At 58.8% G+C, this 57098-nt stretch carries 53 protein-coding genes and 2 pseudogenes (1 of these 55 running past the window's edge); 28 read left to right on the forward strand and 27 right to left on the reverse strand.

The features are described 5' to 3' along the window. From V3W27_RS03675 to V3W27_RS03710, 8 genes are all read right to left on the reverse strand, one after another. Nucleotides 1-579: dTMP kinase (locus V3W27_RS03675; protein ID WP_330205937.1), on the reverse strand; the 579-nt coding region annotated here is incomplete at its 3' end. 95 nt (nucleotides 580-674) lie between these two features. After that, nucleotides 675-1139, reverse strand: coding sequence for an SRPBCC family protein (locus V3W27_RS03680; protein WP_330205938.1), 465 nt, complete (start codon nucleotides 1137-1139; stop codon nucleotides 675-677). A gap of 103 nt (nucleotides 1140-1242) precedes the next feature. After that, nucleotides 1243-1629, reverse strand: coding sequence for a nuclear transport factor 2 family protein (locus V3W27_RS03685; protein WP_096796037.1), 387 nt, complete (start codon nucleotides 1627-1629; stop codon nucleotides 1243-1245). A gap of 59 nt (nucleotides 1630-1688) precedes the next feature. Then, nucleotides 1689-2069 carry a nuclear transport factor 2 family protein gene (locus tag V3W27_RS03690; protein ID WP_330205939.1) on the reverse strand — a complete coding sequence of 127 codons (381 nt, stop codon included), beginning with the start codon at nucleotides 2067-2069 and terminating at the stop codon, nucleotides 1689-1691. 69 nt (nucleotides 2070-2138) lie between these two features. Continuing rightward, nucleotides 2139-2882, reverse strand: a complete 744-nt coding sequence (locus V3W27_RS03695) for an SDR family oxidoreductase (protein ID WP_115990573.1) — start codon at nucleotides 2880-2882, stop codon at nucleotides 2139-2141. Between the two features lie 32 nt (nucleotides 2883-2914). Further along, complete coding sequence (locus tag V3W27_RS03700; protein WP_247267502.1) at nucleotides 2915-4018, reverse strand: alkene reductase; 1104 nt, start codon at nucleotides 4016-4018, stop codon at nucleotides 2915-2917. Nucleotides 4019-4137: 119 nt separating this feature from the next. Beyond that, the gene (locus V3W27_RS03705) at nucleotides 4138-5421 is read right to left on the reverse strand and encodes a cation:dicarboxylate symporter family transporter (protein ID WP_330205940.1); all 1284 of its coding nucleotides are present in this window, start codon (nucleotides 5419-5421) and stop codon (nucleotides 4138-4140) included. Nucleotides 5422-5534: 113 nt separating this feature from the next. Further along, entirely contained in the window at nucleotides 5535-5960 is a 426-nt protein-coding gene (locus V3W27_RS03710) for a VOC family protein (RefSeq protein ID WP_039762906.1), read from the reverse strand. Between the two features lie 154 nt (nucleotides 5961-6114). On the opposite strand from V3W27_RS03710, the gene V3W27_RS03715 reads away from it, so the two are divergent. Continuing rightward, nucleotides 6115-7005 (forward strand): LysR substrate-binding domain-containing protein, encoded by an 891-nt coding sequence (locus tag V3W27_RS03715; RefSeq protein ID WP_330205941.1) that lies wholly within the window; start codon nucleotides 6115-6117, stop codon nucleotides 7003-7005. 12 nt (nucleotides 7006-7017) lie between these two features. Here V3W27_RS03715 and V3W27_RS03720 read toward each other — a convergent pair whose 3' ends face one another. Continuing rightward, complete coding sequence (locus V3W27_RS03720) at nucleotides 7018-7953, reverse strand: helix-turn-helix domain-containing protein (protein WP_027611804.1); 936 nt, start codon at nucleotides 7951-7953, stop codon at nucleotides 7018-7020. A 562-nt stretch (nucleotides 7954-8515) separates the two neighbouring features. On the opposite strand from V3W27_RS03720, the gene oxdA reads away from it, so the two are divergent. The 8 genes from oxdA to V3W27_RS03760 all read left to right on the forward strand — a co-directional run bounded on the left by oxdA (nucleotide 8516) and on the right by V3W27_RS03760 (nucleotide 15389). Continuing rightward, nucleotides 8516-9571 (forward strand): aliphatic aldoxime dehydratase, encoded by a 1056-nt coding sequence (oxdA, locus tag V3W27_RS03725; protein ID WP_097089776.1) that lies wholly within the window; start codon nucleotides 8516-8518, stop codon nucleotides 9569-9571. Between the two features lie 87 nt (nucleotides 9572-9658). Continuing rightward, nucleotides 9659-10525 (forward strand): transporter, encoded by an 867-nt coding sequence (locus V3W27_RS03730; RefSeq protein ID WP_330205942.1) that lies wholly within the window; start codon nucleotides 9659-9661, stop codon nucleotides 10523-10525. Nucleotides 10526-10605: 80 nt separating this feature from the next. Continuing rightward, the gene (locus V3W27_RS03735; protein WP_330205943.1) at nucleotides 10606-11130 is read left to right on the forward strand and encodes a group I truncated hemoglobin; all 525 of its coding nucleotides are present in this window, start codon (nucleotides 10606-10608) and stop codon (nucleotides 11128-11130) included. Between the two features lie 215 nt (nucleotides 11131-11345). Further along, on the forward strand, nucleotides 11346-12860 hold the full coding sequence (locus V3W27_RS03740) for an amidase (RefSeq protein WP_330205944.1): 1515 nt from the start codon (nucleotides 11346-11348) through the stop codon (nucleotides 12858-12860). Nucleotides 12861-12909: 49 nt separating this feature from the next. Continuing rightward, complete coding sequence (gene nthA, locus V3W27_RS03745) at nucleotides 12910-13542, forward strand: nitrile hydratase subunit alpha (RefSeq protein ID WP_330205945.1); 633 nt, start codon at nucleotides 12910-12912, stop codon at nucleotides 13540-13542. A gap of 19 nt (nucleotides 13543-13561) precedes the next feature. Next, nucleotides 13562-14215, forward strand: a complete 654-nt coding sequence (gene nthB, locus V3W27_RS03750) for a nitrile hydratase subunit beta (RefSeq protein WP_330205946.1) — start codon at nucleotides 13562-13564, stop codon at nucleotides 14213-14215. Next, nucleotides 14212-14652, forward strand: a complete 441-nt coding sequence (locus V3W27_RS03755) for a nitrile hydratase accessory protein (protein WP_330205947.1) — start codon at nucleotides 14212-14214, stop codon at nucleotides 14650-14652. The genes nthB and V3W27_RS03755 overlap by 4 nt, the downstream gene beginning before the upstream one ends. A 59-nt stretch (nucleotides 14653-14711) precedes the next feature. Then, nucleotides 14712-15389, forward strand: coding sequence for an energy-coupling factor ABC transporter permease (locus tag V3W27_RS03760; RefSeq protein WP_204894640.1), 678 nt, complete (start codon nucleotides 14712-14714; stop codon nucleotides 15387-15389). Nucleotides 15390-15511: 122 nt separating this feature from the next. On the opposite strand, the gene V3W27_RS03765 is transcribed toward V3W27_RS03760, so the two are convergent. After that, entirely contained in the window at nucleotides 15512-18568 is a 3057-nt protein-coding gene (locus tag V3W27_RS03765; RefSeq protein ID WP_330205948.1) for an efflux RND transporter permease subunit, read from the reverse strand. Beyond that, complete coding sequence (locus tag V3W27_RS03770; protein ID WP_330205949.1) at nucleotides 18565-19674, reverse strand: efflux RND transporter periplasmic adaptor subunit; 1110 nt, start codon at nucleotides 19672-19674, stop codon at nucleotides 18565-18567. The genes V3W27_RS03765 and V3W27_RS03770 overlap by 4 nt, the downstream gene beginning before the upstream one ends. 171 nt (nucleotides 19675-19845) lie before the next feature. Here V3W27_RS03770 and V3W27_RS03775 point away from each other — a divergent pair, with 171 nt between their 5' ends. Further along, nucleotides 19846-21306 (forward strand): efflux transporter outer membrane subunit, encoded by a 1461-nt coding sequence (locus V3W27_RS03775; RefSeq protein ID WP_330205950.1) that lies wholly within the window; start codon nucleotides 19846-19848, stop codon nucleotides 21304-21306. Between the two features lie 240 nt (nucleotides 21307-21546). Here V3W27_RS03775 and V3W27_RS03780 read toward each other — a convergent pair. The 4 genes and pseudogenes from V3W27_RS03780 to V3W27_RS03795 form a co-directional block, all read right to left on the reverse strand. Next, nucleotides 21547-22818 (reverse strand): annotated as a pseudogene (locus V3W27_RS03780) (OmpP1/FadL family transporter). Nucleotides 22819-23015: 197 nt separating this feature from the next. Continuing rightward, nucleotides 23016-23642: a TetR/AcrR family transcriptional regulator gene (locus tag V3W27_RS03785; protein WP_097089798.1), complete on the reverse strand. Its 627-nt coding sequence runs from the start codon at nucleotides 23640-23642 to the stop codon at nucleotides 23016-23018. 92 nt (nucleotides 23643-23734) lie between these two features. Continuing rightward, nucleotides 23735-24394: a carbonic anhydrase gene (locus V3W27_RS03790; RefSeq protein WP_027611791.1), complete on the reverse strand. Its 660-nt coding sequence runs from the start codon at nucleotides 24392-24394 to the stop codon at nucleotides 23735-23737. A gap of 66 nt (nucleotides 24395-24460) precedes the next feature. After that, nucleotides 24461-25045 carry a TetR/AcrR family transcriptional regulator gene (locus tag V3W27_RS03795; protein WP_330205951.1) on the reverse strand — a complete coding sequence of 195 codons (585 nt, stop codon included), beginning with the start codon at nucleotides 25043-25045 and terminating at the stop codon, nucleotides 24461-24463. 196 nt (nucleotides 25046-25241) lie between these two features. Between V3W27_RS03795 and V3W27_RS03800 the strand changes: the two genes are divergently transcribed. The 9 genes from V3W27_RS03800 to V3W27_RS03840 all read left to right on the forward strand — a co-directional run bounded on the left by V3W27_RS03800 (nucleotide 25242) and on the right by V3W27_RS03840 (nucleotide 35946). Beyond that, complete coding sequence (locus V3W27_RS03800) at nucleotides 25242-25919, forward strand: type 1 glutamine amidotransferase domain-containing protein (RefSeq protein ID WP_103367097.1); 678 nt, start codon at nucleotides 25242-25244, stop codon at nucleotides 25917-25919. A 96-nt stretch (nucleotides 25920-26015) separates the two neighbouring features. Further along, the gene (locus V3W27_RS03805; protein ID WP_330205952.1) at nucleotides 26016-27140 is read left to right on the forward strand and encodes an alkene reductase; all 1125 of its coding nucleotides are present in this window, start codon (nucleotides 26016-26018) and stop codon (nucleotides 27138-27140) included. A 241-nt stretch (nucleotides 27141-27381) separates the two neighbouring features. Then, nucleotides 27382-27942 carry a GTP cyclohydrolase I FolE gene (folE, locus tag V3W27_RS03810; protein WP_097089804.1) on the forward strand — a complete coding sequence of 187 codons (561 nt, stop codon included), beginning with the start codon at nucleotides 27382-27384 and terminating at the stop codon, nucleotides 27940-27942. A 106-nt stretch (nucleotides 27943-28048) separates the two neighbouring features. Continuing rightward, nucleotides 28049-28591, forward strand: coding sequence for a DUF3833 domain-containing protein (locus tag V3W27_RS03815; protein ID WP_330205953.1), 543 nt, complete (start codon nucleotides 28049-28051; stop codon nucleotides 28589-28591). Nucleotides 28592-28623: 32 nt separating this feature from the next. Further along, entirely contained in the window at nucleotides 28624-28929 is a 306-nt protein-coding gene (locus V3W27_RS03820; RefSeq protein WP_097089806.1) for a DUF6482 family protein, read from the forward strand. Between the two features lie 14 nt (nucleotides 28930-28943). After that, nucleotides 28944-30482, forward strand: a complete 1539-nt coding sequence (locus V3W27_RS03825; protein WP_330205954.1) for a cryptochrome/photolyase family protein — start codon at nucleotides 28944-28946, stop codon at nucleotides 30480-30482. A gap of 159 nt (nucleotides 30483-30641) precedes the next feature. Beyond that, nucleotides 30642-32831, forward strand: coding sequence for an ATP-binding protein (locus V3W27_RS03830; protein WP_330205955.1), 2190 nt, complete (start codon nucleotides 30642-30644; stop codon nucleotides 32829-32831). Between the two features lie 59 nt (nucleotides 32832-32890). Then, complete coding sequence (gene tspO, locus V3W27_RS03835; protein ID WP_330206253.1) at nucleotides 32891-33334, forward strand: tryptophan-rich sensory protein TspO; 444 nt, start codon at nucleotides 32891-32893, stop codon at nucleotides 33332-33334. A gap of 206 nt (nucleotides 33335-33540) precedes the next feature. Then, on the forward strand, nucleotides 33541-35946 hold the full coding sequence (locus V3W27_RS03840; RefSeq protein ID WP_330205956.1) for a glucose/quinate/shikimate family membrane-bound PQQ-dependent dehydrogenase: 2406 nt from the start codon (nucleotides 33541-33543) through the stop codon (nucleotides 35944-35946). Here the strand turns inward: V3W27_RS03840 and V3W27_RS03845 are convergent. Continuing rightward, nucleotides 35931-36053: a hypothetical protein gene (locus tag V3W27_RS03845; RefSeq protein ID WP_330205957.1), complete on the reverse strand. Its 123-nt coding sequence runs from the start codon at nucleotides 36051-36053 to the stop codon at nucleotides 35931-35933. The two genes, V3W27_RS03840 and V3W27_RS03845, sit on opposite strands and share 16 nt — an antisense overlap. On the opposite strand from V3W27_RS03845, the gene V3W27_RS03850 reads away from it, so the two are divergent. Beyond that, on the forward strand, nucleotides 36052-37338 hold the full coding sequence (locus tag V3W27_RS03850) for a carbohydrate porin (RefSeq protein WP_330205958.1): 1287 nt from the start codon (nucleotides 36052-36054) through the stop codon (nucleotides 37336-37338). The two genes, V3W27_RS03845 and V3W27_RS03850, sit on opposite strands and share 2 nt — an antisense overlap. 165 nt (nucleotides 37339-37503) lie before the next feature. After that, nucleotides 37504-38406 carry a bestrophin family protein gene (locus tag V3W27_RS03855; protein ID WP_330205959.1) on the forward strand — a complete coding sequence of 301 codons (903 nt, stop codon included), beginning with the start codon at nucleotides 37504-37506 and terminating at the stop codon, nucleotides 38404-38406. A gap of 50 nt (nucleotides 38407-38456) precedes the next feature. Here V3W27_RS03855 and V3W27_RS03860 read toward each other — a convergent pair whose 3' ends face one another. From V3W27_RS03860 to V3W27_RS03870, 3 genes are all read right to left on the reverse strand, one after another. Further along, complete coding sequence (locus tag V3W27_RS03860; protein WP_103367089.1) at nucleotides 38457-38699, reverse strand: hypothetical protein; 243 nt, start codon at nucleotides 38697-38699, stop codon at nucleotides 38457-38459. Between the two features lie 151 nt (nucleotides 38700-38850). After that, a complete protein-coding gene (locus V3W27_RS03865; RefSeq protein WP_027611778.1) occupies nucleotides 38851-39789 on the reverse strand; it encodes a LysR family transcriptional regulator in 939 nt (312 codons plus the stop codon). After that, entirely contained in the window at nucleotides 39786-40760 is a 975-nt protein-coding gene (locus V3W27_RS03870) for a quinone oxidoreductase family protein (protein ID WP_027611777.1), read from the reverse strand. Before V3W27_RS03870 ends, V3W27_RS03865 begins: the two co-directional genes overlap by 4 nt. Before the next feature lie 322 nt (nucleotides 40761-41082). Here V3W27_RS03870 and V3W27_RS03875 point away from each other — a divergent pair, with 322 nt between their 5' ends. Continuing rightward, nucleotides 41083-41352, forward strand: a complete 270-nt coding sequence (locus V3W27_RS03875; RefSeq protein WP_330205960.1) for a hypothetical protein — start codon at nucleotides 41083-41085, stop codon at nucleotides 41350-41352. Nucleotides 41353-41508: 156 nt separating this feature from the next. Here the strand turns inward: V3W27_RS03875 and V3W27_RS03880 are convergent, their stop codons facing one another. The 4 genes from V3W27_RS03880 to V3W27_RS03895 form a co-directional block, all read right to left on the reverse strand. Further along, entirely contained in the window at nucleotides 41509-42558 is a 1050-nt protein-coding gene (locus V3W27_RS03880; protein WP_330205961.1) for a hypothetical protein, read from the reverse strand. A 68-nt stretch (nucleotides 42559-42626) separates the two neighbouring features. Then, entirely contained in the window at nucleotides 42627-44120 is a 1494-nt protein-coding gene (locus tag V3W27_RS03885) for a DUF1254 domain-containing protein (RefSeq protein WP_027611774.1), read from the reverse strand. 34 nt (nucleotides 44121-44154) lie between these two features. Next, the gene (locus V3W27_RS03890) at nucleotides 44155-45609 is read right to left on the reverse strand and encodes a DUF1254 domain-containing protein (RefSeq protein ID WP_330205962.1); all 1455 of its coding nucleotides are present in this window, start codon (nucleotides 45607-45609) and stop codon (nucleotides 44155-44157) included. 381 nt (nucleotides 45610-45990) lie between these two features. Then, nucleotides 45991-46422 (reverse strand): GFA family protein, encoded by a 432-nt coding sequence (locus V3W27_RS03895; protein ID WP_330205963.1) that lies wholly within the window; start codon nucleotides 46420-46422, stop codon nucleotides 45991-45993. Nucleotides 46423-46464: 42 nt separating this feature from the next. On the opposite strand from V3W27_RS03895, the pseudogene V3W27_RS03900 reads away from it, so the two are divergent. Further along, nucleotides 46465-46824: pseudogene (locus V3W27_RS03900) on the forward strand (LysR family transcriptional regulator); the annotation flags it as partial. Between the two features lie 79 nt (nucleotides 46825-46903). Here V3W27_RS03900 and V3W27_RS03905 read toward each other — a convergent pair. Then, nucleotides 46904-47821 (reverse strand): LysR family transcriptional regulator, encoded by a 918-nt coding sequence (locus tag V3W27_RS03905; RefSeq protein WP_027611769.1) that lies wholly within the window; start codon nucleotides 47819-47821, stop codon nucleotides 46904-46906. Nucleotides 47822-47930: 109 nt separating this feature from the next. Between V3W27_RS03905 and V3W27_RS03910 the strand changes: the two genes are divergently transcribed. After that, nucleotides 47931-48683, forward strand: coding sequence for an SDR family NAD(P)-dependent oxidoreductase (locus tag V3W27_RS03910; RefSeq protein WP_247267479.1), 753 nt, complete (start codon nucleotides 47931-47933; stop codon nucleotides 48681-48683). 130 nt (nucleotides 48684-48813) lie between these two features. Here the strand turns inward: V3W27_RS03910 and V3W27_RS03915 are convergent, their stop codons facing one another. Then, nucleotides 48814-49485: a lipopolysaccharide kinase InaA family protein gene (locus V3W27_RS03915; protein ID WP_330205964.1), complete on the reverse strand. Its 672-nt coding sequence runs from the start codon at nucleotides 49483-49485 to the stop codon at nucleotides 48814-48816. Between the two features lie 455 nt (nucleotides 49486-49940). Here V3W27_RS03915 and V3W27_RS03920 point away from each other — a divergent pair, with 455 nt between their 5' ends. Then, entirely contained in the window at nucleotides 49941-50990 is a 1050-nt protein-coding gene (locus tag V3W27_RS03920) for a 3-oxoacyl-[acyl-carrier-protein] synthase III C-terminal domain-containing protein (RefSeq protein WP_247267477.1), read from the forward strand. Nucleotides 50991-51060: 70 nt separating this feature from the next. On the opposite strand, the gene V3W27_RS03925 is transcribed toward V3W27_RS03920, so the two are convergent. Beyond that, the gene (locus tag V3W27_RS03925; protein WP_330205965.1) at nucleotides 51061-52491 is read right to left on the reverse strand and encodes an aldehyde dehydrogenase family protein; all 1431 of its coding nucleotides are present in this window, start codon (nucleotides 52489-52491) and stop codon (nucleotides 51061-51063) included. A gap of 122 nt (nucleotides 52492-52613) precedes the next feature. Here V3W27_RS03925 and V3W27_RS03930 point away from each other — a divergent pair, with 122 nt between their 5' ends. From V3W27_RS03930 to V3W27_RS03940, 3 genes are all read left to right on the forward strand, one after another. After that, nucleotides 52614-53516, forward strand: a complete 903-nt coding sequence (locus V3W27_RS03930; RefSeq protein ID WP_330205966.1) for a LysR family transcriptional regulator — start codon at nucleotides 52614-52616, stop codon at nucleotides 53514-53516. Nucleotides 53517-53907: 391 nt separating this feature from the next. Further along, nucleotides 53908-55308: a GABA permease gene (gene gabP, locus V3W27_RS03935; protein WP_103367075.1), complete on the forward strand. Its 1401-nt coding sequence runs from the start codon at nucleotides 53908-53910 to the stop codon at nucleotides 55306-55308. Nucleotides 55309-55395: 87 nt separating this feature from the next. Continuing rightward, a complete protein-coding gene (locus V3W27_RS03940) occupies nucleotides 55396-56487 on the forward strand; it encodes a GlxA family transcriptional regulator (protein WP_330205967.1) in 1092 nt (363 codons plus the stop codon). A gap of 60 nt (nucleotides 56488-56547) precedes the next feature. Here the strand turns inward: V3W27_RS03940 and V3W27_RS03945 are convergent, their stop codons facing one another. Continuing rightward, nucleotides 56548-57098 carry the final stretch of an ABC transporter ATP-binding protein gene (locus V3W27_RS03945; protein WP_330205968.1) on the reverse strand. It continues 1309 nt past the right edge of the window, so 551 of the gene's 1860 nt are visible here — the last part of the coding sequence; its start codon lies off the right edge, out of view; its stop codon occupies nucleotides 56548-56550.

Raw genomic sequence — 57098 nt, forward strand, 5'->3', positions numbered from 1 at the left:
GCGGCCTAATACTCCTACGGAGTGGTTTAAAAAAACTGAACCACTACAACCGTGCTCCTTGACTGCTTGCTCGAACATCTCCGTACACGCCATATGCTCTGCGTACTTCTGGATCACAGTGCCGCCCAATCCTCGCGATCTTGTCGCAGCTCTTGCCCATGAAATATCCGGATCGGTGACGACGCCGACATGCAGATCCGGCACGCGCACGTCTCGATCCAGGTTCAACTGGAGAATCTCGGCAAACGGGATAGATCGGCGAAACGCTGCATCAGACGGATACCAGCGATCAATCAGGATAATGCTGTCCAGCGGCTGCTCCGTCAGCACGTTTCGGGAAATCCAGCGCCGACTATCAGCCAGGCGCTGGCACACAGCCCATTCCAGATCCTCGGAAGGATTTCTGGCAAGTGCGTTGATCAGGGCCATGGTTTCACCCCGGAAAGGATCGCTTTTTCTCTCGCAGAGCCGGATGACTTTCTTGTTGCCGGCCCTCAGTGCCGTCGTAACGGCCTCCAACAGCGTGGTTTTGCCGGTGCCTTTGGGCCCATCCAGAGAAACAAACAGCGGAATATTCATTGTTCACATAACGATGGATTTACGGTGGGGCACTCTAACCGCATTCCTGGCATTCCAATGGCTGAATTGTCATTTCCAATGGCATGGCCCTGCCCTCACCCTACTTCACCGCCCTCCTCAGCTTGTTGCTGGAGAAATGACTGGAGACTGTTGTGGCCGTCTACGATCAGTCCTCTAACAAGCGCCTCATAGTGTTCGGCAGTATTGAGATCTTGCAGATCGAAGCTTGCAGACCAGCGGATGAACGTCTTTGAGTGTCCAGTCAGCGAGGCTAATTGAACAGTAGCTACATAGTTGTCCAACGGTAACGGAGCCTCCTCGAAGCGATAAGACAGCATCGTATTGCGATCATCGACCGACAAAAGACGCTCCCTGACCACCGCACCGTCGACCAACGTGAGTTTGCGAATACAGCCAACCAATCCATCGGGCTGGTTGTCCTCAATGCTGCTTTCCACAAGGGAGGGATGCCATTTACCAATCTCACCAAACCTCTTCAACACGCTCCAGACGTGCGCTATATCGCTGTCCAGGACAGCGGAGAACTCAACCATCGACATCGTGTACACCCTCAAAATCAACTGTTTTCGAACCTGACCTCTGCGCACGTCAGAGGTGGATGAAATCCGGTCCCGGTATGGATCAACCGGGATCGGAAGACGCTCAACCTTCGAACTGGTGATAAACCTTGGCAATGACCTTCCAGGCCCCGTCGATTTTGATCAGGGTCAGGTAATCGTTGTAATCAGCGCCGATTGCATCCTGTTCCATATCGACACGAACCACGGCGGTGGTTGGCGTGATCGCCAGTACGTCGAGTCGGGTGATGATGTTCGGGGCATCGCCGTTCTTCTCTACGAAATCAAACAGATTCCTGATCGGGCCGCCCAGCAGTTCACCATTGGTGAATCCGTACATCACAGCGTCTTTATGGAACGCCTGCGCAACGCTTTGTGCACTGCCCACACGCAGCCCTTCAACATACTGATTGGCAATGGCGATGACAGCGTTGTACTCAGCGGTGGGTACTGCCTTGATGTTTTTCGACATGGGTCTGTCCTTCCAGTAAGGACGAGGCGCGACGCACCTCGCCAATTGCATTCAACGGCTTAGGCGCTTGGGTGGGTGTGGTAGATCTTGCTGACAATCGTCCACTGACCTTCAACCTTCAACAGGTTGAAAAAATCGGTGAAACGAAATCCTGAAACATTGTCGGTATCGACCCGGGCGCTGGCTGCCGTGCCTACGATGTCGATGCAAACGATCGCTGCTTGCGCTTCCGGAGACGGGCGGAAAGCGTTATCGATGACGTCGTACAGGTTCTGGATCGCACCGCCGACGAGCTTGCCTTCGTCGACCCCGAACATGGTGGCCTGCTGGTTGAAGGCGGGCTTCATCAAGGCGCTGTCAGCTTTGGCACCACCTTCGTTGTACTGGCTGAGCACGTCGACGATTGCGTTGTATTCCTGAACATAAGTTGAAGTGGACATGAGGTATTCCTGAGTTAGTAAATGGCTGAAGAAAGCAAGGAAGGTTTACGGACGAGGCTCGGTAAACAGTCACCAATCCTGGCGCGTCGGCGAGATGATCAGGTCGTTGACGGTGACGTTTTCCGGTTGGTTGAGCGCGTAAATCACGGCTCCCGCGATGTCGTCGGGGGCGATGGCAATTCGGTTGAGCGCTTGGGCAGCCTTGCGCCCTTCAGGATCACTGACCTTGTCGGCCCAGCCGGTATTGATGACACCCGGGCTGACCGTGTTGACGCGGATACCGTGCTGCACACCGAGCTCCTTGCGCATGGACTCGGTCATGGCCTGAACGAAAAATTTTGTTGCGCTGTAAACACCGGCCGCCGGTCCGACCTGATGACCAGCAACAGAGTCCATATTGAGAATCTGCCCGGACTTGCGCTCCAGCATGAAAGGCAGCACCGCCGCCGTAGTGTTGAGGTAGCCTTTGATATTCACGTCGATCATCTTTTCCCAGTCCTGTACCGCCAGGTCGACCCAGTTGGAAAAAAGCATCAGCCCGGCGTTGTTCACCAGAATGTCTACGGCGCCGTAGGTATCATGCGCAAATTGCGCGAGCGCTTGGGTCTGATGCGCCTGAGTCACGTCGGTGGTAAAAGCGACCACTTCGTTACCGCCCGCCCGCAACTCGGCGACAAAGCTTTCCAGACCCTGTTCATCCAGTGCAGCGGCCACTACGCGCACGCCTTGGGCGACAAGCGCGCGGGTGGTGGCGGCGCCGATGCCGGAAGACGCGCCGGTAACGATCGCTACTTTGTTATGCAGATAATTCATGCTCATTACCTCTTATCGATAAATGCCGTCGTTCAGGCGTTCGCGGTTGGCCAGTCGATGTAACCCTTGGCACCGCCGCCGTAGTAACTCTCGCGTGGCGCGATGGTGAGCTCGATCCCGCGACGCAAGCGCTCCACGAGGTCGGGGTTGGCAATGAACAAACGACCAAACGCCACCGCATCGATCCGCCCCTGCGCACGACGCTCTAGCGCCATCGGCAGGTCGTAGTTGTTATTGCCAATGAATGGCCCTTCGAACTGCGCACTCAGCGCGTCCAGATCCACGCCTTCCGGGACCGTGCGGGAGGTCGCCGTGGCGCCTTCGACAAAATGCAGATAAGCCAGATTGAATTGATTGAGCTGCTGAATCAGGTAACCGTAAGTCGCCATGACATTGCTGTCGGGAGGTGTATTTCCGGCATCGGGTGTAACTGGCGAGAGGCGAATACCGACCCGATCGCTACCCCAGATCGAAATCACGGCGGCGGTGACTTCCAGCGTCAGTCGAGCCCGGTTCTCGATGGAGCCGCCATATGGGTCAGTGCGTTGATTGGTGGAATCGCGCAGGAACTGGTCAAGCAGATAGCTGTTGGCGGAATGCACTTCCACACCATCGAAACCAGCTCGCCGGGCATTCTCTGCGGCCAGTTTGTACTGCTCGATGATTCCAGGGATCTCCGAGGTTTCCAGTGCGCGAGGCATCGACACCTCGACAAAGCCTTTCTCGGTGTAGGTGCTGCCTTCGGCCTTGATCGCCGAAGGCGCTACTGGCGCTTCTCCGTTGGGTTGTAGCTCGACACTCGAAAAGCGCCCCACGTGCCACAACTGACTGACGATTTTGCCGCCCGCCGCGTGCACCGCGTCAGTGACTCTTTTCCAGCCAGCTACCTGTGCCTCCGACCAGATACCCGGGGTCATGGCGTAACCCCGCCCCTGGGGAGAAATATTGGTCGCTTCGGCGATGATCAAGCCTGCACTGGCGCGCTGGGCGTAGTAAGTCGCGTGCATTTCATTCGGTACGCCGTCTTCGGCCATTCGGCTGCGTGTCACAGGTGCCATGACAATTCGGTTAGCCAATTGGAGTGCGCCCATTTGCATGGGCGAAAAAAGATCGGTATCAAACGTGTTAGCCTTCATAAAATCCTCGACTGAATAGACCGGTCGTCTAGTGGAAAGTTAAAAAAATACGCCCCTCTGTCAGCAGGCGTTTGCTGGTGATAATGCTGTTTCAAAAGCTGCCATCGTGTTCACGACTGTTACCGGCAGCGTTGCACCTGGTCACACAGGTGGTCGTCTGTATAACCCGTTCGTGAGGGCTCTAGTGCGACTTTCTCCCACTTGCTGATAACCAGCGGCGCAATCGCATTGCCCAGTACATTGAGCGTGGTGGTGCCGCTGTCGATAATCCTGAAAATGCCGGCGATCAATGCCACACCTTCCAACGGAAGACCGGCAGAGGCCAAGGTGGCTGACAAGATCACGATTGCAAACCCAGGCACACCTGCGGCGCCCTTCGAGGTCAGTACCATCGTCACGACCAACAGAATCTGCTGTGACAGAGACAGGTCTATCCCATAGAGTTGCGCCACAAAAATGGTCGCCACCCCGAGAAAAATCGATGCGCCATCGAGATTGAACGCATACCCCACCGGCACCACAAAACTGACGATCCGACGCGGTACACCGTAGCTTTCCAGTTTGGTCATCAGTTGCGGCATGACGGCGGCTGAGGCGGCACTGGAAAACGCCAGAATCAACTCATTGCGAAAGTAGCGAATCAACTTGAAGATGTTTTCGCCAATCAAGTAGCAAATACCGCCGAGTATCACTAGCGCAAAGACAATCAGCGCCAGATACACCACCCCAATCAACTTGAGCAGCGGCAACAGCGAGGCAAAACCAAACGTCGCGACGGTCGCGCCGATCATGCCGAATACCCCTATCGGCGCGTAAGCCATGACTATGGAAACCACCTTGAACATCGCATCGGAAAGGCTCTGCACGACCGCAATAAATGGCGCGCTTTTGTCTTTGGGCAAAGCATTCAACGCCAGCCCCAACAGCACAGCGAAGAACAGTACCGACAGCAACTTCGCTTCTGACATTGCCACTATCACGTTGTCTGGAACGATGTTCTGCAAAATCACCAGCGCCCCTTTGGACGGCTCAAGCGTGATCGATGCAGCGCCATGCGAAAGGCCTGAAATATCGGTTCCTCGTCCTGGTTCGAAGAGGTTGGCAAAACACAGGCCTATGACGATGGCCAGCGCGGTAATCGCAAAGAAGTAGCCGAGCGACTTCGCACCCATACGCCCGAACGATTTGCTGTCACCGCCGCCCGCGATCCCCAAAATCATGCAACAGAACACGATCGGAACAACCACCATCTTCATCATCTTGATAAAGATGTCACCGAGCGGTTTGAGGATCTCCGTACTCACCCATGTCTGATAGTGCGGATGCGTATTGAAGTACCAACCTGCAAGCACGCCAAGCAATAGCCCGGCAACGATTTGCCACACCAAGGGAATACGTTTCATGTCTAGCCTTCTTGTTGGAATGAAAGGTCTGCGTCTATTCGCAGTTGCTAGAGTCATGAGCTTCCAGCTCACTTGAGATCGAATGGCACAAACGGGTTGTGCCATGCGTGTTCCTATTTAGCGAAGAGCTGGCTCATATCCTTGAACGCCTTGAATTCAAGAGCGTTGCCGCACGGGTCAAAGAGAAACATGGTGGCTTGCTCGCCTACCTGGCCTTTAAACCGAATGTACGGTTCGATCACAAACTCGGTACCAAACGACTTCAGACGTTCGGCCAGCGCTTCCCATTGTTCCCAACCCAAAATGATGCCGAAGTGCGGAACCGGGACATCGTGTCCGTCGACCGGGTTGCTGTGAACGCTCTCTTGTGAGGCTGTTTTCGGATGTTCGTGGATCACCAGTTGGTGACCATAAAAATCGAAATCGACCCATTGCGTGCTGGAGCGCCCTTCTTCAAGGCCAAAGACCTCACCGTAGAAGGTGCGCGCCGCAGCCAGGTCATAAACAGGGATCGCGAGGTGAAATGGCGAGAGGCTCATCGGAACTCCAAATATTTTTTGTTGGTTGGCGAACATTTCCACCGTCATCAGCTCTCTGGGTTCAGCCGGTGCCGGGGATGGAAAACATCCTAGGACGGAAAACCAAACATAAAAATCAATATATATTTCTCAGAAACACAATTAATATTTGTGAATGATCAAAGAACTGAAAACACTCATCGCGGTGGCGCGGGAAGGCACATTCGCCGCTGCCGGGAACAAGATCGGCCTGACGCAGGCCGCTGTCAGCGCGCAGATTCAGCGCCTGGAAACCGAACTCGGTTTTGAGATTTTCGACAGGAAAGGACGTTCGGCCCATCTCAACAAAATGGGTCACCAGATACTTCTGCAGGCGCAGGAGTTACTCAGGCTATACGACAATCTGGGTTCCACTGCGCTGGGCCAACCTACCAACATACTCATCAACATCGGTGCGATCGCATCCGTGCAACGTTCCTATTTGCCCGATGCGCTGGCGAAGTTTCACCAGCAGTGTCCGCAATGCCGCACACGTGTCATTCCAGGGCTTTCAATGGAGATGGTGAACCTCGTAGACGCCGGCGAAATCGACATGGCCATCATCATTCGTCCGCCCTTCTCTCTTCAAAGTGACCTGCGCTGGACGACGCTGGCACGAGAGCCCTACCGACTGATCGTGCCACGCGAGCTGGAGGGAGAAGACTGGTCGGAACTGCTGTCCAGCCAGCCATTCATTCGCTATGACCGATCATCTTTCGGCGGCCGGCAGGTTGATCGTTTCCTGCGACAGATGCATTTCACCTTGCAGGAAGTTTGCGAACTGGATGAACTGGAGGCCATCATCAAACTGGTGGAAAAAGGTGTAGGCATAGCGCTGGTGCCACAGACAGAGCCCCATCAGGAATGGCCCGCAGGTGTACGAGCGATCGATTTGGGACAGCACACCTTTCACCGGGATATCGGGCTGGTACATCGATCTCGACAGAGTTTCACCGAGCCTGTGCGAATTTTGGCTCAGCTTATAAGTGATCAGGCAGCTGAATGTCTTTCGCATGAGAAGCGTTAAAGCCCGTCCATTTCACTCTCGTCGCAGAAGAGTATGGGGAGCAATGCCGAAGGTCTTGCGAAAAGCGTGGCTGAAATGAGAGAAGTCCGAGAAGCCGAAATCCAGCGCCGCCTGGGAAATACTACGGACTTGACCACGCTCGATCGCGTCGCGGCTGGCGAACAACCGTGCCTTCCAGATTTCCGCGACCGGCGATTTCTGATGGCGGGCGAAAGCGCGCGTCACTGTGCGCGTGGAGACATGGTGAGCTTGAGCAATGCGCTCGAGTGAAAGATCCGCCTCGGTCAAATACTGGTGGATGTAATTCATGATTCGGCCATACAGGTCCAGCTCGTCATGTGTCTGCTTTAAATCCTGAAGCTCCAGGCTGACCACCAAGAGGTCGAGCAACGTGCTGGAATAACGACTGGACAGGCCTGGTTTTTGGAAGCCTGAAGCCATGCTTGCGGCCTGGCGCAACATTTCGCGTAACGGAATTACCCCTGGACGACGATCATCCAGAACCATGGCGGTGCACTCCGCTATGCCGGGCAGCCGCTGGCTGAGCAATTGCCGCGGAATTCGCACAAGGTGGTTATCGGTACCACCGAAGCTGAATCTGAAGGGCTGGGATGCGTCATAAAGGAACAGATCGTCCGCTGCCAGCTTCGTCCGCCGGTCAGCCTGCTCCAGTTCGCCATAACCGCTGCGGGTAAAGCCCAACCACAAATCGTCATTCGGGTCGCTGCGCAGGTGCTGGGCGGTCCGCTCCCAATAATGCAAGGGTGCGGACAACGTGCAGATGTCCAATGCCCCCATGCCATGCACCTCCAGCGCCCCGTCGAAATCGCTCTGCGCCAGCAGTTTGCTGTCTGCATCCAGGCAATGGTGACACACCACCTCCTTCCAGTAATCGAACCGTTGGGGCGCCGTGACGGCAAGCGTTGAATACTGACATGTCTGGCTCATTGCATGGACCTCGCGGCGGCGGTTCAACAAAAAAGCGTGGTAACGTTTTTTGCGAGCTCAGCAATTATCAGGCCATCTGCTCAGTCTCACGCCCAGCGCTTAGCCGCGCCGCGAGATCGCCCTCCGCACACTTGGCAGACAGTGCCTCCCCAGCACTTCCCCTGCAACTTTCCCGAGCATTTCGTCCCTTGTTTCACAAGCCCCGCACCATCACTGCGCATCGATGAGCTGGCCATTTGCGGCTGTCCTTTTTAACCAAACGGTTGTCCATTCGAGCCAAGCACATCCCATCTCCCCTCGATAATTTTCACTCCATGCCGTGTCCCTCCCGACACCAATGACGAGGTGCCTCATGCAACGACGAGAACAGCAGCGACTGTCCGATTCGTCCTGGTTTTTACAGCGCTGGGACATGGCACCCGAAGAGTTCGCCAGTTACCTGGTGCAACTCGGGACCTTGGCGCTGCAACGCCGATGGCGTGGTCCTGATCGCAAAACAACAACATCCACTGGCCTGTAGAACAGCGAACCGTCCGTTTGAGACGGGAATAAAGGAGCCCCCATGGAATCTGCAATCGATAAACATCTGAAATGTCCGCGGACTTTGTCGCGTCGCGTCCACGACGAATACCAGCCACCCTTCCCCATGTTTGTGGGACGGGCTGACGAAAACGTGAAGCAAGTCGTGATGGCTTACCTCGGGGTGCAATTTCGCGAAGAACAACGCGCCGCCGCCCTGCAGGCCATACGCTACATTGACGCCAGCTTCGCCCTCGCCGATGGCCCCGGGCATTACGACCTGACCTACCACCTCGACAATCAGGGGTATGGAAACTTCATCGCCGTGGGCTACTGGCGTGATCCCGTCGCCTATCACCGTTGGCTGCTTTCACCGCCGGTGGCGAATTGGTGGGGCGACGATGCGCGCCTGAGCGAGGGGCTGGGATATTTCCGCGAGGTCATGGCCCCGCGCGCCGAGCAGTTCGAAACACTGTATGCCTTCAAGGACGATTTGCCAGGCGTCGGTGCGGTCATGGACGGCATCAGCGGCGAGATTGAAGAGCACGGCTACTGGGGTTCGGCGCGCGACCGCTTTGCCATCTCCCAGACCGACTGGATGCAGCCGACCAGCGAACTGCAAGTCATTTCAGGCGATCCGGCCAAGGGCGGCAGGGTCGTCGTACGTGGCCACGACAACCTGACGCTGATCCGCTCCGGACAAGACTGGGTCGAAGCCGGCGAGGAAGAACGCGCGCTCTATTTCAACGAGATGCTGCCGCCCCTGCAGGACGGCATGAACTTCCTGCGTGACGAGGGACAGGCGCTGGGCTGCTATAGCAACCGCTTCGTACGCAATATCGATCTCGATGGCAATCTCCTCGACATCGCCTATGACATCGGTCACTGGCGATCGCTCGACAAGCTGGAGCGCTGGGCAGAATCCCACCCCACTCACCTGCGCATTTTCACCACGTTCTTCCGCGTGATCGGCGGTCTTTCGAAGCTGCGGCTGTATCACGAGGTCTCGGTAGCGGATGGTAGCCAGCAACTGTTCGAGTACATCAACTGCCACCCGCAGACCGGGATGATGCGCGACGCACACGTGTCGCCCGCCTGACTCCATCGCTGACTCCACTTTTAGCCCTGCGCGTTGCCTGACTGGCGATAGCGGGGCTCTTTTTGCCCGAAAAAAGGATCTTCGATCATGAAACGGTTCCGCTACCTGGCGCTTGCAGCCCTGCTCCCCAGTCTTTCCTCCCACGCGCTCGAGGTCGATCCTGGCGACTACGAGCCGCTCCCCGTGGGCGCGACCATCGGCGTGGTCTACTACCAGCATGCCAGCACCGACAAAGCCTATTCCAACGGGCACAAGACCAGCTCCGATTTCAACCTGACATCCGACGTCGGCATTTTGCGTCTGCTGCACGTCTACCAGTTGAGCGAGCGGCTGACCATCGAGCCGCAATTCCTGTTGCCCTTCGGCCATATCTCGGGCGGTGGAGATGCGTCTGCGCTGGGCGACGCCAGCGGCATCGGCGACCTCATTCTTACTGCGCCACTCAAGTACCGTCTCAACGACGCCAACGACACTCTTGGTGCGACCGCTTACCTGTACGTGCCAACTGGCAACTACGACAAGGACGACGCGCTCAACCTTGGCGAGAACCGTTGGAAATTCGATCTGCAGGCCGCTTACGTCAAGCACTTCACAGAAAAGTGGGCCATCGACCTCGTGGGTGATGCCATCTGGTACGGGGACAACAACGACTACGGCGCCAGCTCTGCCCGTCGCGAGCAGGACGTTTCCTATGGCGCCCAGTTGATGGGGCGCTACATGCCCGACGAGACGACGGCGCTGGCGATCGGCTTCGGCCACAGTTGGGGTGGGGAAAACCAGGTCGATGGTGTCAACCAGGATGACAGGATGGAAACCACCAACGTCCGCGTTACGGCCAGAAAGTTTCTGACCGCCAGGGACCAATTCCAGGTGCAACTTGGACGCGACCTTGCGGTGGAGAACGGCCCCAAAGAGGACTTTCGCATGAACCTGCGCTACGTCAGGGTTTTCTAGCCCCCTCCTCTGCGCAGCCCGTATCAAGCGTGCCAACCGGCTCATGAGATGCCCCTGATCTTAAACGGAGTAACCCGACAATGACTGACCAGCAACCCACCGCAGAACAACAAACCTCCCTCTACACCCGTCTTGGCGGCTATGACGCGATTTATCAGTTCGCAGGCGCCGTGTTGAGAAAAACCATGGGCCACCCCGCCATCGGCCACATCTGGGCCCATATGTCGGAATCGACGTTCCAGAAGGAACACATCAATTTTGTCGACTTCCTTTCCGAGCACTGGGGTGGCAGCGCCAAGTACAGGGGCAGAGACATGGTCACCGCGCATCGCGGGATGGGGCTGACCGAGGTGCACTGGCAAGCAGTGCTCGATTGTCTGGAGGCCTGCTACGACGACTACGGCCTGGCCCCGGACCTGCGCAAGGAGGTCAATGACTTCCTCATCAAGTTCAAACCGGCGGTGATCGGCAGCCCCTCCTATCGGGATGTGGTACTCGCGCACCCGGAAATGGACCCGGCCAAAGGCATGAAGAGCGTAGGGGTTGTCTGGCCGAAACCCGGGAAGTCGTCCCGAAAACCGACCACGGCCGAATCCGAAGACTGACACGCTCGGCAAAAACCGGCGCCGCCGCAATACGGCGTCCCGCTCAACCAAGTGAATGTCCTCCTCAACCAAGCGCCGCCCAATGGGCGCAGATAGCTTGATATCAGCCCGGTCGCGACATCGCCAATCGTGCGCACCGTAACCGGGCCTCCCCGAGACGACGTTTGAACAGACATTGCCAACCCAGCAGGTTGGCACAGGACACAGGACACCCCATGGCCATCATCCGCCCGACGCTCGAACAAGTGCAGGATCTCGCCAGCCGCCTGCACATACAGTTGACTCCCGAGCAAGCCAGCGAATACCTGGCGCTCATGCAATCCAGTTTTGATGCCTACGATCTCGTCGATGAGTTGCCAGACTTCATCCCCCCGGTGTGCTACGAGCGCAGTGCCGGCTACCGCCCTTCAAGTACGGACAATCCGCTGAACGCCTGGTACTACAGAACCGAGGTGATGGGCGCGAGTTCGGGCAAGCTTGCCGGCAAAACGGTTGCGCTCAAGGACAATATCTCTCTGGCCGGTGTCCCGATGATGAACGGTGCCTCGCCACTGGAAGGATTCGTACCGTCATTTGATGCCACTGTGGTGACGCGTCTGCTCGACGCTGGCGCCACTATCCTCGGCAAAGCCACTTGTGAACATTACTGCCTCTCCGGTGGTAGCCATACCTCAGACCCAGCCCCTGTGCACAATCCTTATCGCCATGGATTCACCACCGGCGGCTCGTCTTCCGGCAGCGCAGCGCTGGTGGCGTCGGGTGAAGTCGACCTGGCTGTCGGTGGCGACCAGGGCGGCTCCATCCGCATTCCGGCAGCCTGGTGCGGCATTTATGGAATGAAGCCCACCTTCGGTCTGGTGCCCTATACCGGCGTCATGGCGATCGAGGCAACTTTCGATCATGTCGGCCCGATGACGAGTAACGTCCGCGATAACGCGCTGATGCTTGAAGTGATGGCCGGCATCGATGGCCTCGACCCTCGCCAGACCGCTCCCGAGGTCGATGCCTATAGCGATTATCTGGAACGAGGCGTGACCGGGCTGCGGATCGGAATTCTGCAGGAAGGTTTCCAGCTCGCTAATCAGGACCCGCGTATCGCAGAAAAGGTACGCAGCGCTATCGCCCGGCTTGAGGCGTTGGGCGCGCGGGTCGAAGAGGTCTCAGTTCCCGAACACAACCTGGCGGGGGCATTGTGGAGCCCTATCGGCTGTGAAGGCCTGACCATGCAAATGATGCACGGCAACGGCGCGGGTTTTAACTGGAAAGGGCTCTACGACGTGGCTCTGCTGGACAAACAGGCCGGTTGGCGCGATCAGGCCGAAGCATTGTCGCCGTCACTCAAACTGTGCATGTTTGTGGGTCAGTTCGGTCTGGAGCGCTACCACGGTCGCTACTACGCCAAGGCCCAGAACATTGCACGCTTTGCCCGGGCCGCCTATGACCGGGCGCTGAATACCTATGACCTGCTCGTCATGCCGACCGTGCCGATCACCGCCCAGCCACTCCCTGAACCGGGCTCTTCCATCACCGAAACCGTCACGCGTGCATTGGAGATGCTGGGCAATACGGCCGCTCAGGACATTACCGGGCACCCCGCCATGTCGATCCCTTGCGGCCTGGTGGACGGACTGCCCGTGGGGCTGATGCTTGTCGGCAAACATTATGCCGAAGGCACCCTCTATCAAGCGGCAGCGGCATTCGAGGCCTCTGTCGATTGGCGGACGCTGTAAATCGGCGCATCGCGCTGAACGTGAGTAGCAAATTCAGAGGGGTCAAAACATGAGCCATACGCACGAACATCATCACGATCACGATCACACCGAGCCCCCCGAGGCCATCGCCCTGCGCGTCAAGGCGCTCGAATCCCTGTTGATCGAAAAGGGTCTGGTCGACCCGACCGCCATGGATGCGCTGGTGGACACTTACCAGCACAAGGTCGGCCCGCGCAACGGCGCTCAGGTGGTCGCCAAGGCCTGGTTCGATCCCGATTACAAAAAACGGCTGTTGGAAGATGCCACAGCGGCGATTGCCGAACTGGGTTTTTCCGGCGTGCAGGGCGAAGACATGGTGGTGGTGGAGAACACCGCGGCCGTGCACAACGTGACGGTCTGCACGCTGTGCTCCTGTTACCCCTGGCCAACCTTGGGCTTGCCCCCCGCCTGGTACAAATCCGCGCCCTATCGCTCACGGATAGTCATCGACCCACGCGGCGTACTGGCCGAATTCGGTTTGCATGTTCGCGATGACAAGGAAGTGCGGGTCTGGGACAGCAGTGCCGAGTTGCGCTACCTGGTACTGCCGGAACGTCCGGCGGGCACAGACGGCTGGAGCGAGGAACGCCTGGTCAAGCTGGTGACGCGTGACGCCATGATCGGTACTGGCCTGGCCAAGATACCGGGCGACGCAGCCTGACCCCGCGGAGGAGAAAACCATGAACGGTGTACACGACTTAGGCGGTACGCACGGGTTCGGCCCGGTGCTCACCGAAGACAATGAACCGGTGTTCCATCACGACTGGGAACGCAGGATCTTTCCGCTGTTTGCCTCGCTCTTCGTCGGCGGCTACTTCAATGTCGACGAATTCCGCCATTGCATCGAACGCATGCAACCGGCGGAATACTTGCAGTCGAGTTACTACGAACACTGGCTGCACGCCTTCGAGACCCTGCTGCTGGAAAAAAACGTGATCAGCGCTGGCGAACTGCAGGGCACGGTCAAACCGACCTCGCCGACGCAGCCGCCAACGGTGCTCACGCCAGACATCGTCGAGGCGGTGACTCTTGGCGGCGCTTCATCAAGGGCGAAGGAGCCGGTCGCCGGCCGTTTCCGGGTCGGTGACCGAGTGCGGACGAAAAATTTCAATCCAACCACCCACACCCGACTGCCACGCTACGCGCGCGGCAAGGTCGGGACCATCGAGATTGCACACGGCGCGTTTGCCACCCCGGACACGATGGCCCACGGTCTGGGCGAACAACCGCAACAGGTCTATGCCGTGCGCTTCAGCGCGACAGAACTGTGGGGCGTGGCGCGACCGGACAGTGTCTGCATTGATCTGTGGGACAACTATCTGGAGGCCGTATGAACGCCAGCAAGCTTCACATCCCGCCCATCGCTGGTCTGTCCCTTGACGATGAAGACCCGGTGTTCGACAAACCCTGGCAGGCCCAGGCTTTTTCCCTGCTGCTACACCTGCACCAAACCGGTCTATTTCCCTGGAAGGACTGGGTGCAGACATTCAGCGACGAGATCAAGGCAAGCCCGGCGCAACCCGGAGAAAGCATCAACGACGCTTACTACCGGCAGTGGATTGCGGCCATGGAAAGGATGGTCACCGCACTCGGTTTGACCGCTTCCGAAGACATCACCCGGCGCACCGAGGAATGGCAGCAAGCCTACGTGAACACGCCCCATGGACAACCGGTCACGCTGCTCAATGCGAGTTGCCCGCCGCCCCATGGACACGAGCACGAACACCTGCCACGGCGCGAGCCGATTGCGATCAGCCGAGCCGCAAACTGAGACCGCAGTCATCCGTTTTTTTACTGTCGAGGTCGCGAAGCGGCCAAGGAGCAATCGTCATGCATATCGAACCTGATCTGGTGGAAGCCGGAAAACTCTGGCTGAGCTATGTCACTGCCGCAGGTGTCGGCGCCTACACCGTCAAACTCGCTGCGCAAGCCATCGGTGAGCGTGGGGTCTTTTCGCTGCTGGCTCGGACTGTCACTGCCACGGCCCTGGTCTTCAGCTTCTTCGAGCTGCTGCCGCACTATCCGGTCGGTGTTTCCGAGGTGCATCTCATCCTGGGGTCAACGCTATTTCTGCTGCTTGGCGCTGCACCTGCTGCGGCGGGTCTCGCCCTGGGACTGCTGATTCAGGGCCTGTTCTTCGCGCCATTCGACCTGCCGCAATATGGCATGAACGTCACCACGCTACTGGTACCGCTGTGCGCAGTCGCTGCCCTGGCCAAACGCATCATTGCGCCCGACACGCCGTATGTGGAACTGAGCTACAGACAAGCGCTGGGGCTGTCGACCGCCTTTCAGGCAGGCATTGTCGCCTGGGTGGCGTTCTGGGCTTTTTACGGAAAAGGCTTCACAGCCGAAAACGCCCTGTCGATTCTGTCCTTTGGCAGTGCCTACATGACCGTGATCACCCTCGAACCGCTGCTGGACCTGGCCGTACTGGCCGCGGCCAAGGCCAGCCATCGTCTGCGGGGTAGTTCGCTGCTCGAACGCCGTCTGTACCAGGCCGCCTGAGTCGACGCACTCCAGTCCGCATCAGCCTGCCCCGAGCATTCGAAGAGCGTAATGCTCGGGGTATCAACCGCAGGAACCGCCCCGCGACTGCCGTAGCAGCCGCGAACGCTGAAGATGGTTTCCTATGGCTTACTGATCTTGAACCAAATGGAGTACATCGCCGGCAGGAACACCAGCGTCACGATGGTTCCGACGAACGTGCCGCCGATCAGTGTGTAAGCCAGCGTGCCCCAGAAGACCGAGTGCGTCAGTGGAATGAACGCGAGGATGGCCGCCAGCGCAGTCAGCAGTACCGGGCGAGCACGCTGTACCGTGGCTTCGATCACGGCGTGAAACGGATCAAGCCCTTCTTGCGCGTTGTGATGGATTTGTCCGATCAGGATCAGTGTATTGCGCATCAGAATCCCCGACAGGGCGATCAACCCGACCAAGGCGTTGATACCGAACGGCTGCTGGAAGAGCAGCAGTGTCGGCACCACACCAATCAGCCCGAGTGGCGAGGTGAGGAACACCATGATCATTGCCGATACCGAGCGCACCTGCAGAATGATGATCAGCAGTGTGACGGCGATCATGATCGGCAGCAGTGGCAAGATCGCTTGGCCGGCCTTGCCCGACTCCTCGATCGCCCCCGATTGCTCGATACGATAACCCTCCGGGAGCGTGTCGATGACCGGCTGCAGCGCCTTCGTGATAACACTTGAAACGTCCGGAGGCTGCAAGCCTTCGGCAATGTCGCCCCGTACAGTAATGGTCGGCGTGCGGTCACGACGCCGCAGGACGGGATCCTCCATGCGCACATCCACTGTCCCCACTTGCGACAGCGGAATCCGCTGGCCCGCCGTGCCTACCAGCGTAAAGCCTTGAATTTTTGCAGGGTCGAGCCGGATGTCCCCCGCCGCTCGCCCGGTCACTTGTACCGAACGGATGTCCTCACGAACGGCCGTGATCGGTACCCCGGCAAGCAGAAACTGCAACTGCTGCGCGACCGCACTGGAGGTCAGCCCCACCGCCTGCAAGCGGTCCTGATCCAGGGTGAAATGCAGCGCGGGTGTCAGCGGTCCCCAGTCACTATTGACGGTTCGCATCAAGGGGCTCGCCTGCATCACCGTCTGCACCTGAGCGGCAATCTCACGCAATGTCGAGGGATCGGGCCCCATCACCCGGTAAGCGACAGGAAACGGTGAATACGGACCAAACACCAACTGCGTCACCCTGACCCGCGCTTCTGGAGCCAGCCCTTCGGCGACGGCCTCGCGCAGACGGAGCTTGAGGACTTCCCGTGCCTCCTGACTCTGCGTCAACACCACAATCTTCGCGAAAGACGGATCAGGCAGTTCCGGCGCCATGGCCAGGTAGAAACGCGGCGCACCCTGTCCGATATAGGCCGTGACGATTTTTGCTTCAGGCTGCTTTTGCAGCCAAGCCTCGACTTTGGCGGTGGTGATACTCGTCTGCTCGATGGAGGTTCCATAGGGCATTTGCACTTCAATCAACACTTCGGGACGGTCCGAGGTGGGGAAGAACTGCTTCTTGACCAGGCTCATGCCGACAACGGCCAGGACAAACGTCGCGATCACAGTACCGGCGACCAGCCATTTGCGGGCAATGACGCGCGTCAAGATCCGGCGGAAGCGGTTGTAATTGGGCGTGTTGTAGATGGCCGCGTGACCACCTTCGACCTGTTTGATGTCCGGCAACAGCTTCACGCCCAGATAAGGGGTAAAGGCCACCGCAACCACCCATGAGGCAATCAGGGCAATGCCTACGATCCAGAACATGTTGCTGGTGTACTCGCCAGCGGTCGATTGCGCGAAGCCGTTAGGCAGAAAGCCGATAGCGGTCACCAGCGTGCCGGAAAGCATCGGTGCGGCAGTGTGACTCCAGGCATACGCGGACGCTTTGATGCGGTCGTAGCCCTCCTCCATTTTCACCACCATCATCTCGATCGCAATGATGGCGTCGTCCACCAGCAGTCCAAGCGCCAGGATCAGCGACCCCAAGGTGATCCGGTCAAAGTTCTTGCCCGTTGCCGCCATCACCACAAACACCACGGCGAGCGTCAGTGGCACCGCTGCGGCCACGACAATACCGACGTGCCAGCCCATGCTGAGAAAGCACACCAGCATCACCACCAGCAAGGCGACGAAGAACTTGATCATGAACTCATCGACGGCTGAACTGATATTCACCGACTGATCGGTGACCTTGCTGAGTGTCATGCCCAGTGGCATGCCTTCGTTGATCCGGGTGGTCTCCACGTCCAGTGCCTTGCCCAGGTCCAGGCCGTTCCAGCCCTCGCGCATCACCACACCCAGTAACAGCGCTTCCTCACCGTTGTTACGCACAAGGAAGGTGGCCGGATCTTCGTAACCCCGCTCGACCGTCGCAACGTCCGAGAGCTTCAAGGTACGTCCCTGAATCGCCAGCGGTGTGTCACGAATCTTCTGCACCTTGTCGAAGGCGCCGTCGAGGCGCAGGAAGACTTCTGGCCCCTTGGTTTCAATCGAGCCGGCCGGCGTCAGTACGTTCTGATTGTTCAGCGCGGCAAAAATATCCTGCGGGGTTACCCCCAGCGTGGCCAGCCGATCATGGGAGAAAGAGACAAAGATGCGCTCGCTCTGCTCACCAATGATGTTGACCTTTTTCACGCCTGGCACATGCAACAGGCGCTGGCGCAGCGATTCGGCATCACGTACCAGCAGGCGCTGCGGCTCGCCTTTGGCTTTCAAGGCAAACAACGCAAAGGTCACATCTGCAAACTCATCGTTGACCATCGGGCCAATCACACCGGCCGGTAGCTTGATCGACTCATCGTCGAGTTTTTTGCGCGCCTGGTAGAACTCCTCCTGCACTTGGGAGGGCGGTGTACGATCAAGCAGTGTCACCACGGTGAAGGCCAGACCCGGACGAGTGTAGGTTTCCGTGCGGTCGTACCATTTCAACTCCTGCAGGCGTTTTTCCAGCGGCTCGGCGACCTGGTCCTGCATTTCCTGCGCGGTCGCGCCCGGCCACGCCGTGATGACCGTCAGCTGCTTGACCGTAAACGGCGGGTCCTCCGCGCGCCCGAGCTGGAAAAACGCGAGGATCCCGGCAACACCGATCAGGAAGATCAGGAACACCGTGATCGAACGCTCGCGAACGGCGAGCGCCGAAAGATTGAAACGCCCCTGGCTCATGGACGGCTCCCGGCAACCTGGACGTCAGCCTGTTGAGCCAGTCTCACCTCCTCCCCCTCGCGCAGAAGATGTGCGCCTAAAGCGACAACTTGCTCACCGACCTTGAGTTCACCGTCGACACGCGCAATGTCATCGCTCACGCCCAATATCTGCACAGGCCGCCAGGTCACCTTGGCCGGGTTGCCAGCAATCACCCAGAGGCCGGGGCCTTTGCCTGGGTCATAAACCGCCGCCAGCGGCACTTGCCACACCTGTGCATTTGCGCGGCTGCCAGCGATCTGCAGCGTAACGGTCGAACCGAGCGGCGCATTGGCCAGCGCGCCCTCCAGCACATACCGCGCCTCAAAGGTGCGCGTCATGCGATCGGCCGAGTCAGACAGCAGCCGCAGCCTGGCTGTCACGGCACCCGAGGTGTTGCCATAAAGTGTGGCCTGCGCGGTCGAACCTGCCGCCGGACGTAGCGTCTCGGGCAGGTGCACGATGGCTTCGCGCTGCCCTGCCCGCGCCAGTCGAACCACGGCTTGCCCGGGGCTCACCACTTGTCCTGGCTCGGCGAGCGTCTCCACCACCACGCCATCGGAATCAGCAAGCAACAGCGTATAACCGGACGCATTGCGAGCGACGTCAGCCTGCGCTTGCGCCGCGCTCAACTGAGCTTTGGCGGTATCTGCGGCGGCTTTGATCTGATCGTAGGCCGAGGCCGAGATGGCGCCGGCGGCGACCAGGTCGCGATACCGGGCCTCGTCATCCGCGGTCTGTATGGCTCGCGCCCGGGCGGCCATGACCGACTCTTGCTGCGCCCGCGCCTGCAGCCCGAGATCAATCGGGTCGAGACGCATCAGTGGTTGACCTCGTTTGACCGTCTGGCCTGTGTCAACCAGGCGCTCGAGTATTTTGCCCGAGACCCGAAAACCAAGGTCAGCCTCGACGCGGGCGATCACGACCCCTGTGAAAGCACGTGAAGCCTCGGACGCCGCCGAAACCGCAGCGGACCTCACCAACGGGGCATGCGTACGGGGATCGTCAACGACGGATGAGTCGCCACACGCCGTCAGGACGAGCGGCAACAGACAAACGGCAATCGGTACAGCTAGAGGCCGGCGCATAGGTTCCGTTACTCAAGAATAGGACATGCCGGCATTTTCATTAAGGTGACCAATAATGTCAACGGTCACACATTTTCAGTGGATGGCGCAATACGGACAAGATATCGTTGACCTTAAAGCCGTGACCGTAATTTAATATGGTCACTTATCATCTTCGCCGCAGGTACCTCAATGCCTCCTGTTCGCCCTATCACGCTTTTGGTGGCCGCCAGTTTGATGGCAGGCTGTGCGGTCGGTCCCGACTATCACCGGCCTGCCCTCGCGCTTCCCGATCGTTACCTGAGTCAGCCAGCAGCCGAACAGACGCCGGCAACGGCGCCGGCCCGGCTGGTCAACTGGTGGGAGAGTTTTAACGATCCCGTGTTGACCGGTTTCGTCACCCAGGCGCTGGAACAGAACCTCGATCTGGCACAAGCAGCGGCGCGGGTCACACAGGCACGGGCAGGATTGGGGGCCGCAAATGCCGCTCTGTTGCCCTCCGGGAGCATTGATGGCCAGGCCGCACGCGCCTATCAATCCGTCGAGACGCCGCTCGGCCAGGTGTTGAACTCAACGCCTGGCTATGATCGCTACGGAAGTTCCTACGAGCTCAACCTCAATGCCGGCTGGGAGATTGATGTCTTTGGCGGGTTGAGACGCGAGCGCGAAGCCGCACTCGCCGAATACCAGGCCTCCGAGGCGGGCGCGACCGCCACACGCCTGGCCATTGCAGCGCAGACGGCCGATATCTACATCACCCTCCGTGGGTTGCAGGCGCGACTGGAGATTGCCAACCGTCAAGTCGAAACCCAGCAGGGACTGCTGGAGAAAGTCCGCCTGCTCTACGGCAAGGGCCTCGCTGCGCGCTATCAGGTTCAACAGACTGAAGGCGTGCTGGCGCAAGTCCAGGCGAGCGTGCCAGTGCTGCAGACCGGCCTGGATGCCGCCATGAATGCGCTGGACGTGATGCTCGGCACCCCGCCGGGGACTCACCGCACGCAACTGGCCGGTACGGCGAGCATTCCTGTTGTGCCGCCGATAAACGCCTCGGGAACGCCGGCCGATCTGCTGCGTCGCCGGCCGGATCTGATCGTCGCCGAGCGCCGCCTGGCAGCCTCCAATGCACGCATCGGCGTGGCGATTGCCGAGTATTACCCGAAACTTTCGCTCAGCGCATTGCTCGGTAGCGCCACGGCTGTTTCCGGCGGCAACCTGTTCACCGGCGGCGCCAGTCAGTCGGCGGCGGTCCTTGGGTTGCGCTGGAGACTTTTTGACGTAGGCCGGATCAACGCGCAGATCGATCAGGCCAAAGGACAGGAAGCCGAAGCGCTGGCCGCTTATCGTCAGTCGGTGTTACGCGCCACTGAGGATGTCGAGAATGCCTTCTCCGCCCTGGTGAACCGCAACCTTCAGGCCACCACGCTCGCGGGAGGCGAGGCTTCTCTGACACAAGCTCGCCAAGCGTCTTTTATTGCCTACGGAAAAGGCACCGCGAGCCTGATTGATGTGCTCCACGCCGACGAAACGCTGCTCCAGGCTTCCGATGCCCGTGCGCAAGCGCGGACAGAATCGGCCCGGGCTGCGGTCGCCGCATTCAAAGCGCTCGGCGGCGGCTGGCAAGTTCCTGAAACCCTGCCTGTTGCGTCGCGATGAAGTTCGCCAGCTTTGCAAAGAATTTGGCTCGACAGTACGCAGCAAAAGGTCGATCGCGGTTTTGACGTGGGCCACGCCACGGCGTTTTCATCAGAGCCTGATGGCCAAAGCCATGGGGGTTTGACCTACAAAAAAGGGCCAACCTCTCTGCGAGAATCGGCCCGATCAACATGCCCTTGCGCGTGTGGGGTCGGGAGGCAGCACGCACTCCCGGCCCCACATTGTGAGTACAGCCCTCAGCTAAAAACGGTAGCTGACAGACGTACCGAGCCCGCTCGCACTGTTCTTGTACCTGGCGCTGTAGGCACCTCTGGATGGCGAGCTGTCGTTGACCTTCACGCTCTCCTCCCAGAGGTAGGAATAAGCGAAGTCGATGGTGAGATTTTCCACCGGCGTCCAGCCCGCACCGAAGCTGATAACCTTTCGGTCGCCCGTAGGAATACGGGGGCCGCGATGGGTATTGTTGGCGGGTGATTGATCTACCGAAAACCCGCTACGCAACACCCACTGGCTATTCAATTGATAGGCGATACCGATGGCGTGTGCCCACGTGTCATGCCAGTTCTGCTCTTCGCTGATCGTCCCCAGTTGACCGCTCAGCAACGGCGGCAGGCCGCTGTTTTCGATCGTCAGCTCCTTGAAGCGACTCCAGCGCGTCCAGGTGCTACCGACGTAGAGCGTCCAGTCGTTATTGAATTGATGCGTGGCCGAAAAATCCACCGACTCCGGCGTATCCACATCCAGCGATGCGTCATAACTGCGGCCGCTGACGCCCAGCACGCTGAAGATGCCATCAGTGACCTTGGTTTTCGCATCCAGGTGGTAACTGACTTTGGAGTGATAAGTCAGCCCCAGGCGGGTCTGATCTGTCGCCTGCACCAGCACACCGGCGTTGAAGCCCAGCGCAGTGTCATCGCCCGTGCTTTTGAGCTTGCCGTCATTGCGCCCCGGGGTTAATGGATTGGGCACCATGCCCGATATCTCTCCACCGATACGGTTGATGGTCGGACCGAAACCGATCGAGACTTTTTCGTTAAAAGCGTAACTGATGGTCGGTTGGAAAGTCAGCGTGGTGACTTCGCTCTTGTTGGCGTAATAGCGTCCGGCAAACCCACTGCCGTAGTCGGTGATCAACCCGAAAGGTACATAAAACCCGACGCCGAATGCCCAGTGCTCATCGATGGGTTTGACGTAATAGCCCATCGGTACGGTGGTCGTGGGCACCATGTCGCCGTCTTCCTTGCCACCGAACGTACTGCGAGTCCGGCTGATATCGGACTTGGCGAACAATGTCGCCGCCCCCACGCTGACCTGCTCTTGTTTAAGTCGCGCCATGCCCGCCGGGTTGCCGTAGATCGTACTGGCGTCTTCGGCCGATGAAGATCACCCGGCAAACCCGGACCCCATCCCGCTGATGCTTTGTTCGTTGAGTGCAAAGCCACCGGCCAGCACATTGGAAGACGCAAGCACGACGGCCAGGCCCACGGGGCTCTTGAGCATTGTTTTTTTCATTATCGGGACTCTATGGAGATCACTGGAATAGAACATCGAACTACAGCGAAGCCATATTATCCATGTGACCAATTCAGTCAATGGTCACGAAGAGCGAAATGTTGCGCCCTCCCGGCACTCATTGGCCGGGAACGGAAAACGTCATGGGGGGGATGTCGTTTTGACTTGAATCGACTGACAGATTTGACCAGCGACAGTCAGGGCATGAGGCTGCGCAGGATGAGGTTGGAGGTCAGCGTGGGCGCTTGCTCGATGAAATCCAGATTGTGCTGCAACAGCAAGGGGTTGACGAAAGGTCGCAGCGCCAGATCGATCGCCTCGACAGTCTCGTCCAGTGGAGTCTTGCGCTCGAACTCCCCCGCTTCTCGTCCTTGCCGCACGATGTCGACAATAAAGTCTTTGATCTGTGCTTCATACACCTGGGCACTGTGCCAACGCTCCGAAGCGGAAAACGCCGCGATGTCGTAAAGCTTGCGGTCGTTGAAGAACAGGTTCACACCCGTGGCAATGACGGTTTTTACCAATCTGCGCAAACGCTCGGTCGCCGAAAGAGATTCTTCGTTAACGGCCTGTTCGACGGCTGCAACGATTTGCCCCAGACAATTGGCGCAAATGGCCTCGCCAATCGCCTGTTTCGAGTCAAAAAACTTATAGATGTACGCCTTGGAAAAACCGATGGCCTTGGCCAGGTCGGAAACCGTGGTTTTCGCATAGCCATACTGGCTGAAGTGCTCATTGGCCGCGGCGACAATCTGGTCACGAATGTCGTGCTCGGCCGGGCCACGAGTGTTTGGCGAGGAGGCAGATATTGATAGCTGATTCATGACAGCAGCTTACTCATCCTATGGCGGGCTGACAACTTGTGACCACACAGGAATAAGGTCACAAGTCTGGCAATTTCAGATGAGGCCAGCCGTTACATCTGCTTGCCGTTACGCGCAGTGATCGCCACGGTAGTCGGCGAATCAGCCAGGGGAACAAAGCGTCGGGTTGAACCATCCAGCGCATCGATGCACCCCGCCTCGATGTCGTAGACCCATCCGTGCAGATTCATGCGCCCTTGCTCGAGCGCGAGGGCCACGGAGGGATGCGTGCGCAGGTTCGCCAGTTGCGCGATCACATTTTCCCGGACCAGACCATCGAGCTTCGCGCGCGGTGTGTCGAATTCATGCGCCGCGTTGATCGCTTTCGCAGCGTCCGCGTGACGCAGCCAATTGGCGACCGCAGGAAGATGATCCAGACAGGTGCAGCGCGATATCGCGCCCATCGCTCCGCAGTCCGAGTGCCCGCAGATCACGATGTCCTGTACGCCGAGCACGGCGACTGCATATTCGACGGTAGCCGACACGCCACCGGGTTCGGGACCATACGACGGCACAATGTTGCCGGCGTTGCGGATCACGAATAGTTCACCGGGTTCGCGCTGTGTAAGAAGCTCAGGCACTACACGACTGTCCGAGCAAGTAACGAATAACGCCTTCGGATTTTGTGAGGTCGCGAGTTGCTTGAACAGCTCGACACGTTGCGGATATACCTCACGCTGAAAGCGCAGAAAGCCGTCGATAATGTCACGCATGAAGTTCTCCAAATCCTGATGCCGGATGCTTGCAAAAGTACTCGATATGAAAGGTCGTGGGTGTTTTCAGCGCTGCAACAGCCGCTTCGTCATCACCATCGACGTCTGCAGCGACTGCCCCGTGCGCTGCAGTTTGTTCAACAGACTGGCACCCAACCAGAGTTGGTACAGGGTTTCTGCCAGTTGCCGAGCGTCAGTCTGCGGCAAACTTTTATCCAACTGCCCTTCTTCCAGGCACGTCGTGATGCGCGCAACGATGCGCTCGGCGCCGTCGCGCAAGGTGAGGCGCATCGACTCGGACAGGTCGGCGACTTCCGCGCTCAACTTCACCACCAGACATTCATCACCATGGCCTTCCAGGGTGCAGCGGTTCTGCCAGCCCTGCCAGTAATCCATCAGCCGCTCATAGGCACTGAGGCCGGGCAGGGTCAGGCGTCGCTCCATATCTGCCAGGTAGCCGACAAAGTAATCCTCCAGCAGTGCTTGGCCGTAGAGTTCCTTGGATTTGAAGTAGTGATAGAACGAGCCCTTGGGCACACCGGCGGTCTGCAGGATCTCGCTCAGGCCAACGCTGGTGAAGCCCTTTACGGCCATCATGCGGTGGCCGGTGTCGAGCAGGTGTTGGCGGGTATCGTCGTAGGTCGGTTTCATGGGGCGCAAAATACCAAACATTAGACCAGTCGTATATTTCTGATGAGCAGGAGTTTGCCACAGTGATGGCGCGGAAACACGGGCGTAAAAATTTACTAGACGACCGGTCTAATATGAATCTATTCTGTGCCCGTCACTCCTTCCGAGGTGTCGCAGACGAACCCGTCGAGGACACCAGACCAATACAGGGCGCTCTATGAAAATCTTGATGGTTCTGACTTCCCACGATCAGCTTGGCAACACCGGCAAGAAAACCGGCTTCTGGCTCGAAGAGTTCGCGGCCCCCTACTACGCCTTCAAGGATGCCGGCGCGCAGATCACTCTGGTATCGCCGGCCGGCGGCCAGCCACCGCTCGATCCGAAAAGCGATGAGCCCGATGCGCAAACCGCTGAAACCGATCGCTTCCGCAAGGACCCTGCTGCTCAGCAGGCGCTGGCCAATACCGGGCGCCTGGCGGATGTCAGCGCCGAGGATTTCGATGCCGTGTTTTATCCCGGTGGCCATGGCCCACTGTGGGATCTGGCCGAAGACAAACACTCGATTGCGCTGATCGAAGCGTTCGACCGCAGCAACAAACCTCACGGTTTCGTCTGCCATGCGCCGGGCGTTCTGCGTCACGTGGTGGCTGCAGATGGCAAACCGTTGATTCAAGGCCGCGACGTCACCGGTTTCACCAATGCTGAAGAAGCCGCTGTAGGCCTGACCGATGTCGTGCCGTTCCTGATCGAAGACGAATTCCAGCGTCTCGGCGGCCGCTACTCCAAAGTCGCTGACTGGCAGGTTCACGTGGTGACCGATGGCCAACTGGTGACGGGTCAAAACCCTGCCAGCTCGGCAGCCGTCGCCGAAAAACTGCTGAAGCTGTTGGCCTGAACCCTCCAGCGTCCAGACACCGTGCGCATTCCGCACGGTGTTTTTTTTTACCGCATTACTAGTCGACTGGTCTAATAAGGCCAAAACAGGAATCACATGAAAAACAGCCCTTACTTCACCCCCGTCAAACTGGGCCTGCACACCCTGAAGAACCGCATCGTCCTGCCGCCCCTCACTCGCCAGCGCAGCACACAACCGGGCAATGTCGCCAACGCATTGATGGCCGAGTATTACCAGCAACGCGCCGGCGCCGGTCTGCTGGTCACCGAAGGCACGCAGATCGAGCCTCGCGGTCAGGGCTACGCCTGGACTCCCGGCATTCACACCCCTGAGCAAATTGCCGGATGGCGCACAGTCACCGAAGCGGTGCATGCACAGGGCGGCGTGATTTTCGCCCAGCTTTGGCACGTCGGCCGTGTGTCCCACACCGCGCTGCAACCCGGTGGCGCGGCACCGGTTTCAGCGTCCGCCATCGCCACCGAGCGGGTCAGCGTGTTCATCGAAACTGCGCCGGGCGCCGGCGAGCTGGTTACGCCATCCGCGCCGCGAGCGCTGAGCACCGATGAGGTCCAGGAACTGGTTCAGCTCTATATACAGGCGGCGCGCAATGCGATGGACGCCGGCTTCGACGGGATCGAACTGCACTGCGCTAATGGCTATCTGGTGAACCAGTTCATTTCTGCCCACAGCAATGTGCGCACCGATCAGTACGGTGGCTCGCTGCACAATCGCCTGCGCTTTCTGCGCGAAGTGGTGTCGGGTGTCGCCGAGTGCATCGGTAAAGAGAAAGTCGGCGTACGTTTCGCGCCGCTGTTCACCACCACCGATGAAGCGCGCACCTATCTGGGCATGGTCGAAGTGGACCCGCACACCACTTACATCGAAGCGATCAAAGTGCTTGAGGATGTGGGCATCGCCTACCTGTCCATCGCCGAAGCGGACTGGGACGACGCGCCCGCGATGCCGCAAACCTTCCGCCGTGCAGTGCGCGATACCTTCAGTGGCGCGATCATCTACGCCGGGCGTTACAACGCTGAATCCGGTGCGCAATTGCTTGAATCGGGACTGGCGGATCTGGTGGCTTTCGGTCGTCCGTTCATGGCCAACCCGGACCTGCCGGCGCGCATCGCCAATGACTGGCCGCTCAATCCACTGAATCCCGCGACGGTCTATGGCGGCAATGCCGAAGGCTATGTGGATTACCCGACCTACAGCGAATAATTCCGCGAATTCGCCCAGCGCTCCCACTCACCGGGAGCGCTTCCTCTTCTCTCCCGCTACACCCGCGACCTCGCGCGCTGCGCTGCGAGGTTTTCGCATCTGCACAAAAAAGATTGCCGATTGATTGTCAGGTTTATTTTTTCAGCCTATCTTGAATAAAACCTATACAAAGCACTTCTTTACGTACAACTCTTCCGCTACGGATCGGCCCCCATGCACAGCACTGCCGCGAGCACCCTGAATGAACCCACTACTAGCCAGCCATTACCGCGAAATCCTCGTCGGTGTCGGTGAAAATCCCGAACGCGAAGGTCTGCTCGACACACCCCAACGTGCGGCCAAAGCGATGCAGTATCTGTGCAACGGCTACTCGATGAGCCTGGAAGACGTCACCAACGGTGCCCTGTTCGAATCGCAAAGCGATGAGATGGTCATCGTCAGTGACATCGAGCTCTATTCCTTGTGCGAGCACCATATGCTGCCTTTCATCGGCAAGGCACACGTGGCGTACATCCCCACGGGCAGGGTGCTGGGACTGTCGAAAGTAGCGCGCGTGGTGGACATGTTCGCCCGCCGTCTGCAGATCCAGGAAAACCTCACCCGGCAAATCGCCGAGGCGATTCAGCAGATCACCGATGCCGCCGGCGTGGCCGTGGTCATTGAAGCCAGGCACATGTGCATGATGATGCGCGGCGTCGAAAAGCAGAATTCGATCATGACCTCTTCGGTGATGCTCGGTGCCTTTCGCGACAGCTCCACGACGCGTCAGGAGTTTCTGCAATTGATCGGGCGGCGAAGTTGACTTCCGACCTTCGACAGGCGCGATAAACCTGTACACGATAAATCCACTGTACAAGCACGATATTCCCAACTTCACCCCCATACCTGTGCACTCAGGGAGAACGGCAATGGCCCGACTTGTGCTCTTACTGGCTCTGGCACTCGGCGTTGCAAGCTGCGGCAGCGTGGATGTCAGCCACTATGCCGATCAGCAACCGGCGCTGGATCTGCAACGCTTTTTCAGCAAACCCGTGAAAGCCTGGGGGATGTTTCAGAAGCGCTCCGGGGAAGTGGTCAAGCGCTTTGAGGTCAACATCGTCAGCCATCGTGAAGGCGACAACCTGATTCTCGATGAGCACTTCCTGTACAGCGACGGCACGCGCCAACGCCGCGTCTGGACCCTGACGCCCGAGGGCCAGGGACGCTGGAGCGGGCGCGCCGGTGATGTGGTGGGCGTCGCCACAGGTCAGGTCGCCGGTAATGCGCTGCACTGGCGTTATCGCCTGAATCTGCCGGTTGATGGCTCGACTTATGAAATGAGCATGGACGACTGGATGTACCAGATGGACGAGGACACGCTGATCAACCGCACCAGCATGTCCAAGCTCGGGGTTGAAGTCGGTCAGGTGACCTTGTTCTTCCGTCGCCAGGGCGCGGGAGAAAATCAATGAACAGTGCTGAATTGATAGGCAAGGAGTGAAGCATGAATCTGCAAACCCTGACCGAACGTGCGGCCAACAGCGAAATACGTGAGCTGGAGCTGCTGTCACTCGAAGGTGGTTTTTATCTGGCCCGCATCCGTCTGGATCACGGCCAGTTCACCTTGCTCGACGATGCAGCCAAACCGATGCATCTGCGCTCGATCACCCATCTGCGAGACCTGCTGCAGACCGTGCCGGCATTCCCCTGCGTGCTGGTGCAGCAATGCGTGCACGACGAAATGTGCGGGCGTGATAGCGGGCCCGTCGAAGAGCTGCGGATTCCGTTTTCGCTGACCACATCGCTATGAAACGGATGCTGTGAATGAACCAGAACCGTCGGTTGTGCCTGGTACTGGGCGATCAGTTGTCCTTCGATCTGGCTTCATTGCAGACGCTCGATAGCGAGCGCGACACTGTGCTGCTGGTCGAGGTCATGGAAGAAGCCAGCCATGTGCCGCACCACCCGCAAAAGATTGCTCTGATCTTCAGTGCCATGCGCCATTTCGCCCAGGCCCTGCGAGATCAGGGCGTTGCTGTCGAATACGTGACCCTGGATGATCCGCACAATAGCGGCTCGGTGCCGGGGGAATTACGCCGCTGGCAACAGCGGTTGCAGGTCGAGGAAGTGCACGTCACCGAGTGCGGGGATTGGCGTCTGGAGCAATCGATCAGGGACTGTGGCCTGCCCATCCATTGGCACGCCGATACGCGTTTTCTGTGCAGTCGCGCCGAGTTCGCCGCCTGGGCCGCCGGCAAAAAGCAGTTGCGCATGGAGTTCTTCTATCGCGAGATGCGCCGCAAGAGTCGCTTGCTGCTCAATGGCGACGGCACGCCGGTGGGCGGCGCGTGGAATTTCGATGCGGAGAATCGCAAGGCCCTGCCCAAAGGCGTGAAAGCCCCCTACCCGATCCGTTTCGGCAACGACGTCATCACTGGCGAAGTGCTGGATCTGGTGAAGGCGCGCTTCAGTCAGCATTACGGTGCACTCGACGACTTCAACTACCCGGTCACCCACGCCGACGCGCAGGCGCTGTGGGAGTATTTTCTGGATTATGGTCTGGCGGGTTTCGGCGATTATCAGGACGCCATGGCGAGTGACGAACCGTTTCTGTTTCACGCGCGCATCAGCGCTGCGCTCAATATTGGCCTGCTGGATTTGCGGCAGTTGTGCAGCGACGTCGAGTCGGCCTATTGGGCCGGCAGGATTGCCCTGAATGCCGCCGAAGGCTTCATTCGGCAACTGATCGGCTGGCGGGAATATGTGCGCGGCGTGTACTGGCTGAAAATGCCGGACTACGCACTGGGCAACGCATTCGGCAACGACCGGCCACTGCCCGAGTTCTACTGGACTGGCGCTACGCAGATGAACTGCATGCGCCAGGCCATCGGCCAGAGTCTGCAGCACGCCTACGCGCACCACATTCAGCGGCTGATGGTCACCGGCAATTTTGCCCTGCTCGCCGGGATCGCGCCGAGTCAGATCTGTGAGTGGTATCTGGCGATCTATATGGACGCTTTCGACTGGGTCGAGCTGCCGAACACGCTGGGCATGGTCATGCATGCCGATGGCGGTTACCTCGGTTCCAAACCCTATTGCGCCAGTGGCCAATACATCAATCGCATGTCCGACTACTGCCGAAGCTGCGCCTACAAGGTCAGCGAAAGTACCGCGGACAATGCCTGCCCGTTCAATGCGTTGTACTGGCATTTTCTGATGCGCCACGGCGAACACCTGCGCGGCAATCAGCGCATGGCGATGATGTACAAGAACCTCGACCGCATGCCGCCAGCCAAGCAGGAGGCGCTGTGGCAACGCGGGCAGAACCTGTTGGTGCGCCTGGATAACGGCGAATCGATCTGAAATGAGCGCTCGCATGCGCGGGTGGTGAAACTTAAGCACAGCGCGCCCGGTCAACGAATGATCGGCGCTCAAGTCCCCTGCGAGCGCGACGTTCACTGCTCGCGTTGTGCCTACGCGCTCTATGAAGCCAGTCCCTGAACATTCAATAAAGCAGGTCACATGGATACCCTTGAACACCTTAGTCGCGAAGCGCTTGAGTCAGAGGTAAGGCGATTGCGCGCGGCGCTTCAGAGCACCCTGGTCGACACGCAGGACGTTGACCTCGATCGCGACATGGCGGCGCAACTGCAAGCCAGTCGGGATGCGCTCGCCCGCAGCGAGGCACGCTTCATCACCATTCTGGAAACCATCGAGTCGGCGTTCGCCATCGTCAAGGTCAAATTCGACGCTGAGGATAAACCCGTCGATTACTACTTCGTCGAAGCCAATCCGGCGTTCGAACACCAGTGCGGGGTCAACCTGCGCGGCAAATGGGTGACCGAGTTCGCGCCGAATCTGGAAAGCTTCTGGTTCGAAACCTACGGCCATGTGGCCAAAACCGGAGAGCCGGCGAACTTCGAAAATTACGCCAACACCTTTGAACGCTGGTTCGACGTGCGCGCGGTGCGTGTTGGCGATCCTGCCGACCGGCAGATCGCGATCCTGTTCAACGACGTCACCCAGCGGCGCGACGCCGAGGAGCGTTTGCGTGCCAGTGAAGCGCTGGCGCGGGAGAACGTCGAGCGTGTGCAACTGGCGCTCGCCGCCGGTGCGATCATCGGCACCTGGCACTGGGACCTGCTCACCGACCGTTTTGCCGTGGACGAAGCGTTCGCCCGGGTGTTTGACCTCGACCCGGCGCTGGGCCGCGAAGGGCTCAGCCTCGAACAAGTCATGGTGACCGTGCATCCCGAAGACCAGGATGGACTGACCACCGCGATCAACGAAGCCATCGGCCGTGGTGGTGCCTACTCCCACCAGTACCGTGTGCGCCGCGCCGACGGCAAATATCAGTGGATCGAGGCCAACGGCCGTGTTGAATGTGCCGATGATGGAACGCCGTTGCGCTTTCCCGGCGTGCTGATCGATGTCGAGGAACGGCGCAATGTCGAAGCGGAACGCGACCGTGCCATCGCCGCGTTGCGCGCGCTCAACGATACGCTGGAGCAGCGCGTGTCATCGCGCACTTCAGAGCTGATGCAAGCCGAAGAGAAACTGCGTCAGTCGCAGAAAATGGAAGCCGTCGGCCAACTGACCGGGGGCCTGGCGCATGACTTCAACAATTTGCTGGCCGGCATTTCCGGCGCGCTGGAGTTGATGGGCGCGCGCATCAGCCAGGGCCGGCTGAATGAGGTCGACAAATACATGGTGACCGCCCAGGGCGCGGTCAAGCGCGCCGCCGCCCTGACCCACCGTCTGCTGGCGTTTTCCAGACGCCAGACCCTCGATCCGCGGCCGACAGATGTCAACACGCTGATGACCGGCATGACCGAGCTGATCCAGCGTACGGTCGGCCCCAGCATCGTTCTGGAAACCCGCGCCGCGCCGGGGCTCTGGCCAACCCTGGTGGATGCCAGCCAGTTGGAGAACGCCCTGCTCAACCTGTGCATCAACGCGCGCGATGCGATGCCGGATGGTGGGCGCATCACCATCGAAACGGCCAACCGTGCGCTGGACTGCGAGACGGCGCGCACCCTGGACATGCCCGAGGGCGAATACCTGTGCCTGTGCGTGACCGATACCGGCACCGGCATGACCGCCGATGTCATCGCCAAGGCCTTCGACCCGTTCTTCACCACCAAACCGCTGGGCCAGGGCACCGGGTTGGGGCTGTCGATGATCTACGGTTTCGCCAAGCAGTCCGGTGGTCAGGTGCGCGTGCATTCGCAGGTCGGTCAGGGCACGGAGATGTGCATTTATCTGCCGCGCTACCATGGCGAGCCTGTGCCGAATCAGGATCACAAGGACAACACGCCGGCAGCCTTGCCCAAATCTGGCGAGACAATTCTGGTGGTGGACGACGAGCCTACGGTGCGTGCGCTGCTGACTGACGTGCTCGGCGATCTCGGCTACACCTTGATAGAGGCCGCTGACAGTGTGGTCGGGCTGAAGATGTTGCGCTCGGACATACACATCGACTTGCTGATCACCGACGTCGGCTTGCCGGGTGGCATGAACGGTCGGCAACTGGCCGATGCCGGCCGGGAAATCCGCCAGAATCTGAAGACCCTGTTCATTACCGGGTACGCAGAAAACGCGGTGATTGGTGCCGGTCAATTGGGCCCGGACATGCAGGTGCTGACCAAGCCGTTTTCCGTCGACACGCTGGTGGCGCGGGTCAGCGACCTGATGGCGATGAAATCCGAATGAGCGACCGTTGCGGCGCTGAAATCCCAGAGAGAGTGGCTGCGGCCAAGGAGTGATAAATGGTGACGTTTCTGATTTTTCTGATCGCGTGCGGCGCTGCGGCGACTACCGGGGTGATTTTCAAACCGGGGCCATGGTACGAAGCGCTGAACAAACCTGGATTCACCCCACCCAATTGGGCGTTTCCGCTGGCCTGGACAATAATCTATCTGTTGCTGGCCTGGGCTGGTTATCGCTTGAGCCTGATTCCTGGCAGTCAGACAGTACTGGCGCTATGGGCCGCGCAGATTGCCTTGAACACGTTGTGGACGCCGGTGTTCTTCGGCGCGCATCAGGTGGCCGCCGCCATGGTGATTCTGCTGCTGTTGTGGCTGGTGGTCGCGGTGATGGTGTTTATGGCATTGCGCCTGGATTTGATCACCGGGTTGATCCTGTTTCCGTATCTGGCCTGGTTGTGTGTGGCGGCGGCGTTGAATTTCTCGATTCTGCGCAATAACCGTGGTTGATGACGGCAGCTGTCATAACTCGCATTTTTTCTGACAAAAAGGCTCTTTTTCAGGCATTCAAAATATCTTTCCAGGCCCTTGAAAGCGCAGGTCCCCGCTCAGGACGGGGATTTCGCAATGAACAACAGTTCATTACTGAATTAGTGATTTAACTAGGTAGTTACCTATCTATATAATGCACGCCTCATTTCAACGGGACATTCAACGTGAAGCAGAGTCAACGCCTCTCGGGCATATCAAAATTCATTCTGGTCGGGCTGGGGGTGATCATCGCCCTGCTCGGCTTGGCACTTGCGGCTGGCGGAGTGAAGCTGGTCAGCCTGGGAGGGTCGTGGTACTTCCTCGTGGGCGGTCTGGTGATGGCCGTTTCCGGTCTGCTGATCGCTCGCTACAAGACTGCCGGCGCCTGGCTGTTTGCAGCGTTTCTGCTCGGGACAGCGATCTGGGCAGTGAGCGATGCCGGGCTGGTGTTCTGGCCGGTGTTCTCGCGTCTGTTCATGTTCAGCGCCGTGGGTCTGGCGGTGACGCTGGTCTACCCGCTGCTCAAGCGTGCCAACGGTGGTGTTCCGGGTCGTGGCGCTTACGCCGTTGCCGCTGTCCTGGCCGTGGGACTGGCGGTGGCTGCCGGCAATATGTTCGTTGCGCACCCGACTGTCGCCGCGACCGGCACTGGTCCGGGCCTGACCCCGGTTGAGCCAGACAAGGCGCAAAAAGACTGGGCGCACTACGGCAATACCGAAGGCGGCAGCCGCTTTGCTGCGCTGGACCAGATCAACCGCAACAACGTCGACAAGCTCAAAGTAGCGTGGACCTACCACACCGGTGACGTCGCCGAGAGCGATGGCAACGGTGCCGAAGACCAGCTCACTCCGCTGCAGATCGGCAACAAAGTGTTCATCTGCACCCCGCACAACAACCTGATCGCGCTGGATGCCGACACCGGCAAAGAGCTGTGGAAGAACGCGATCAACGCCAAATCCAAAGTCTGGCAGCGTTGCCGTGGCATGGCTTATTTCGATGCGACCAAGAGCATCGCTCAGCCAAGCAATTCGAGCATCATCGAAGCCAAGCCTGCGCCGGCCGCCAACTGCCAGCGCCGTCTGCTGACCAACACCATCGACGCCCGCCTGATCGCGGTCGATGCCGATACCGGCGAGTTCTGCCAGGGTTTCGGCAACAACGGTCAGGTTGACCTGAAGGCCGGTCTCGGTGACGTGCCGGACAGCTACTACCAGCTCTCCTCCGCTCCGCTGATGGCCGGCACCACTGTGGTGGTCGGTGGTCGTGTAGCCGACAACGTACAGACCGACATGCCGGGCGGCGTGATCCGTGGTTTCGACGTGATCACCGGCGCCATGCGCTGGGCCTTCGACCCGGGCAACCCGCAGGACAAAAAGGCCCCGGCCGACGGCAGCACGTACGTGCGCAGCACGCCGAACAGCTGGGCGCCGATGTCCTACGATCCGGCGACCAACACCGTGTTCCTGCCGATGGGCAGCTCGTCCACCGACATCTATGGTGTCGAGCGCAGCAAACTCGATCACACCTACGGCGCCTCAATCCTCGCGCTGGACGCCACCACCGGTGATGAACGTTGGGTTTTCCAGACCGTGCACAACGATCTGTGGGACTTCGACCTGCCGATGCAGCCGAGCCTGATCGACTTCACCAAGGACGGCAAAAGCGTTCCGGCGCTGGTCATCGGCACCAAGGCCGGGCAGATCTACGTGCTTGATCGCGCCACCGGCAAACCGTTGACCGAGGTTAAAGAAGTCCCGGTCAAAGCCGCGAACATCCCGAACGAACCGTACTCGCCAACCCAGCCAAAATCGGTGGGCATGCCACAGATCGGTGCCCAGCATCTGACTGAGTCGGACATGTGGGGCGCCACCCCGTACGACCAGTTGCTGTGCCGGATCGATTTCAAATCGATGCGTTACGACGGCCTGTACACCGCGCCGGGTACCGATAAATCCCTGAGCTTCCCGGGTTCGCTGGGCGGCATGAACTGGGGCAGCATCTCCACTGACCCGGTGCACGGCTTCATCTTCGTCAACGACATGCGCCTGGGTCTGTGGATTCAGATGATCCCGTCGCAGAACAAGGCTCAAGCTTCCTCCGGTGGCGAAGCGTTGAACACCGGCATGGGCGCGGTACCGCTCAAAGGCACGCCGTATGCGGTGAACAAAAACCGCTTCCTGTCGGTGGCCGGCATTCCTTGCCAGGCACCGCCGTTCGGCACCCTGACCGCGATCGACATGAAGACCCAGAAAGTCGCGTGGCAGGTTCCGGTCGGCACCGTTGAAGACACAGGTCCGCTGGGCATCCGCATGCACCTGCCGATCAAGATCGGTCTGCCGACCCTCGGCGGCACCCTGTCGACCCAAGGTGGCCTGATCTTCATCGCCGGTACCCAGGACTTCTACCTGCGCGCCTTCAACAGCGGCAACGGCGAGGAAATCTGGAAAGCGCGTCTGCCGGTCGGCAGCCAGGGCGGCCCGATGACCTACGTTTCGCCGAAGACCGGCAAGCAGTACATCGTCATCACCGCCGGTGGTGCGCGTCAGTCGACCGATCGCGGCGACTACGTGATGGCTTACGCCTTGCCGTAATCCGCAGCGCCCGTGCTGAACACGGGCGCTTTCTTTTTGCGCGCGGCACCTGAGGGTGCCGCGCCGCTTTCCGATATCGCTACAGCTTTGAGCAGGAAGATCTCCATGTTTGGTTTTACTCGTAACGGCTGGGTCAACGGCGTGCTGTTGGGCCTGACCTGCGCCACCCTGCCCGCCTTCGCCGATACCGATTCAAACCTGTTGACCCGCAACACCCTGACCGGTGACTGGGGTGGCCTGCGCCACCAGATGGACCAGGACGGGATCAAGTTCACCGGCGATTACACCGGCGAAATGGCTTACAACGCCGACGGCGGCCTGCACCGCTCCGGTCGTTATTCGCAGAACATCAAGCTCGGCGCGCAGTTCGACCTGAGCAAGTTGTATGGCGTGGAGAACGCCGGCAAGGTTCAGCTGACCATCAACGACCGCCGCGGCAATAGCGCGTCCGAAGATCTGGTTGGCAACCGTCTGCCGATCCAGGAAAACTACGGCGGCCTCTACACCCGCCTGACCGAACTGAGCTATGAGCGCAGTCTGTTCACCCCGGCGCTCAACGTGAAGCTGGGTTACATGGCCATGGGCAACGACCTCGGCGGCCTCGACAGCGGCATTCTGTGCAACTTCATGAACGCCGGTTTCTGCGGCCATCCGCTGAACATGTCCGGCGGCAGCGGCTGGACCAACTACCCGAACGCACACCTGGGCGTGCGGGTGAAATACGACTTGTCGCCGTCCTGGCAACTGCGCGTGGCCGCGTTCAACGTCGATCCGGAAAGCAACGGAAACTCCAGCCGCGCCTGGCATCTGGGCCCGAAACACACCACCGGCACCGTGGTGCCGATCGAACTGGTGTACAAGCACGCGGGCCAATTGCCTGGCGAATACAAGCTCGGTTACTACTACGACAGCTCCGACGTGAAACGCATCGGCAGCGACAAGGAAGTCTCCGGCCGTGGCGGTCACTACCTGCTGATCGATCAGGCCGTATGGAGTTCGCCAACGTCCGAGGGCCGCAGCCTGCATGCGTTCGGCCAATACTCGGCAGCCAGCGAAGCGGCTTCGCCGTTCAGCAAGTGGTACGGCACCGGTCTGGTGCTGTACAAACCGTTCGAAGGTCGCCCGCGTGACACCGTCGCCTTGGGCTACGGCCGCGCTGTGCCTAATCCGCGCAGCCGCGACGCGCAACAGGACGCCGCCATGGCCAACGGCACGCAGTTCCCGAACCTGGACAGTGGCGAGCAGTTGATCGAACTCGGCTACGGCTATCAGGCCACGCCGTGGCTGACACTGCGTCCGAACCTGCAATACATCATCGAACCGGGCGCGTTTTCCGGGCAGGACATCGACAATGCGTTGGTGTTTGGCTTGCAGGTGAAAGCCTCGCTCTGAGTCTTCTGGCAGAACTGCAGGCAATAAAAACCCGGCGTAATGACCGGGTTTTTTATTGCCTGACAATTGTCGTAACCAAGATGCTCAGTCAACACCGAACCTTTACCCCCAAACCTGCGTCGGAGCTAGGGCGTTAACGCTTACCGCTCGCCACGAGGTTTCCGTTTGAAAGCTGCCATCGTCAAAAAATACCGTCTGATCATCAAGACCATGGGCTACGTGGGCTGGTCGCTGTTCTGGCTGTTGCTCTGGGACATCGCCGTCACCGTCGACTTCATGTTGTTCCTCAACGCCAAGATCAACCTGCCGCTGATGCCGCTGACGCTGCTCGGTTCAGCGCTGGTGGTGCTGATCAGTTTCCGTAACAGCAGCGCCTACAACCGTTGGTGGGAAGCGCGAACTCTGTGGGGCATGATGATCAACAGCTCGCGCAGCTTCGCCCGGCAGGTGCTGACGCTGCTGGATGATCCCGATCACGAAGTGAACCCGGTGAAGGCGACGCTGTTGCGCCGCCATGTGGCGTACGTCAATTGCCTCGCCGCGCATCTGCAAGGTCAGCCTTGCCCGGAGGAAGTCCGCGCGTTCATCCCGGCGGATGAATTCGCCCGCAGCGGCACCACCAACAACTTTGCCAACGACATTCTCACCGGTTCCGCGGCATTGCTGGCTCGGGAATACAAGGCCGGGCGCCTGGACAGCATTCGGCTGGCACGGCTGGAATCGACGATGGTCGATCTGTCCAACAGCCAGGGTGGGATGGAGCGGATCGCCAATACCCCGCTGCCCTACCCCTATGTGTATTTCCCGCGCCTGTTTATCTCGCTGTTCTGCCTGATTGTGCCGGTGGGGCTGGTGGAATCACTGGGATGGTTCACCCCGCTGGCCTCGACGGTGGTGGGCTTCATGCTGCTGGCCATCGAACGCATCGGTACTGACCTGCAAAGCCCGTTTCGTCACAGCGAGCACCAGATCCAGATGGAAGCCCTGTGCGAAACCATCGAGAAAAACCTGCAGTCGATGCAGCGTGATTCACTGGGGGATGTGCACAGGGTTGAAGAAACGGCTTGAGGAGCGATCTGAGGGACGCCAGGGCGTAATGCCCTGGCGAGTCGCAGGTATTACTTCTTCTTTTTCGCCGGCTTGTCAGCCTTCTTAGCATCCTTGGCCTTTTCCGGCTTGCTATCGGCTTTTTTCGCAGACTTTTTCGGTTCGGCGTCTTTCTTCTTGTCTTTCTTGTCGGAGGACTTGGAAAGCGCCGAAGCTGCCGCTGATTTCTTTTCCGGCGAAGACTTTTTGTCTTTCAAGTCCTTGCTGGCTTTCGAAGCGTCATCTTTTTTGCTTTTCTTCTCGTCTTTAGCCACGTTGACCACCTCTCGGAATGTGCCGGTATTGGCACCGGGCCTGTGCGAATGAACACAAGCTGATCGTTAGGCGTGGGCGTTCGGGCGGGGTTCAGATTATTTAGAGTTGGAGAGCGTTTAACCAAGAGGCCAGCAATTTTTGAAGTGGATTTCAATCAGGCCGGCAAATAGCCCATGGAGGCGCAGGGGTAAACTTTGACTCGATCCACTGTTTGAAAGCTATTACCACGGCGCTGGGAAACTTGGCTGACGGCCTGACCAGGTAAACCCCACCAGCGGTGTCGAGTTGCCAGTCCGGAAGAACGTGAAGCAATTTTCCTGCAGCAATGTCATGGCGCATCAGCCATTCGCCTGCGCCGAGTATCCCTGAATCAGCGCAAGCGGCGGCAAGTAACGATTCGCTGTCGTTGGCCGTGAGGTTTCCTTTTGGCGCGACTGTTTGCAACTCGCTGCCGCGAAAAAGCCTCCATTGCGGAAAAGACGCAAGGCCACTAAAGCGAAGGCAATTGTGCTTGATCAGGTCGTGTGGATGGTCGGGCATGCCATGCTTTTCTATGTAAGCGGGCGAAGCGCCGAGGATCCGGCGGTGGTCACTTAACCGTTTGGCGATCAGTCGGTTGTCTTCCAGTTCTCCGATTCGGATCGCAGCGTCGAATCCTTCGTCGATGATGTCCACCAGGCGTTCGCTATAGTCTGCGAGGATCGAAACGTGCGGATGTTCCTTGAGAAACTCCGGCAACATCGGACCAAGCCAGCGCCGTCCCATGGCTGCCGGCAGTGCAAGCCGCAACGTTCCTCGAACTTCGCTGGCACCTTGCGTCGCCTGCTGTTGCGCTTCATTCATCAGGTTGATGGCCGAGCGCAGATGCTGCTCAAGCTTGGCACCTACTGGCGTAATTCGAACCTGACGGGTTGAACGCTCGACGAGACGCACACCGAGGCGCTTTTCCATGGCGGCCAGTCGTTTCGATACGACGGTTGGGTGTCGCTGCAGGAGCCGACCTGCAGCGACAAACGAGCCTTGGGAGGCAACGGCCAGAAACGCAGCGATTTCGTCACTGTGCTGACTATTCAGAACATCAAGATTCATGGTTTTAGAATGATCGCCCCCGATGACTGCCCCGACTCCAATGCCGTATGCGCCTGCGATGCATCTTTCAGAGCGTAGCTGGCCCAAATCCTGGGCTTGATAATACCTGCGCCTATGGCGGCCAGCACATCCTGCGCCCGTTCCTGGTACTCACAGGCACTGGCGGTGTGTGCTGCCAGTGAAGGACGTGTGAGGAACAGCGAGCCTTTAGCATTGAGCGTCGACAGTTCTACAGCCGAGGGCGCACCTGACGAGGCCCCGAACGAAACCATCAGCCCGCGTGGCCGGAGACTATCCAAAGACGCCTGGAAAGACGCACGGCCAATAGGGTCGTAGACCACGTCAACCTTTCTGCCCTGGGTAAGACGGCTGACCTCAGACGCCAGGTTGTCGGCATTGAATACCAACACCTCATCACAACCGGATCTCAGCGCTTTTTCGACGCTGGCCAGTTTTGAAACCACACCAATCACGGTCGCCCCCAAGTGCTTGGCCCATGGCACCATGATTTCCCCCAATCCTCCAGCCACGCCATAGATGAGAACTGTGGTGCCCTGTGCCACTGGATAGGTGGTTTTTAACAGGTACTGCGCAGTGATGCCTTTGAACATGACAGCTGCGGCATCATCGAACGACAAGGCGTCGGGTATCTTCACCAGTCGCTCGGCTGGATAAAGTCGGGCCGAAGCATATGAGCCAATGGGCCCAGTAGCATAAGCGACCCTATCACCAACGTGCACATTGCTGACGCCCTCACCCACGGTGACGACTCGCCCGGCCCCCTCCAATCCGAGTCCGGATGGCAGCGCAACAGGCACCGCACCCTTGCGTTGAGTCACATCGAGGAAGTTGACCCCGATGGCGTCCTGTTCAATCCAGACCTCACCTGGCCCGGGCAATTGTTCGCTCAACGTTTCCAGACTCAACACATCAGGCGCGCCGAACTGATTAAAGCGGATAGCGGATACCATGGTCGTTTCCTCTAAGGTCAGAAGTCTTCCAAACAGATGCCGCTAGTGTGAGAACTGACTTGCCGACGAACAAGACGGGCTGACTGCACGACATTAATGCATGATTTGCAGCAATAACATCATGGAATGGAGCGCTGCATCAGTTGCGGCGCTGTAAATACCAACGGTTCAAAACTGTCAATAGCACAGTTGTGCGACTGTTCCGCAGATAGCGCAGTGATAGGCTTTTCTGGCGTGACATCACGCGAATGCCCGATCTGTTCAGAAGGCAGGTCGGGGCCAATGTTTAAGCCCGCTGTCAGCTAACTGAAAGGATTCGAACATGAAAAAGTCCATGACTACTCTGCCCATCGCCGCGACACTCGCTCTCGCCGCAACGGTCACAAACGCAGCCGTGCATCCAACTATCATCAGTGCTCCACAGACGGTCAAGCAGGCGACCGCCTCGATTGACACGCCTTTCGCAACCCAGCGAAAAGCCGGAGAAATCCAGACGGCCAGCCTGGCCAGAAGTTGCTCTGATGAGCGCTATTCCTGGTGGGAATTCAGTGGCTGGGAAATAATCGCCTGCCTCGGAAGCGGTCAGTGGTAATTATTCAAACGAGTCTGGTGCGTGACTTATGTGCTGAGCACGCACCAGCGCCTGTTGTAGCCAAGCGACAGTCCTTACTCTCGGCGATTGAGCGCCCTGCCCCACAAACCCTCTGCTCTGATGCCCCCGCATGCACGCCCCGGCTTGGGGTAATCTTCAAAACATAAAGGTAGGTATGACCGGAATGAACGACAGCCGGAAATTCCAGCGGCTACTGATCAGGTCATCCGGATGAATCGCCGAGTACTGAATCTCCCCGGAAACCCTCACCGGCAACTTGCCGAAATTGAAGATTCGCCCAGCGCCGATCCCGATGGGAAACGTGACTTTGTTGCCGCCCTCGGCCTTCCAGTTGACCGTGACGTTGGGGGTCATGCCGATGCGCCACTGTTTCGGCCCCGGAATCGCCCGCTGAATGAAATACTGCACATTGGTCAGGCTGACGTCCTTGCGCTTGCTATCACCGCCAACCGACCACCAGTGCTGCGGGAACACGCCAAGGGTCCAGTCCGGGCCGAGGTACGCGGCGACCAACGCCGGGCCCAGCGAATATTTGCCCGTACCGAGCACGTCTTCTTCGGCAGTCGGGAACATCGCAGTCGGGCCGAAACCCCAGACCATCTTGCCGCCGCCAGCAAAGCGGATCGGCTCCTTGGGCGAAAACACGCCGACGTAGGCCAGGTCGCCGAAACCGCTGGTGCGGTCGAACGGGTCCTGCACAACCGAGGTGAAGTCACCACGATCGTGCAGAATCTCGTTGGGGCCCATGCCTATCAGATTACCGGCCTTGCGGTTGACCGGGGCGCTGACGTAGCTGATCGGCAGGCGGTTGATCAGGTTCCAGTCTTCGCCAAGAGAGATCGGAAAAGTCGGCATGAAACTGTATTTGCCGAGCATCCGTGTGCCGTTGCTGTGCGGACCTTTGAGCGCGGTGTAATCGTACTGGTTGAACAGCAGAACAAGGTTGCCCACCGGGTTGTCCATCAGTCTGGATATCTGTTCGGTGGACGGTTCGCAGCCGGCCTTGACCACCTCTTTCAGGTCAATGTCGAAGTCCTGTTGAAGCTGGTGGCACTTTTCCGGATCGACCTTGGCCCCTGCAACTGACGGGGAACCCAGTTTCGGCAGAGGGCTGGCGGCACAGGCCAAGCCACTGAGCACCGCCCCGCAGAGTGTCAGACTTGATCGAATCCTTATCGATTGCATCGATTTGCCCTCCATTTCACCAGGCGTACTGAAGGCGCAGGGTCCAATTGTTCACGTCTGGGGAGCTTCTATTGTTTGATCAGATCACTTGGCTTCCAGCTCTGGTCAAAAAACGCCTGCTTCGGCCCATACAACCGCACGATCACCAGGAAGCCTTTCTCCGGTACGGTCTTGATCCAGTTCTTGCCCTCGCCCGGCGATGTCGGCCCGAAGTAGATGTCGGTGGAGCCGTCGCTGTTCTGCGCCGGTTTATCCATTTGATTGAGGGACGGGAACGGCTGGCCGTTGTCCAGGCCCGATGCCGTGAGGTTGTCGTAGGCGGTGACCGACCAGAACAACGCCGCCGGGACATTGGCCGGGAGGTTGAGCTTGTAGGTCTGGGCGCCGTCGAGGAACTTGCCCTCGGCGTCTCGGGTGGTGGCGGGATACTTGGCACCGGCGCCGACCATGTTCATGACCATGCCCGGGCTGTCGGAATAGGCCGAGGTGAAGAACGCCACGCGCTGCTCAAGATTGGTGAAACTGCCGCTGGATTGAAACTCGGTGTTCTCCCCGGCAAAGGTGTTCACGTATTGGCGATCCTTGTAGTACAGCCCCCCCGGCTCTTTGTACAGCAGGTGACTGGTCACCACCTTGCTCATCTTGAACGCGGTACGCGCGGCGTCATCCAGCAGCTTGCGTCGTTCGGCATCCGGGGCAAAGGGCTTGCCCTTCTCGATGCCTAGGGTGTGCAGGAAGCCGCGCATGTCCATGTCCGCCGGATCGACGGCTTCGGCGTCGATGAAACGCGAGAGCATGTCGAAGTAGCGACCGTCTTCGGGGAACAGCATGTTGATCGGTGCGCCGGTGGCGTCGGGGAATTGCATCGGCAGCGCCGAGTCCTTCTTGCCCAGCGGATAAATCTTCGTACGCTCGACTTCGGCTACCGGCACGCTGAGGTCTTTCGGATCCTTGAAAAAGGTGCGCCAGAACAGGAACACGTTGTTGGTGCGCGAGCGATAGACGAATCCCTCGGTCGGCTCCGGCCCTGTGTAATCAGGCGGGAGCAGCACATAGGTGCCGCCCTTGCCCTTGTCGGGACCCGCCAGGCCAACGTCACCGCGCCAGGTTCTGCCGTCGATGGTCGGCCCGACAATCGGGCGCTGGAAGAAGTCATCGAACATGCCCTGCACACCGGGCGGTGCTTCAACCACCAACGGGCCGTACTTCGCCAGATCCAGATAGCTCATGGCGTAGACCAGGTCGGAATTTGGTGTGGTTACCAGAGTCTTGGCGTTGATGCGTTTTTTCCAGGTCGGCAGGATGTTGTAGCCCGCGCCGAACTGCTTCTCCGACGCTTCCTTCATCGACCAGATATTGATCGCCGGCAGAGCCCACAGATACGACTGCACGGCGCGCTGGAACACCAGCTCCTCAATCAGGCTGCGTGCGGTCGCTTCGGTCGGGAAGCCTTTTTCAAAAGGCTGATTGGCCAGTTCTTCATAACGCGTCGCGGCGTCGGCGAGGCCGCTTAGGGAGAGGCTTACGGCCAAGGCCATCAGTGAGGTGCGCAAACGGTTCATCGGCTGTCCTTATGAACGCAGTTGGAAAATCGGTTCAGTTGACCTTGACCACCGCCGGTGGCGTCCACTGGCCATTCATCGCGGCCGCTTCCGGCCAGTAGGCGCGAACATAGAGCGAGAAGTCCGCGCCCTTCGGCGCCGGGAGCCAGTTACTTTCCTTGTCGGCGCCCGGCGAATCGCTCTGCACATAGAGCGTCAGCGAGCCATCGGCGTTGGTCTTGAGCGACTTGTTCTTGGTGCCGAGGGAATAACGCCCCAACGAGTTTTCGGCGAAGAAATGCTGCTGGTTGTACAGCGTCAGCGACCAGAAACCCTTGACCGGCGGCAGCGCGCCTTTGGGGAAGGTTACGCTGTAGCGCTGGGCACCGTTGAGCCGCACGCCGGACTCGTCCAGATCCTGATAGAAGTACTTGGTCTCGATCTGTTTGTTGACGAAGATGTTCGACCGGGCAACTGCCGTACGCAGGAAGTAGTCAGTGCCGAACGCTGCGCCGTTGTCGATGGTGCTCCAGTGATTGGGCAGTTGCTTCCCGTAGTTGCGGAACTGCAACAACGGCTTGACCACGTCTGCATCAGACTTTTGCGCCTCGTCGATCATGGCTTTTTTCAGCTCGGGATCGCGCTGGGCGATTTGTGCCAGCACCGCCAATTGCGCATAGCGCGCCTCTTCTCCCGGCAGCGGTTTGGCGTCCTTGAGAATCGCCGGCAGCTCATCGAAGAACTTTTCCGGGAGCACCCAACGCGTTTCCTCGTCACCCGACGCCTCGGCAGGGAATTTCGGCGACTGGCTCCAGTCACGCTGCTTGAGTTTGCCGTCGTATTTGGACAGCGGGTACATGTCGATGCCCGACAGATAGTGCTGAATAGCCTTGCGATCTTCAGCCGTATCGTCCTGGAAGACCCGCGGAATCACGAAACCGGTGTTGGTCTTTGCACGAAAAACCTGGGAGATGCCCTCAGGCACCTTGCCGTTCCAGTCCGGCCCCACCAACAGATAGAAGCCCGGCTTGGTGGCGTACATTTTTCCTAGCTCGGCGAAGCTGTCGGAGCGCAGGTCCACCACCTGATAAACCCAAAACCGGTCGCCAAAGTCCGGCACCTGAATCACCACCGGTTCGATATCCAGCGCAATGCTGCCCGCACCGTAGACCACATCCTGGTTCGGACAGGCCACCAGGCGTTCCCCCGGTGAAATGTAATCGGTGAGCATCGACAGATGATTGATCGGCGCCACGGGCACGATGCCCCCCATCAACCCGGCCTGCGGCAGATCCTTGAACTTAAGGCGACGGTTGTAAATATTGGCCATCGGCCAACCCCAGAAATACGCCTCCCGCGCCATCATCCGTACGTAGGTTTCGGTCACCTTCACATCGGCTTCGGGGCCCGATACCTGCACTACTGGCGAGGTCTGTGCCTGCACGGCAACCGCGCCGAGCAATACCGCGGTAGCGAACAGACCGCTGGCGAATAAAGGTGTTTTGTTCATACGGAAGGCATCCTTGCTTGGGACGGTTTCTCGGTGAATCAATCTTCCAGCGACAGATTGAACATTAGAAAAACCTAGCAGAGGAAATGAGATCGGCCAGAAAAGGTATGAAAAATTAAGATCCTATTTCCATTTCTGATAACTGCTCCTCAGCTCTTGGCCGACATTCCAGGCTGAGGGCAAGAACTCTGATAAGGATCGCGACGGAAGAAAGGCATCACAGTGCTCGTGCAGCTGTAATGGCCCAGAGCAAGCGTTTTTTGACCAGCGCTGGAGGACGCATGATTTGATTCGATCAATAGAGATGAAGTGTGTTGCCCCCTTATCCAAGGGACAACGTACAAGCGTTGGTGAGTATTGTTAAGCCACCATCTTGCTTCTTTACCCGAGTGCGCTGGCAAACGCCTGGGGCGTCGGGCTCTCCTCCCATTGTGCAACGCCTTGCGGCAGAACCAGCCAGGGTTGCTTGCGTCGCGTCCAGATATGCGCCACCGGCGTGAAGCGCTCCGTACCTTCCAACACGCCGGCCCGCACCACACGCATGCCGGGCGCGGCGGTTGTCTCGTTGAACAGGCGGGTATGGCACTCGCCGCAGACATGTTGCGTGGAGGTCTGCCCTTGGTATTCGCGTACAAAGGTCGCCGTTTCGCCCTTCACCTGCACTGCCGAAGCCGGGCATAGCACGTGCAGGCCGAACGCGCTGCCACTCCAACGCTGACAGTTCAGACAATGACAGGCATACAGCGGTGGCAGTTGCTGCGCCTCGATTTCGATGCTGACGCGCCCACACAGACATTGACCGGTGAATCTCATGCGTTGACTCCTTACAATGACGCCCGGATAAGTTCGGCGCGCATGATCCCTTTTCACACGCCCGAGCAGAAGAGCAAAAAAGGAGCAGCTGTTGGTCAAGAATGTATGAGCGGTCTTGAATGGGAGAGCCAGCAGGTGTTCCTTGCGGTGCTGCGTTCCGGCAGCCTGAGCGGTGCTTCGAAGTTGTTGGGGATTACGCAGGCCACGGCCCGCCGACGTCTCGATCATCTTGAGCAGACACTCGGCTTGAGCCTGTTCACCCGCACGCCCTCAGGCCTGACGCCTACGAGTGGGGCGCAGCGCCTCATCGATCATGTCGAGGCCATGGATCTCGCCGCGCAAGCCTTCAACCGGGCGGCCAGCGCTGAAACGTCGGTGGACCACGGCACGGTGCGGCTGACCTGATCACGTTAGGAGATCCCTTTGATTTCAAAAATAGACGTTAATGAAAATCATCGTTTCATAATTGAAAGCCAACGTCTCATGACGGCCATCGCCATTCAGGCTGGCTTAGATGTTCGGCAAAAAAGTCCGACAGCGCTTTGATTTTCACTGGCCGTGTACGCGCCGAGGGGGTGACGAAATACAAACCGCCACGGGCCATGCTCCATTCCGGTAGCACCACGACCAAGCGTCCGTCTTTCAAGTATTCGCTGGCGATAAATTCCGGCAGTTCGGCGATGGCCTGGCCCTCAAGCAACACCGGCAATAACGCATCCGAGTTGGTCACTCTTAATGGACCGCTGGGCACCACGTCTTCTTCGCTGCCGTCTTTATGGGTGAACCGCCACACTTGGCTGCGGGCCCGGTAGGCATAACTCAGGCACGTGCGGGACGCGAGTTCGCGGGGGTGGCAAGGATGGCCATAAGCGTCCAGATAAGCCGGCGAGGCGACCAGGTATTGAGTGACGGCACACAGGCGCCTTGCAACCAGCGAGGAATCCGGTAATACGGCGATGCGTAACGCCGCATCAAAGCCCTCGGCGATCAGGTCAACCGAGGCATCCGAAAGGTGCAGGTCAATCGACAGCTCGGGATACTGGCGCAGCAACTGCGGCATCAGTGGTGCCACCCAACGCAAGCCAAACGACATGGGTATCGCCAAGCGTACTTGGCCGCGGGGCTGGACCGATAAATCCTGAGCCTCGCTTTCCACCTCTTCAGCCTGCCGATAAATCTCACCCGCCTTGGCCGCCATGCTCGCGCCGAATTCGGTGAGTGCCAGTTGCCGCGAGGTGCGGTTGAACAAGCGCCCGCCCAGACGCTCCTCCAACCGTGCGACAGCTCGCGATACCGTCGGCACCGACACGCTCATGACCCGTGCCGCGCCGGCGAACGAGCCCTCTTCGGCTACCTTGGCAAACATCGCCAACCCTTCAAAATCCGGAAGTCTGCTCATTTCATTTCTGCAACGATAGGTTTCAGACAATTCTATTTTGAAAGTTTTTTCCCGTCGATAAGCTTCTCCCACACCGCAACTCACTCAATCGAAATACGGGAGAAACCCCATGACTGACAAACTCGAAGGCAAAATTGCATTGGTTACCGGCGGCACCTCAGGCATCGGTCTGGCCACTGCCAAACGCTTCGCTCAGGAAGGCGCTCACGTCTATATCACGGGCCGTCGCCAAGCCGAACTGGACGCCGCTGTCGCCGCGGTTGGCAACGCCACCGGCGTTCAGGTGGACTCCGCCAACCTTGATCAGTTGGACGCGTTGTATCGCCAGATTGGCGCAACCCACGGCCGAATCGATGTGCTGTTCGCCAATGCGGGTGGCGGATCGATGCTGCCACTGGGTGAAATCACTGAACAGCAGTACGACGACACCTTCAATCGCAACGTAAAAGGCGTGGTGTTCACTGTGCAAAAGGCACTGCCACTGCTGGCCCAAAAAGCCTCGGTGATTCTCACCGGCTCTACGGCGGGCAGCTCGGGCACCGCCGCATTCAGTGTTTACGCCGCGTCCAAAGCCGCCGTGCGTTCATTTGCCCGCAACTGGATTCTGGACTTGAAAGACCGCCAGGTGCGCATCAACACCATCAGCCCCGGCGCCACCCGCACGCCTGGCCTGGTTGAATTGGCCGGCCCCGATGCCGCTCAGCAGCAGGGCTTGCTCGACTATATGGCCTCGCTGATCCCCATGGGGCGTGTCGGTGAAGCTGACGAAATTGCCAGCGCCGCGTTGTTCCTGGCCTCCGATGACGCCAGTTTCGTTAACGGTATCGAGCTGTTTGTTGACGGCGGCCAGGCGCAAATCTGAGCAGCCAGCGGGCGACTGTCGCGGTCGCCCGCCACCCCACGCCTGAGTGTGTGCATTACCAACCCGGACGGCGTTCGCTGGTGCTATTGTCAGGCGCAGATTGAGCGGGTGTCACTGCCGCACAATCTTTTTACAGGGTTCTGCCAACGGCTTGCTCGTAGCAGGAAAGGAAATGCCGCCACTGCGACTCATCCCAGAAAGAATGCCGTCTGAGTTGAGGAATGTCGTGACGCGCCGCGCCCATTGCCGTAGCACGACCGCGAGATTTCTCCAGGTCAAGCAGCGCCAGTTCGAAATCGAAGTCTGTGTCGGTAATCGACGCCTTGATAAAGATGTGTTTGGAACGCATGCAACCGTGCTGCCATTTGCCCGAATGCATCCGCGCCAGCATTTGCGCCAAACGTTCAAGAAGTCGCAGATGTTGCTCTGTGGTCAACAGGCTTGCAGCGCCCTGGCTATACCAGGTATCCAGATCGATGAAGCCGCCCAGGTCTTTGGTAACCAAGACACCCTGCCATATGCCGTCGACTTTTCTCGCGCCATAAAATACCGGTCTTGGCGCATTCACGCCCAGTTGTTCGAGTCTTGAAAGGGCAACGCCTTCACGCAGTGCGGTGGGTCGGCCAGTGGGGTAACGGAGACTGCGGAACAAATGGCCGGTCTGACGCTTTACGAAAAACGTCTTGTCACCTTGAACAACCAGCTGGACACCGCTGGTGCCGCTGCGGCGCACATTCGGCGGTTCCACCCACGACCCGGAAGTACCCCACCAGAAATCAAATTCATCGCCTGCCCTGCCCATTGTGCGCTCCATTTATTGTAGAAATCGTTTCGTGCGACGTTTGCATGAGGGTCGCAACAGCAGCTCAGTCTGTTGGTGGACGTTAATAGTTCCCTCGGTTTTCGAGGATTTTAGGGCCAGCTTGGGGCTTTTACGCAACCACGTGACGAAAATTGGCTATTGAGGGGTGTTTATCCCTTCAGGTGTGTCCTTTTCGCCGATAGCCGACGACATCAAACACAGATGCCAACCGCGTCGCGAGGGTCCGCCCGACTGTTTTTTCGATTAACTTGAAAGCCGTTAAATTGACCCAGGTCATGATTCAATTCGATTGAGGGAAATAACGAACAACCTTCTTGATCGGCGTTTTCTTTGTGCTAAAAGTATTGCCGCCAGTGGCTCCTTACAGGGATGAGTAAGGGTTTGCTCATCCGCAGCCATTGCCCACGGATGCATACTTTCAACAAGGAAGTCATATGAAAATAGTTGGGCTGTCCGGGATTCTCCCGTCACGCATTATCAGCAATCAAGACGTTATAAACCTGGTCGAGGAACACTCTAAAGATACGTTCCAGGAAGACTTGCCAAAAACCTTGAAGACCATCAGTAAGTTGCTTGAAAAAAGCGGCAGCGGCACGCGTCACTGGCTGGGCGCCGACGAAACGCCGATGCAACTGATGGAGACTGCATTCAACTCGGCGCTCGCTCAGGCCAATATCGACAAGACCGACCTGGATCTGTTGATCTATCCGAACGTCACGCGAGGCTTCATCGAGCCGGCCAACAGTACGTTCATCGCCAAGGCGCTGGGCCTGAGCTGCAGAAACTTTGATGTGGTGGACGCCTGCAACGGTTGGGTGACAGCCATGGATGTCATCAACAGCAAAATGCAGGCCGGCGAGATTCGCTACGCGGCGATCGTCAATATGGAATTTGGCATGTCTGCTGGCGGGCCGGTCATGCCCAAGAACTTCTCTTTGCAGTCGTCGGCGGAACTGGCTTACAAGTTTCCGAGTTTTACCATTGGCGAAGCCGTCACGGTTACCATCCTCAGTCATGAAGCCCCCGGCAACTTCAAGTTCTCGTACATCAACCGGCCGGACTTGAGTGACTTGTCGACCATCTCTCTGCCGGATTGGAAACTGTTCTGCAATGAGGAGGATATTCCACGTATTTCACCGACCGGTGGGCAGTATCAATTCAATTCCTACGCGGCAGCCTTGCATGAAGATGGCCGCAATGAAGCGATAAAAGTCTTCAATCTGCAAAACATCTCTGCAGCAGATGTTCATAAAGTGTTTATTCATACCGGTTCGCCAAAGATGTGGGAGCACATTGGGCAACTGATTGGTATTGATCACAAGCTGCACCACGTCGGGCATAAGACCGGCAACATCATTACCGCGTCCATCCCCTACGGTATCTTCGATGCCATGAGTCGGGGCGAAGCCGAGAACGGCCAGTTTTGCATGGGCTGGGCAGGCAGTGGCGGGATGGTCTTCTCTGCGTTGTCATTTACTCTGTAAGGCCTGAAGCAACTTGCCGTCCTGAGGCGGCAAGTTGTTCGACCCTGTTGACGACAGGAATCTGACCCAGTCATTTCAACGTGTCATGGCTGATCAACGTCTTCGGCTCCAAATACGCGCTCATCCCCCACCTGCCCATTTCGCGCCCAAGGCCTGAATGCTTGAATCCACCGAAGGGGGCACGCGGTTCGTGGGTCAGGGTGTTGATGAGCACGCGTCCCGCATTGATCTGGCGGGCTACGTTCATACAACGTTCAGCGCTTTTTCCCAGTACCAGGGCGCTCAGCCCATAGTCCGTATCGTTGGCAATGCTGATCGCTTCGGCATCATCCTCGTAGGGGATGATCGTCAACACCGGCCCGAAGATTTCCTCACGTGCAATGCGCATCCGGTTGTTGGCATCAGTGAAGATCGTGGGCTTCACAAACCATCCGGCATGCAAGCCTTCCGGGCGACCTTCGCCACCCGCCAGCAACCTTGCGCCTTCTTCCTGGCCGATACGGATGTAGCGCTGCACCCGTTCCCATTGTTTCTGGCTAACCATCGGACCGATATCGGTGTCGGTGTTACGCGGATCGCCCGATCGGATCTGTGAGACGCCCTCCTTCGCAATCCGCTCAAACTCTGCCAGCCGGCCGCGCGGCACGAGAATGCGAGTGCCCGCGATGCACGCCTGGCCGCTGTTGAGAAATCCGGCTTGCAGCACCATCGGCATGACCGCCTGCAGATCAGCATCATCAAGCACCACGGTGGGCGACTTGCCGCCGAGTTCCAGCGTCACACGCTTCATGGTGTCGGCACCGGTTCTGACGAGATGCTTACCGACAGCGGACGATCCCGTAAACGAGATTTTGGCAACGTCGGGATGACCGGCGATCGCCTCGCCAACCACATCACCCCGTCCGTTGACGACATTGAATACACCCGGTGGCAACCCCGCTTCGTGCAACGCACTGACCACGACCTGCGTCTGCAACGCGCTCATCTCGCTAGGCTTGATGACGGCGGTGCAGCCTGTCGCCAGCGCGGTGGCCAGCTTGTTGCAGATGAAGCCCGCATTGCTGTTCCATGGCGTGATCAGACCGGTCACACCCACGGGCGTCAGAATGACTCTGGCCGTGCCGACCTGTTCCTCGAAATCGAACGCCTCCAGAGCATCGATTGCCTGCGCAATCACGTCGGCCGGATAAGTCGACATCGAGCGTGCGCGAGCCGCAGGTGCACCGTATTCCGTGACGATGGCTTCCAGCAGTTCTTCCTCCTTTGCCGCCACGGCCCGGTGCATGCGGTGCAGTGCCGCAATGCGCTCCTCCCGGCTAGTACGGGCCCACGCCGGAAATGCAGCCTTGGCGGCTGCGATCGCACGCTGTGCGTCCAATGCATCGCCCAGCCGAATCTGACCGATGACTTGCTCGGTGCTCGGGTTATGAAGGTCGAACCATTCCTGACCGTGTGGAAGAACGAACTCGCCGTTGATATAGATATGTTCAATGCGTTGCATGGCGACTCCTCGCTCAAAACGACTCGTCTGAATCGAGCCTCTGTGATGAAGTCTAAGAAGGGTTCATTATTCCGATAAGCCATCCTTTGGCTGATGAAGCATCCTTATATTCAGGACGATCCATGCACAGAACAGGAATGACCGAGCTGGAAGTGGTGTTAGCCGTGGCGCGGCGCAGCAGTTTTCGCGGCGCCGCACAGGAGCTGGGCATGTCCACAACTGCTGTGAGCAGCGCGGTGGCCGGTCTGGAAGCACGCCTGAAAGTGCGCCTGTTCAATCGCTCCACGCGCAGCGTTGCTCTCACCGACATTGGGCAACGCTATGTGGCACGCATCACACCTGCGTTGGCACAGATCAAAAGTGCCGGCGAAGAAGCCAGCGTCGGCCCCGATGAGCCGAGCGGCACATTGCGCATCAATGCACCCCATGGCGCGGCCTACCTGCTGCTGGATCCGCTATTGAAGCAGTACGCTCAGCGCTATCCCGACGTACGTATCGACATCGTCAGCGAATCAAGCATGGTCGACATCATCGCCGGTGGCTTCGACGCCGGGATTCGCCTGGCGGAGTCCGTGCCGCAAGACATGATTGCCGTGGCACTGTCAGGTGACATTCGGATGCTTGTGGTCGCAACGCCCGAGTACTTCGAACGCCACGGCGTGCCCGAACATCCGCGAGATCTGCTCACCCACCGAAGCATCGGCATGCGCATGGCCCATGGTGGCCTCTACCAGTGGGAATTGGAGCGCGATGGCCAAAAGCTGCAGATGGATCTGCCGGTATGCTTCGCCTCCAACGAAATGCTGGCAATCAAACAGGCCGTTTTGTCAGGCCTTGGCATTGGTTTCATTTCCGAGTGGTTCATTCAGGAAGAGCTGGCGAGCGGCGCCCTGCTGCCGGTGTTGATGCCGTGGTGCCCGTCATTTGGCGGACTGAGGCTCTATTACTCGGGCCATCGCTTCGTGCCCGCGCGGTTGCGTGCATTGATTGAACTGGCGCAGGAGTTGCGGCCAACTGTGATTTGATCCTGTTTTGCCCACTGGATAGCCTGACTTGTGGGACCCAGTTTGGCTTCACCGTCGAATTCAGGCCCCCATCTCAAAAACGAACATGACTTGGTCAATCTGGATTTTGATTGCCAGAGCCTTGCGTGACCGACAGGTCTCCAATACGACCTCATGGTATTCACATGTCGATATCAGACACGATCATGGCGCAATCAGGCTATTGAATCGGCAGCAAGGCCGGCTAAGGTGCCGTGTCTTCCTATCAAAACAATCCCGGTCAGATCATGGGGTTGATAAGAACTGCGGCGGTTGGACGGGCTTCTTTCGGGAGTTCAGCAGGCAACGATGGTGACCGATCGCGTGCCCGTTCAATTGCTTAAATGTCGATCAGCAGAGAATAAAAATACCGATGATCAGCCCGAACTCCATGGATTCGAGTAGCCAATTGGCGCAGGGCTTCAAGCCTCGTCACGTCACAATGCTGTCCATCGCCGGGATTATCGGCGCCGGTTTGTTCGTCGGTTCAGGACACGCGATTGCCGCAGCAGGGCCGGCGGTGCTTCTCGCCTATCTGTTTTCAGGTTTGCTCGTCGTGCTGGTCATGCGCATGCTCGGCGAGATGGCGGTGGCCAATCCGGACACCGGTTCGTTCTCCACCTACGCCGACCAGGCCATCGGCCGCTGGGCCGGTTTTACCATCGGTTGGCTGTACTGGTGGTTCTGGGTGTTGGTGATTCCCATCGAGGCATTGGCGGCCGGGCATGTGCTGCACCAATGGTTTCCGCAGGTCGATGCCTGGCTGTTCGCGTTGGGATCGATCATCGCGCTGGTGGTGACCAACCTGTTCAGCGTATCCAAGTATGGTGAGTTCGAATTCTGGTTCGCCATGGCCAAGGTTGTGGCGATCATCGGCTTCATCGGGGTCGGTTTTGCCGTGTTGATGGGCTGGGTGCCCGACCGCGAAGTCAGCGGGTTGAGCGGCCTGATGGCCGAGCACGGCGGGTTTGCGCCCAACGGCTTGTCCGCGGTGGTCGGCGCTTTCATCACGATCATGTTCAGCTTCATCGGTACGGAAGCGGTGACCATCGCAGCCGCCGAATCGAATAACCCGGCGCAGAACATTGCCAAGGCCACCCGCTCGGTGATCTGGCGCATCGGCGTGTTCTACCTGCTGTCGATCTTCGTGGTCATCTCCGTGGTGCCCTGGAATGATCCGTTGCTGGCGTCGGTGGGCTCGTATCAGCGCGCCCTGGAAATCATGAATATTCCAAATGCCAAGTTCATGGTCGACGTCGTCGTCCTGATCGCCGTGGCCAGTTGCATGAACTCCTCGATCTACATTGCCTCGCGCATGCTGTACTCGCTGGGCCGTCGCGGCGATGCACCGAAAGCGCTGAAGGCGACTTCCGCGGCCGGTGTGCCACGGGCCGCCGTGATCGCCAGCACCGTGCTGGGTGCGTCGATCACCGTGTGGAGCTACTTTATGCCCGCCGGGCTGTTCGAGTTCCTGCTGGCCAGTTCCGGGGCGATTGCCCTTCTGGTGTACCTCGCCATTGCGGTGTCGCAGCTGCGCATGCGGCGGATATTGCAACAGCGCAAGGTCGAGCTGACCTTCCGCATGTGGTTGTTTCCATGGCTGACGTGGCTGGTGATCGGCTTCATCTGCGCGGCGCTGGCGGTCATGATGATCACCCCGCAGCACCGCACCGAAGTCACCACCACCATTGGCCTGGCGCTGGCAATCTCCTTTATCGGCCTGATCACGTCGCGTCACCCTGCCCCGGCGGCACGCGCGACGTCGGTGGGCTAGGCGTTCACGCCGAAGCCGATATTCCCTTGGCGAAGACCAAGGGAATGACCGACGCCTGCATCTCAGACCGATTCCTGTGAGGACACGATGTCATCGACCCCCTCCGTGGCCGACGGTACGACCCAATCCGTCGGGTTTCTGCTGTTGGATAAATTTACTCTCATGTCGCTGGCATCCGCCGTCGAGCCATTGCGCATGGCCAATCAATTGTCGGGGCGAACGCTGTATCGCTGGCATACCTTCAGCGCCAATGGTGCGGCTGTTTGGGCCAGCGACGGGGTCCCGATCACGCCGGATGGCTCGTGGAGCAACCCCGGCGTGGCGGACACGGTGATTGTCTGCGGCGGGGTCGGCATCCAGAGCGTGATCACCCGCGAGCACACATCCTGGCTGCAAGCCCTGGCGCGCCAATCCAGACGCTTGGGCGGTGTGTGCACCGGTAGCTGGGCACTCGCCAAAGCCGGATTGCTCGATGGTTATGAGTGCAGCGTACATTGGGAATTTCTGGCGGCCATGCAGGAAGCTTTCCCACGCGTAAACGTCAGCACCAGCCTCTTCACCCTCGACCGCAACCGCTTTACCAGTTCCGGAGGAACAGCGCCGCTGGACATGATGCTGCACCTGATCGCCCGCGATCATGGTCGTGAATTGTCCGCCGCCATCTCGGAGATGTTTGTTTACGAGCGCATCCGCAACGAGCAGGACCATCAACGCGTACCGCTCAAGCATGTGGTCGGTACGCATCAGCCCAAGCTGCAAGAAGTCGTTGCGTTGATGGAGGCCAATCTTGAGGAGCCGATCGAGCTGGACAACCTCGCCGAATACGTCGATCTGTCACGCCGACAGCTGGAGCGGTTGTTTCAGAAATACCTGCAATGCACGCCGTCACGCTACTACTTGAGGTTGCGGCTGATTCGCGCGCGACAACTGCTCAAGCAAACCTCGCTGTCGATCGTAGAACTGGCGTATGTCTGCGGATTTGCCTCCACACCGCACTTCTCAAAATGCTATCGCGAGCACTTTGGGGTGCCGCCGAGCGACGAGCGCTCTGGTTCTGCAATGAGTCGTAAACGGATAACGCCGCCGTCATCGATCAACACACTGACAACGCTTGATCAGGCGAGAAACGAATCGACGTTTGCCAGCGTTCGAATGATGGCGAGTGCCGATCTGGCTTGAATGCACCAAGGCAAATTGGCCGGGGACCCACAAGATGACCCGGCCATGTGCCCTGCCCGCTTACGCCTGATCCAAGGCCTCCACCACGCCTTTGTCTTCACCCAGAAACCCGCCACTCTGATGCGCCCACAGCCGCGCATACACGCCGTTCTTCTCCAGCAATTCGGCGTGGGTGCCCTGCTCAATGATGCGCCCGTCATCCATGACAATCAGCCGATCCATCGCCGCAATCGTCGACAGTCGATGCGCGATCGCGATCACGGTCTTGCCCTGCATCATGTCGTCGAGGCTTTCCTGAATCGCCACTTCGACTTCCGAGTCCAGCGCGCTGGTGGCTTCGTCCAGCAGCAGGATCGGCGCGTTCTTCAGCATCACCCGGGCGATCGCCACCCGTTGCCGCTGGCCGCCGGACAGCTTGATCCCGCGCTCGCCCACCAGGGTGTCGTAGCCGGTATGGCCCTGACGGTCGCTGAGTTGGCTGATGAACTCATCAGCCTGCGCGTTGGCAGCGGCGCGGCGGATCTGTGCGTCGGTGGCATCGGGCCGGCCGTAGGCAATGTTGTCGCGAATCGAACGGTGTAGCAGCGATGTGTCCTGGGTGACCATGCCGA

This window comes from Pseudomonas sp. AM14(2022), from assembly GCF_036346455.1.
GTDB classification, from domain to species: domain Bacteria; phylum Pseudomonadota; class Gammaproteobacteria; order Pseudomonadales; family Pseudomonadaceae; genus Aquipseudomonas; species Aquipseudomonas putida_A.

What these genes read in the sequence shown, in the direction of transcription:
- V3W27_RS03680 (WP_330205938.1), bottom strand. Translation starts at nt 1,139, where the DNA reads ATGTCGATGGTTGAGTTCTCCGCTGTCCTGGACAGCGATATAGCGCAC.
- V3W27_RS03685 (WP_096796037.1), bottom strand. Translation starts at nt 1,629, where the DNA reads ATGTCGAAAAACATCAAGGCAGTACCCACCGCTGAGTACAACGCTGTC.
- V3W27_RS03690 (WP_330205939.1), bottom strand. Translation starts at nt 2,069, where the DNA reads ATGTCCACTTCAACTTATGTTCAGGAATACAACGCAATCGTCGACGTG.
- V3W27_RS03695 (WP_115990573.1), bottom strand. Translation starts at nt 2,882, where the DNA reads ATGAATTATCTGCATAACAAAGTAGCGATCGTTACCGGCGCGTCTTCC.
- V3W27_RS03700 (WP_247267502.1), bottom strand. Translation starts at nt 4,018, where the DNA reads ATGAAGGCTAACACGTTTGATACCGATCTTTTTTCGCCCATGCAAATG.
- V3W27_RS03705 (WP_330205940.1), bottom strand. Translation starts at nt 5,421, where the DNA reads ATGAAACGTATTCCCTTGGTGTGGCAAATCGTTGCCGGGCTATTGCTT.
- V3W27_RS03710 (WP_039762906.1), bottom strand. Translation starts at nt 5,960, where the DNA reads ATGAGCCTCTCGCCATTTCACCTCGCGATCCCTGTTTATGACCTGGCT.
- V3W27_RS03715 (WP_330205941.1), top strand. Translation starts at nt 6,115, where the DNA reads ATGATCAAAGAACTGAAAACACTCATCGCGGTGGCGCGGGAAGGCACA.
- V3W27_RS03720 (WP_027611804.1), bottom strand. Translation starts at nt 7,953, where the DNA reads ATGAGCCAGACATGTCAGTATTCAACGCTTGCCGTCACGGCGCCCCAA.
- oxdA (WP_097089776.1), top strand. Translation starts at nt 8,516, where the DNA reads ATGGAATCTGCAATCGATAAACATCTGAAATGTCCGCGGACTTTGTCG.
- V3W27_RS03730 (WP_330205942.1), top strand. Translation starts at nt 9,659, where the DNA reads ATGAAACGGTTCCGCTACCTGGCGCTTGCAGCCCTGCTCCCCAGTCTT.
- V3W27_RS03735 (WP_330205943.1), top strand. Translation starts at nt 10,606, where the DNA reads ATGACTGACCAGCAACCCACCGCAGAACAACAAACCTCCCTCTACACC.
- V3W27_RS03740 (WP_330205944.1), top strand. Translation starts at nt 11,346, where the DNA reads ATGGCCATCATCCGCCCGACGCTCGAACAAGTGCAGGATCTCGCCAGC.
- nthA (WP_330205945.1), top strand. Translation starts at nt 12,910, where the DNA reads ATGAGCCATACGCACGAACATCATCACGATCACGATCACACCGAGCCC.
- nthB (WP_330205946.1), top strand. Translation starts at nt 13,562, where the DNA reads ATGAACGGTGTACACGACTTAGGCGGTACGCACGGGTTCGGCCCGGTG.
- V3W27_RS03755 (WP_330205947.1), top strand. Translation starts at nt 14,212, where the DNA reads ATGAACGCCAGCAAGCTTCACATCCCGCCCATCGCTGGTCTGTCCCTT.
- V3W27_RS03760 (WP_204894640.1), top strand. Translation starts at nt 14,712, where the DNA reads ATGCATATCGAACCTGATCTGGTGGAAGCCGGAAAACTCTGGCTGAGC.
- V3W27_RS03765 (WP_330205948.1), bottom strand. Translation starts at nt 18,568, where the DNA reads ATGAGCCAGGGGCGTTTCAATCTTTCGGCGCTCGCCGTTCGCGAGCGT.
- V3W27_RS03770 (WP_330205949.1), bottom strand. Translation starts at nt 19,674, where the DNA reads ATGCGCCGGCCTCTAGCTGTACCGATTGCCGTTTGTCTGTTGCCGCTC.
- V3W27_RS03775 (WP_330205950.1), top strand. Translation starts at nt 19,846, where the DNA reads ATGCCTCCTGTTCGCCCTATCACGCTTTTGGTGGCCGCCAGTTTGATG.
- V3W27_RS03785 (WP_097089798.1), bottom strand. Translation starts at nt 23,642, where the DNA reads ATGAATCAGCTATCAATATCTGCCTCCTCGCCAAACACTCGTGGCCCG.
- V3W27_RS03790 (WP_027611791.1), bottom strand. Translation starts at nt 24,394, where the DNA reads ATGCGTGACATTATCGACGGCTTTCTGCGCTTTCAGCGTGAGGTATAT.
- V3W27_RS03795 (WP_330205951.1), bottom strand. Translation starts at nt 25,045, where the DNA reads ATGAAACCGACCTACGACGATACCCGCCAACACCTGCTCGACACCGGC.
- V3W27_RS03800 (WP_103367097.1), top strand. Translation starts at nt 25,242, where the DNA reads ATGAAAATCTTGATGGTTCTGACTTCCCACGATCAGCTTGGCAACACC.
- V3W27_RS03805 (WP_330205952.1), top strand. Translation starts at nt 26,016, where the DNA reads ATGAAAAACAGCCCTTACTTCACCCCCGTCAAACTGGGCCTGCACACC.
- folE (WP_097089804.1), top strand. Translation starts at nt 27,382, where the DNA reads ATGAACCCACTACTAGCCAGCCATTACCGCGAAATCCTCGTCGGTGTC.
- V3W27_RS03815 (WP_330205953.1), top strand. Translation starts at nt 28,049, where the DNA reads ATGGCCCGACTTGTGCTCTTACTGGCTCTGGCACTCGGCGTTGCAAGC.
- V3W27_RS03820 (WP_097089806.1), top strand. Translation starts at nt 28,624, where the DNA reads ATGAATCTGCAAACCCTGACCGAACGTGCGGCCAACAGCGAAATACGT.
- V3W27_RS03825 (WP_330205954.1), top strand. Translation starts at nt 28,944, where the DNA reads ATGAACCAGAACCGTCGGTTGTGCCTGGTACTGGGCGATCAGTTGTCC.
- V3W27_RS03830 (WP_330205955.1), top strand. Translation starts at nt 30,642, where the DNA reads ATGGATACCCTTGAACACCTTAGTCGCGAAGCGCTTGAGTCAGAGGTA.
- V3W27_RS03850 (WP_330205958.1), top strand. Translation starts at nt 36,052, where the DNA reads ATGTTTGGTTTTACTCGTAACGGCTGGGTCAACGGCGTGCTGTTGGGC.
- V3W27_RS03845 (WP_330205957.1), bottom strand. Translation starts at nt 36,053, where the DNA reads ATGGAGATCTTCCTGCTCAAAGCTGTAGCGATATCGGAAAGCGGCGCG.
- V3W27_RS03865 (WP_027611778.1), bottom strand. Translation starts at nt 39,789, where the DNA reads ATGAATCTTGATGTTCTGAATAGTCAGCACAGTGACGAAATCGCTGCG.
- V3W27_RS03870 (WP_027611777.1), bottom strand. Translation starts at nt 40,760, where the DNA reads ATGGTATCCGCTATCCGCTTTAATCAGTTCGGCGCGCCTGATGTGTTG.
- V3W27_RS03875 (WP_330205960.1), top strand. Translation starts at nt 41,083, where the DNA reads ATGAAAAAGTCCATGACTACTCTGCCCATCGCCGCGACACTCGCTCTC.
- V3W27_RS03880 (WP_330205961.1), bottom strand. Translation starts at nt 42,558, where the DNA reads ATGCAATCGATAAGGATTCGATCAAGTCTGACACTCTGCGGGGCGGTG.
- V3W27_RS03885 (WP_027611774.1), bottom strand. Translation starts at nt 44,120, where the DNA reads ATGAACCGTTTGCGCACCTCACTGATGGCCTTGGCCGTAAGCCTCTCC.
- V3W27_RS03890 (WP_330205962.1), bottom strand. Translation starts at nt 45,609, where the DNA reads ATGAACAAAACACCTTTATTCGCCAGCGGTCTGTTCGCTACCGCGGTA.
- V3W27_RS03895 (WP_330205963.1), bottom strand. Translation starts at nt 46,422, where the DNA reads ATGAGATTCACCGGTCAATGTCTGTGTGGGCGCGTCAGCATCGAAATC.
- V3W27_RS03905 (WP_027611769.1), bottom strand. Translation starts at nt 47,821, where the DNA reads ATGAGCAGACTTCCGGATTTTGAAGGGTTGGCGATGTTTGCCAAGGTA.
- V3W27_RS03910 (WP_247267479.1), top strand. Translation starts at nt 47,931, where the DNA reads ATGACTGACAAACTCGAAGGCAAAATTGCATTGGTTACCGGCGGCACC.
- V3W27_RS03915 (WP_330205964.1), bottom strand. Translation starts at nt 49,485, where the DNA reads ATGGGCAGGGCAGGCGATGAATTTGATTTCTGGTGGGGTACTTCCGGG.
- V3W27_RS03920 (WP_247267477.1), top strand. Translation starts at nt 49,941, where the DNA reads ATGAAAATAGTTGGGCTGTCCGGGATTCTCCCGTCACGCATTATCAGC.
- V3W27_RS03925 (WP_330205965.1), bottom strand. Translation starts at nt 52,491, where the DNA reads ATGCAACGCATTGAACATATCTATATCAACGGCGAGTTCGTTCTTCCA.
- V3W27_RS03930 (WP_330205966.1), top strand. Translation starts at nt 52,614, where the DNA reads ATGCACAGAACAGGAATGACCGAGCTGGAAGTGGTGTTAGCCGTGGCG.
- gabP (WP_103367075.1), top strand. Translation starts at nt 53,908, where the DNA reads ATGATCAGCCCGAACTCCATGGATTCGAGTAGCCAATTGGCGCAGGGC.
- V3W27_RS03940 (WP_330205967.1), top strand. Translation starts at nt 55,396, where the DNA reads ATGTCATCGACCCCCTCCGTGGCCGACGGTACGACCCAATCCGTCGGG.